General features: G+C 44.4%; 48 protein-coding genes (2 of these 48 running past the window's edge). 24 read left to right on the top strand and 24 right to left on the bottom strand.

The window, feature by feature from the left end; all coding sequences use genetic code 11:
- The 8 genes in view from QQL66_RS03835 to QQL66_RS03800 are tightly spaced (at most 11 nt apart) and all read right to left on the bottom strand, a layout consistent with a single transcriptional unit that may run on beyond the window.
- A protein-coding gene (locus QQL66_RS03835) for an oligosaccharide flippase family protein (protein WP_284378947.1) crosses the window boundary here: on the bottom strand, positions 1-1,037 show its 5' portion. 391 nt of this gene lie to the left of the window's left edge; the window shows 1,037 of its 1,428 coding nt (coding positions 1-1,037); the start codon lies at positions 1,035-1,037; its stop codon lies beyond the left edge, outside the window.
- Positions 1,038-2,039 (bottom strand): acyltransferase family protein, encoded by a 1,002-nt coding sequence (locus QQL66_RS03830; RefSeq protein ID WP_284378945.1) that lies wholly within the window; start codon positions 2,037-2,039, stop codon positions 1,038-1,040.
- Entirely contained in the window at positions 2,036-3,034 is a 999-nt protein-coding gene (locus tag QQL66_RS03825; protein ID WP_284378943.1) for a glycosyltransferase, read from the bottom strand. The genes QQL66_RS03830 and QQL66_RS03825 overlap by 4 nt, the downstream gene beginning before the upstream one ends.
- A gap of 3 nt (positions 3,035-3,037) precedes the next feature.
- Positions 3,038-4,171: a glycosyltransferase gene (locus tag QQL66_RS03820; protein WP_284378940.1), complete on the bottom strand. Its 1,134-nt coding sequence runs from the start codon at positions 4,169-4,171 to the stop codon at positions 3,038-3,040.
- Positions 4,172-4,179: 8 nt separating this feature from the next.
- Positions 4,180-5,358 carry a glycosyltransferase family 4 protein gene (locus tag QQL66_RS03815; RefSeq protein ID WP_284378938.1) on the bottom strand — a complete coding sequence of 393 codons (1,179 nt, stop codon included), beginning with the start codon at positions 5,356-5,358 and terminating at the stop codon, positions 4,180-4,182.
- Positions 5,359-5,369: 11 nt separating this feature from the next.
- The gene (locus QQL66_RS03810) at positions 5,370-7,283 is read right to left on the bottom strand and encodes an acyltransferase family protein (RefSeq protein WP_284378936.1); all 1,914 of its coding nucleotides are present in this window, start codon (positions 7,281-7,283) and stop codon (positions 5,370-5,372) included.
- Positions 7,261-8,502: an O-antigen ligase family protein gene (locus QQL66_RS03805; protein WP_284378934.1), complete on the bottom strand. Its 1,242-nt coding sequence runs from the start codon at positions 8,500-8,502 to the stop codon at positions 7,261-7,263. The genes QQL66_RS03810 and QQL66_RS03805 overlap by 23 nt, the downstream gene beginning before the upstream one ends.
- Positions 8,499-9,524, bottom strand: coding sequence for a glycosyltransferase (locus tag QQL66_RS03800; RefSeq protein WP_284378932.1), 1,026 nt, complete (start codon positions 9,522-9,524; stop codon positions 8,499-8,501). The genes QQL66_RS03805 and QQL66_RS03800 overlap by 4 nt, the downstream gene beginning before the upstream one ends.
- A gap of 519 nt (positions 9,525-10,043) precedes the next feature.
- Here QQL66_RS03800 and QQL66_RS03795 point away from each other — a divergent pair.
- A complete protein-coding gene (locus tag QQL66_RS03795) occupies positions 10,044-11,006 on the top strand; it encodes a hypothetical protein (protein WP_284378930.1) in 963 nt (320 codons plus the stop codon).
- A 96-nt stretch (positions 11,007-11,102) separates the two neighbouring features.
- The gene (locus QQL66_RS03790) at positions 11,103-12,509 is read left to right on the top strand and encodes an O-antigen ligase family protein (protein ID WP_284378928.1); all 1,407 of its coding nucleotides are present in this window, start codon (positions 11,103-11,105) and stop codon (positions 12,507-12,509) included.
- A gap of 14 nt (positions 12,510-12,523) precedes the next feature.
- Here QQL66_RS03790 and QQL66_RS03785 read toward each other — a convergent pair whose 3' ends face one another.
- From QQL66_RS03785 to QQL66_RS03775, 3 genes are all read right to left on the bottom strand, one after another.
- Complete coding sequence (locus QQL66_RS03785; RefSeq protein ID WP_284378926.1) at positions 12,524-13,441, bottom strand: hypothetical protein; 918 nt, start codon at positions 13,439-13,441, stop codon at positions 12,524-12,526.
- A 120-nt stretch (positions 13,442-13,561) separates the two neighbouring features.
- Positions 13,562-15,454, bottom strand: coding sequence for a protein-disulfide reductase DsbD (dsbD, locus tag QQL66_RS03780; RefSeq protein WP_284378924.1), 1,893 nt, complete (start codon positions 15,452-15,454; stop codon positions 13,562-13,564).
- A 123-nt stretch (positions 15,455-15,577) separates the two neighbouring features.
- A complete protein-coding gene (locus QQL66_RS03775) occupies positions 15,578-16,711 on the bottom strand; it encodes a mechanosensitive ion channel family protein (protein ID WP_284378921.1) in 1,134 nt (377 codons plus the stop codon).
- A 642-nt stretch (positions 16,712-17,353) separates the two neighbouring features.
- On the opposite strand from QQL66_RS03775, the gene QQL66_RS03770 reads away from it, so the two are divergent.
- The 4 genes from QQL66_RS03770 (at position 17,354) to QQL66_RS03755 (ending at position 22,357) form a co-directional block, all read left to right on the top strand.
- The gene (locus QQL66_RS03770) at positions 17,354-17,881 is read left to right on the top strand and encodes a YbaK/EbsC family protein (RefSeq protein WP_284378918.1); all 528 of its coding nucleotides are present in this window, start codon (positions 17,354-17,356) and stop codon (positions 17,879-17,881) included.
- 138 nt (positions 17,882-18,019) lie between these two features.
- Positions 18,020-19,165 carry a flavin reductase family protein gene (locus QQL66_RS03765; RefSeq protein ID WP_284378917.1) on the top strand — a complete coding sequence of 382 codons (1,146 nt, stop codon included), beginning with the start codon at positions 18,020-18,022 and terminating at the stop codon, positions 19,163-19,165.
- A 183-nt stretch (positions 19,166-19,348) separates the two neighbouring features.
- Positions 19,349-20,482, top strand: coding sequence for a fatty acid desaturase family protein (locus QQL66_RS03760; RefSeq protein ID WP_284378915.1), 1,134 nt, complete (start codon positions 19,349-19,351; stop codon positions 20,480-20,482).
- A 165-nt stretch (positions 20,483-20,647) separates the two neighbouring features.
- A complete protein-coding gene (locus tag QQL66_RS03755; protein ID WP_284378912.1) occupies positions 20,648-22,357 on the top strand; it encodes a sensor domain-containing diguanylate cyclase in 1,710 nt (569 codons plus the stop codon).
- Between the two features lie 12 nt (positions 22,358-22,369).
- Here the strand turns inward: QQL66_RS03755 and QQL66_RS03750 are convergent, their stop codons facing one another.
- A complete protein-coding gene (locus QQL66_RS03750) occupies positions 22,370-22,846 on the bottom strand; it encodes a hypothetical protein (protein ID WP_284378910.1) in 477 nt (158 codons plus the stop codon).
- Between the two features lie 94 nt (positions 22,847-22,940).
- On the opposite strand from QQL66_RS03750, the gene QQL66_RS03745 reads away from it, so the two are divergent.
- The 4 genes from QQL66_RS03745 to QQL66_RS03730 all read left to right on the top strand — a co-directional run bounded on the left by QQL66_RS03745 (position 22,941) and on the right by QQL66_RS03730 (position 28,282).
- Positions 22,941-25,505, top strand: a complete 2,565-nt coding sequence (locus QQL66_RS03745; protein WP_284378909.1) for a DNA polymerase II — start codon at positions 22,941-22,943, stop codon at positions 25,503-25,505.
- Between the two features lie 119 nt (positions 25,506-25,624).
- Positions 25,625-26,005 (top strand): DUF3316 domain-containing protein, encoded by a 381-nt coding sequence (locus tag QQL66_RS03740; protein WP_284378906.1) that lies wholly within the window; start codon positions 25,625-25,627, stop codon positions 26,003-26,005.
- 217 nt (positions 26,006-26,222) lie between these two features.
- Positions 26,223-26,915, top strand: coding sequence for a heavy metal response regulator transcription factor (locus QQL66_RS03735; RefSeq protein ID WP_284378904.1), 693 nt, complete (start codon positions 26,223-26,225; stop codon positions 26,913-26,915).
- On the top strand, positions 26,912-28,282 hold the full coding sequence (locus QQL66_RS03730) for a heavy metal sensor histidine kinase (RefSeq protein WP_284378902.1): 1,371 nt from the start codon (positions 26,912-26,914) through the stop codon (positions 28,280-28,282). The genes QQL66_RS03735 and QQL66_RS03730 overlap by 4 nt, the downstream gene beginning before the upstream one ends.
- A gap of 117 nt (positions 28,283-28,399) precedes the next feature.
- Here the strand turns inward: QQL66_RS03730 and QQL66_RS03725 are convergent, their stop codons facing one another.
- Positions 28,400-28,912 carry a cupredoxin domain-containing protein gene (locus QQL66_RS03725; RefSeq protein WP_284378900.1) on the bottom strand — a complete coding sequence of 171 codons (513 nt, stop codon included), beginning with the start codon at positions 28,910-28,912 and terminating at the stop codon, positions 28,400-28,402.
- Positions 28,913-29,304: 392 nt separating this feature from the next.
- Between QQL66_RS03725 and QQL66_RS03720 the strand changes: the two genes are divergently transcribed.
- The 4 genes from QQL66_RS03720 to QQL66_RS03705 are packed head-to-tail and all read left to right on the top strand — an operon-like array spanning position 29,305 to position 32,634.
- A complete protein-coding gene (locus QQL66_RS03720) occupies positions 29,305-31,638 on the top strand; it encodes a heavy metal translocating P-type ATPase (protein ID WP_431356880.1) in 2,334 nt (777 codons plus the stop codon).
- Positions 31,639-31,695: 57 nt separating this feature from the next.
- On the top strand, positions 31,696-32,061 hold the full coding sequence (locus QQL66_RS03715) for a cupredoxin domain-containing protein (RefSeq protein ID WP_284378898.1): 366 nt from the start codon (positions 31,696-31,698) through the stop codon (positions 32,059-32,061).
- Entirely contained in the window at positions 32,061-32,438 is a 378-nt protein-coding gene (locus QQL66_RS03710) for a P-II family nitrogen regulator (protein WP_284378896.1), read from the top strand. The genes QQL66_RS03715 and QQL66_RS03710 overlap by 1 nt, the downstream gene beginning before the upstream one ends.
- The gene (locus QQL66_RS03705; protein ID WP_348524831.1) at positions 32,410-32,634 is read left to right on the top strand and encodes a DUF2933 domain-containing protein; all 225 of its coding nucleotides are present in this window, start codon (positions 32,410-32,412) and stop codon (positions 32,632-32,634) included. Before QQL66_RS03710 ends, QQL66_RS03705 begins: the two co-directional genes overlap by 29 nt.
- Before the next feature lie 95 nt (positions 32,635-32,729).
- Here QQL66_RS03705 and QQL66_RS03700 read toward each other — a convergent pair whose 3' ends face one another.
- The 6 genes from QQL66_RS03700 to QQL66_RS03675 all read right to left on the bottom strand — a co-directional run bounded on the left by QQL66_RS03700 (position 32,730) and on the right by QQL66_RS03675 (position 37,835).
- A complete protein-coding gene (locus tag QQL66_RS03700; protein ID WP_284378894.1) occupies positions 32,730-32,921 on the bottom strand; it encodes a hypothetical protein in 192 nt (63 codons plus the stop codon).
- A gap of 60 nt (positions 32,922-32,981) precedes the next feature.
- The gene (locus QQL66_RS03695) at positions 32,982-33,443 is read right to left on the bottom strand and encodes a DUF2721 domain-containing protein (RefSeq protein WP_284378893.1); all 462 of its coding nucleotides are present in this window, start codon (positions 33,441-33,443) and stop codon (positions 32,982-32,984) included.
- Between the two features lie 155 nt (positions 33,444-33,598).
- Positions 33,599-33,991: a ribbon-helix-helix domain-containing protein gene (locus QQL66_RS03690; protein ID WP_284378891.1), complete on the bottom strand. Its 393-nt coding sequence runs from the start codon at positions 33,989-33,991 to the stop codon at positions 33,599-33,601.
- A gap of 27 nt (positions 33,992-34,018) precedes the next feature.
- Entirely contained in the window at positions 34,019-34,576 is a 558-nt protein-coding gene (locus tag QQL66_RS03685; protein ID WP_284378890.1) for a DJ-1/PfpI family protein, read from the bottom strand.
- 129 nt (positions 34,577-34,705) lie between these two features.
- The gene (locus QQL66_RS03680; RefSeq protein ID WP_284378888.1) at positions 34,706-36,712 is read right to left on the bottom strand and encodes an alkyl/aryl-sulfatase; all 2,007 of its coding nucleotides are present in this window, start codon (positions 36,710-36,712) and stop codon (positions 34,706-34,708) included.
- Between the two features lie 124 nt (positions 36,713-36,836).
- On the bottom strand, positions 36,837-37,835 hold the full coding sequence (locus QQL66_RS03675) for an AraC family transcriptional regulator (protein WP_284378886.1): 999 nt from the start codon (positions 37,833-37,835) through the stop codon (positions 36,837-36,839).
- A 200-nt stretch (positions 37,836-38,035) separates the two neighbouring features.
- Here QQL66_RS03675 and QQL66_RS03670 point away from each other — a divergent pair, with 200 nt between their 5' ends.
- The 8 genes from QQL66_RS03670 to QQL66_RS03635 all read left to right on the top strand — a co-directional run bounded on the left by QQL66_RS03670 (position 38,036) and on the right by QQL66_RS03635 (position 49,491).
- A complete protein-coding gene (locus QQL66_RS03670; RefSeq protein WP_284378885.1) occupies positions 38,036-39,712 on the top strand; it encodes a sensor histidine kinase in 1,677 nt (558 codons plus the stop codon).
- A 485-nt stretch (positions 39,713-40,197) separates the two neighbouring features.
- Positions 40,198-42,648, top strand: coding sequence for a ricin-type beta-trefoil lectin domain protein (locus tag QQL66_RS03665; RefSeq protein WP_284378883.1), 2,451 nt, complete (start codon positions 40,198-40,200; stop codon positions 42,646-42,648).
- Positions 42,649-42,806: 158 nt separating this feature from the next.
- Positions 42,807-43,991 carry a S8 family peptidase gene (locus QQL66_RS03660; RefSeq protein ID WP_284378881.1) on the top strand — a complete coding sequence of 395 codons (1,185 nt, stop codon included), beginning with the start codon at positions 42,807-42,809 and terminating at the stop codon, positions 43,989-43,991.
- A 33-nt stretch (positions 43,992-44,024) separates the two neighbouring features.
- Positions 44,025-44,855: a thioredoxin fold domain-containing protein gene (locus QQL66_RS03655; RefSeq protein WP_284378879.1), complete on the top strand. Its 831-nt coding sequence runs from the start codon at positions 44,025-44,027 to the stop codon at positions 44,853-44,855.
- Positions 44,852-46,009 (top strand): TIGR03032 family protein, encoded by a 1,158-nt coding sequence (locus tag QQL66_RS03650; RefSeq protein ID WP_284378878.1) that lies wholly within the window; start codon positions 44,852-44,854, stop codon positions 46,007-46,009. Before QQL66_RS03655 ends, QQL66_RS03650 begins: the two co-directional genes overlap by 4 nt.
- Before the next feature lie 141 nt (positions 46,010-46,150).
- The gene (locus QQL66_RS03645; protein WP_284378875.1) at positions 46,151-46,729 is read left to right on the top strand and encodes an aspartyl/asparaginyl beta-hydroxylase domain-containing protein; all 579 of its coding nucleotides are present in this window, start codon (positions 46,151-46,153) and stop codon (positions 46,727-46,729) included.
- Complete coding sequence (locus tag QQL66_RS03640) at positions 46,729-48,777, top strand: phytanoyl-CoA dioxygenase family protein (protein ID WP_284378873.1); 2,049 nt, start codon at positions 46,729-46,731, stop codon at positions 48,775-48,777. The genes QQL66_RS03645 and QQL66_RS03640 overlap by 1 nt, the downstream gene beginning before the upstream one ends.
- Positions 48,778-48,978: 201 nt before the next feature.
- On the top strand, positions 48,979-49,491 hold the full coding sequence (locus QQL66_RS03635) for a GNAT family N-acetyltransferase (protein ID WP_284378871.1): 513 nt from the start codon (positions 48,979-48,981) through the stop codon (positions 49,489-49,491).
- A gap of 62 nt (positions 49,492-49,553) precedes the next feature.
- Here QQL66_RS03635 and QQL66_RS03630 read toward each other — a convergent pair whose 3' ends face one another.
- Positions 49,554-50,030 (bottom strand): hypothetical protein, encoded by a 477-nt coding sequence (locus tag QQL66_RS03630; RefSeq protein ID WP_284378869.1) that lies wholly within the window; start codon positions 50,028-50,030, stop codon positions 49,554-49,556.
- A gap of 170 nt (positions 50,031-50,200) precedes the next feature.
- Here QQL66_RS03630 and QQL66_RS03625 point away from each other — a divergent pair, with 170 nt between their 5' ends.
- On the top strand, positions 50,201-51,292 hold the full coding sequence (locus QQL66_RS03625; protein WP_284378866.1) for a hypothetical protein: 1,092 nt from the start codon (positions 50,201-50,203) through the stop codon (positions 51,290-51,292).
- A gap of 21 nt (positions 51,293-51,313) precedes the next feature.
- Here the strand turns inward: QQL66_RS03625 and QQL66_RS03620 are convergent, their stop codons facing one another.
- The 4 genes from QQL66_RS03620 to QQL66_RS03605 all read right to left on the bottom strand — a co-directional run bounded on the left by QQL66_RS03620 (position 51,314) and on the right by QQL66_RS03605 (position 53,394).
- Entirely contained in the window at positions 51,314-51,859 is a 546-nt protein-coding gene (locus QQL66_RS03620) for a phage tail protein (RefSeq protein ID WP_284378863.1), read from the bottom strand.
- A 26-nt stretch (positions 51,860-51,885) separates the two neighbouring features.
- Positions 51,886-52,392 carry a phage tail protein gene (locus QQL66_RS03615; RefSeq protein WP_284378861.1) on the bottom strand — a complete coding sequence of 169 codons (507 nt, stop codon included), beginning with the start codon at positions 52,390-52,392 and terminating at the stop codon, positions 51,886-51,888.
- A 48-nt stretch (positions 52,393-52,440) separates the two neighbouring features.
- Positions 52,441-52,971: a phage tail protein gene (locus QQL66_RS03610; protein WP_284378858.1), complete on the bottom strand. Its 531-nt coding sequence runs from the start codon at positions 52,969-52,971 to the stop codon at positions 52,441-52,443.
- Positions 52,972-53,076: 105 nt separating this feature from the next.
- Positions 53,077-53,394: a DUF6916 family protein gene (locus QQL66_RS03605; RefSeq protein WP_284378856.1), complete on the bottom strand. Its 318-nt coding sequence runs from the start codon at positions 53,392-53,394 to the stop codon at positions 53,077-53,079.
- A gap of 892 nt (positions 53,395-54,286) precedes the next feature.
- Between QQL66_RS03605 and QQL66_RS03600 the strand changes: the two genes are divergently transcribed.
- Positions 54,287-57,671, top strand: partial view of a beta strand repeat-containing protein gene (locus QQL66_RS03600; RefSeq protein WP_284378854.1) — the 5' end (the start) only. The gene runs 5,966 nt beyond the window's last position; the window shows 3,385 of its 9,351 coding nt (coding positions 1-3,385); the start codon lies at positions 54,287-54,289; the stop codon falls past the right edge of the window.

Below are 57,671 nucleotides of genomic sequence, written 5' to 3'. Positions count from 1 at the left end.
GTAGAGCTAAGTACCATCTGCAGAGGGATCGACACAGCAAGGACCCTTAGGATATCAGTTGCACCAAACCATTGATCTCCAAACATAATCAACAAAATGTCCGAAGCCCCCCAATAGAGAACATTAGATGCAAAGATCCCAACAATTGCCAGTTTGAAAGCAATATGGTAAAACTCTTCTTGCACCACTCCGGGTTCATTCTTATATTTAGTTAAAACTGGTTGCAAGGCTGGCGTAATAGCAAAAGTAAACAACTGAAGAGGATAACGCATTAACTGATAAGACTTGTCATAGAAACCAACAACAGCTGTTCCGAAGTACTTAGTAACGAGCAATGTATCCAAATTTCTGGAAAAGAAATTTAAAAAATTAAATAACACCTGAAACTTAGCAAATTGAAATAGCTCACTAAAAGCCGTAATTTTCACTCCTATTCCCGGCCTTCCTAATTGAGTATCTTTAGAAAAGTAATAATAACAGATAAATCGAAATAAAGGCGTCAACAAAATTTTAACTGCTAAAGCCTCAAACCCAAATTTACAATAAAAATAGAGAAAAAAGCATAACAGTAGCAATACTAGTTCAGCTACCACTTCAGCTGTGGAAATTTTTATGAACATTGCATCCTTTTGCAGTGCTGCCATTGGGAGCATAGAGATACAGGCAAAGAAAATATTAATTAAAAGAAATACTGCTAGAATTAGACTTTCAGTAATACCTAACCATATAAACAATGCTTCATAACTAACTAAAAAGACTATTACTAAAGATATACCGATTAAAATCGAGGCACTAAATATACCATCACGCTTTTCTTTCGTTAAATTTTCATGGAAAACCACAGCTGGAGCAATGCCCGAAGTCGCCACTACCTGAAAAAATAAGGCAATCACCTGAAAAGCTGCCAAAACTCCAAATTCTTCAGGTGTAAATACTCTTGAAAGAATGATAAGCGATAGTAACTGTATGACGTACAGAGCATACTTTCCTGTAATACTTCTTATAATTGCGGAATTCAGTTCATGAGAAGCACTCATCTACCTATAGGCTCCTAACAATGGACCGGTTTTTTCTTTTAAGATAAACCTAAAGAAATAAAAACTTAGAACAGATAAAAAGATGACCACAAAAAACACTATAATAAAGGCAACTACACCTTGAGGTAAAAAATCATACCTAGAAAAAATCCCTCTGAAAACAGCTATAAAATAACCATGAATAAAAAATAAATAAAATGACAAATCAGCCATCACACCTAAAAACCTATTAGGCTTGTTTAAAAAATTACTAAATCCAGAAAACAAAAGGTAACCAGCAACAATCTTTAGAATTAGATCAACCCTTGAATCCCAATCAAATAATGAATAAATAGCAAGCAAGGCCAAAAAAAACAAAGTTACTAAGGAAAAAAAACATTTTCCTTTCCACTGATAGGTATCTCTATGTTGAAAGAGAAACATCCCAATTAACCAAACAGGCAAAAAATAAATAAATGATTGTAAAGTATCATCGTTAGCATCGGGCCTTCCTAGAAAAACAGCAGGAAACAATGAAAACAAGAGCATATAAATTAGCAATCGGCTTTGAGATAGTGATTTAAAAACAGGGAAAAGAAGATAAAAAATGAATATCATTGGCATAAACCATAACGGCCCTAAGTGAGCACCTGTGGATAGATAAAATATTACCTGTCCGAAATATCCGTAGGTCTCTTTCAAAGTTGCCAAATCTACCCAAGGATGAGTATCTTTAAGCCCAAGAAGATAAACAGTTAAAGCAGGAATCGAGATAACAACATAAGGTACTACTACTTTCTTTAGCTTACTAACAAGGTAAGATTTATAGGAATACTTAGAGGCCAAATATGAGAATAACCAACCACCTATCAAAACAAATATAACCGTACAGTTCTTCAAAACACTACGAACCATATCGGCAACCAGAGAATGATCAAACGGTACTACAGATATAACATGAGCCGAAATAACAAGCAGAATGGCTAGTCCACGCAAGTTGTGTACGTACTGATAAAACATCATGATGCCTTATTACAAGCGGTATAGATTTGTCTTGAAAATTCTCTGTTGGTGATATCACGAGGCAGATCATATCTTGGCTGCTTTATTAAACCTTCCACACTAAATGAAGGCAGAGAATTGCCGGGATGCACAACCGTCATTAGCGGATGATTAATTTCTTCAGCAATCTGGAGCTGATGATCGTCAGAAAATTCACCATACTTTTCGACTCGAGGAACAAAAATCACACGCTTTTGATAACTAAGCATCAAATTTATACTACCAATACCACAGTGACTTATAACCAAACTGGCTTGTTTGACATAGTTTTCCATTTCCTGACGAGAAACTAGACCAATGACCTCCCCATTTTCTGGAAGCACACTCACAGAGTTATCACCCACCTGAAGAATCCAGCGAACATTAGGACTTTTATATAAAGGGTGAGTTGAGACTAATTCAATAAAGCGATCAAATGGATAATCACATGTACCTAGCGTTACTAGAACCATTGGAATAGCAGGAGGATCAACAGGTGTTATTTTCTTAACATCTGAATTTTCATCAAGGATATCAAAACACTTCCCAATATAACGGACACCATTAGCCTTAGCGACCGTTTCCCACTGAGCAAAAAAGACATCGTAAAGTTTATATTTTCTTAACAACTTCCCAGTATTTGATAGTTCTACTACTCTTGAAAGAGTGTCAATGAAAACAAAATTAAAGCATAGAAGCTTTGATAAAAGCGCAAATGGAAGAACAATAGGCCCACCTGTACTAACAATTAAACTTGGTCGATGTCTAATTAGAATATACAACGCGATAAATATATTAAAAAAATGGATAATCGCATTAAACTGAGTATCCGGTATCATATATGAAAACCTTATGCGCGAGTCTTTAATATTAATTTTATTACTAACAAGAACAATATCATCAAACAGACTTGTAGCACACATAGCCTGAGTTAAATGCCCACCTGCCGAAGCTATCACCAAAATTTTTCCGTTCATAGACTAAGCTCCAACAACTGAAAGATATTCTTTAACAATATTATTTGTATAAAACAAATCAAAATCGTTAGACGAGATTAACAAGTTAACTTGGTTTGAGAAAAACTCATTTGACAGCACCAACTCTTTGACTCTGTCTTTAATCTCAAATACATCCTGGCTTGCCACTTTAGTTCCTATATCATTATCATCAAAATAACCATCAACCCCTGTGTTTTGATGATATAAAATAGGAACACCAGCCATAAGGGCTTCTATATATACCATACCGAAGGTCTCATTAGCCGCAGGTAGCAACAAGCCTTTCGATTTTTTGAGGGCTGAGACTAAATCATCCCTAGGAACTTCTCCTTTTAGATCTATCTGATCCTGACAACCCAGCTCTTCAATATAGTCACTTATTACCTTACGGTATGCAGCATTTCCTGTACCATAGACATCCAGACACACATAAAATCCTTCATCCCTTAGAAGAGAAATGGACTTTATTAATGGAAGAATTCCCTTTCTTTTATATTGATGGAAACTTAGGACACTTATGTACTTATTATTTCGATTATCAATATTGGAGACTGACTTACTATATTCGCAAATATTAGGGAGCTTAGTATTACTTTCATTTAAGAAATAATCAGGATACCTATTCTTCATCCAAGGACTAACAAAAAAAATATGAAATGCGTTTTCAGCTATTCTTTTAAAAACTTTTCTACAGCAAGGTAACCGATTAATATTATGAGAATCCGACCCACCACGAACAGATATCACATAAGGGATACCACGTTTTCTTGCTATATATTCACCAACTAGACCTTCAGTAGTTAACTTATGAGCATGCACTAAGTCAAAGTTAGAGCTTTTTAATAACCTTAAAAAAATCAATGACCAAAGCCACATAACAGGCAAATATATATAAGGCAGAGGTATTGCCCAATAGACAACAGAAAGCCCTTGATCAAATTTTTTAATAGATATATTCAGAGGATTAGAAGTACGATTAATCGACAATACGAAGTGTTCTATTGACCGTGTTTCGTTCTCTACAGCATCAATTAAATTAGCAACGGCCCGAGTACAGGGGTACACTCTACCATCTGGATAATCTTGATGAATATGTAAGATCCTTTTACTCACCATTAATTCCTCTAGCTCTCAACTTGCTCTAGCGCACTGATTCGGCCTACGTTGGAATTTGCAAAACTTGCGCCACTGCTCAGAAATTGAATATTTCGAGTAACAACTGAGTGTATATTTTTTCTAAATGTTGTATTTGAAAAACGTTCAGCATTCTCCCTAATATTCTCTACATTGAGATCAGAAGAAATCTTTTCAAACTGATGAACTGCCAATTCTATTGAAGAAGCCTTCTGTTCACCGAAGTGTAGTCCCGTAATGCCATTTCGAACGGTCTCAAGACAACCACCTTTACCATAAGCAATTACAGGAGTACCACAAGCCTGAGCCTCTACTGGTACAATGCCAAAGTCTTCCTCCGCCGCAAATACAAAAGCCTTAGCTTTTTGCATATAACTAACCATAGATTCATTCGATTGATAACCAAGAATTTCTATGTTTGCAGCACCTTTAGCAATAGCCCTAATTTTATTCATATCAGGACCATCACCTATAACCTTCAAATTCCGATCAGGCATATTAGTAAAAGCTTCAACAATAAGATCAATACGCTTGTATGGTACAAGTCGAGAAGCAGCCAGATAAAAATCCTCTTTCTCTTCACACACCTGAAAACGTTCAACATCCACAGGTGGATATACTAAAGCGGCCTCTCTTCGATAACACTTATAAATTCGTTTTCTAATAAAATTCGAATTAGCAATAAACTCATCAACACCGTTCGACGTTCTAACATCCCAGATTCTGAATTTATGTAAGAAGTACCGAGCAATAATAGATTTAATGCCTTGCTCCATGGAACTCTCTTTGAGATATTGAGCCTGCAGATCCCACGCATAACGAGCCGGCGAATGACAATAACTCACATGCGTTTGATCAGGACCAGTAATAACCCCTTTAGCTACCGAATAGCTTGAAGAGATAATCAATTCATATTCAGAAAGATCAAACTGTTCAATAGCAATAGGAAACAAAGGGAAGTAATTGCGATATTTATTTTTAGCAAATGGTAACCTTTGAATAAACGACGTTGTGACCTTTGCATCCTTTAACCATTCACGCTCGTGCTCTGGTAAAAAATCTACAAGTGTAAATATATCGGCATTAGGGTACTGAATAAGTATTTGCTCTAATACTTTCTCTGCCCCACCATTAACAACCAACCAGTCATGTATAATCGCAACTTTCATTCTGATACCCACTAACCTTCTAAAAGATGTAATTCCATAAGATTATCAACAATTAATCTTGCCCCACTTAACGATGGGTGATCATCATCAAAATACAGCGCTACATTGTTTTTAAATGAAAAGCAATTCAAAGTATCGCAATAGGTATCTCTAGGATCTACAAAATGAACATTAGAAGGAAAATCACCTCCTAATAGATACTCTCTAACTAAAGCATTTCTTTTCATGTAATACTCAACACTAGTGCCAGATATACTTCCATACTCTTCATTATACAGATTATTTCTAAAAGCCAATCTATTTACATTTTCATATAATTCAGGAATCGGCAATACTACGTACACTTTATCTTTTACAGCTGCTAAGTCTTCTAACATATATGAAAAAGATTTCAGTATTTCAAGCCTAGCATCGTCCTTATTCATAAAATTCAAAACAGAGGGATGGTTATCAGGCAAATTAGGGTAATCTGATATGTTATCTCCAAATAATGAAGAGGTGATGCGATAACTCACTAAAACATTTTTAATATCTCCATCTGAAATCAATGAAGTAACAGATCTTCTCTCCCATTTAGAACAATCATTAAGCTCATTAATATTGTAAGCAGTAGTACAACCAACTTTAGTATATTGTTTAACTCCGTCACCATACTTACTCACCCTTTCAGCCAGAGCATAAGAGAGTTCAACTGCATGACTATTACCAATGACAGCCCAGCTACCATTTTCATTAAACAACTCACATGGATCTTCCCACTTAGAATTACATTCATATGCCATAGGAGATCTTTCAATAGTAGAGGCGGGGTGAGATTGAAATCTCGACTTCAATCCATCAGAAACATAAACAGATACCCCAAAAGAAAAAATTAGAATTGCGATAATTAAAGGCGGGTAAAATATTAAACTCACAAAACTGTATTTAGGTGCATTTATCCATCTAAAATTTTCAACACAGCGATACGATATATCACCCAATAAAATAGAGATCATTAAACCTAAAAAAATAGAGTAATAAGACTCAAAATTCAGGTAAGAAAACAAAACAACAACCGGCCAATGCCATAAATATATAGAATAAGAGCGATATCCTATAAATTGCATAAATTTGTTTGTAATAAAAGAGTTATTAGACTTTGCAACTATAATAAAAAAAGCACCTAAACAAGGCACTACGGATAAATACCCAGGCCACGGACTGCTCTCATCAAACAAAAAATACGACAATGAAATAAGCAATAAACCGAAAAAGAAAAAACAATTCGAAAACCTTGAGTAATCCCTATTAAAATATAAATAGGCCAGAGCACCTACACCCATTTGCCATATCCTACAAGGCAATGAATAATATGAATCTAAACTCCAAAAGTATGACGAGCAAATAGAAAAGATGAGACTTATAATAGTAAGAATTAGAACCGCTGTTTTAATACTATATTTCGAGAAGAGCGATACCACAGAAAGGACAAAAACAGGATAAACCAAATAAAACTGCCATTCTACAGATAATGACCAAGTATGTAGAAGCCACTTATATTTTGAATCAACGTCAAAATACCCAGATTCAGACATATAGATAATATTTGAAACAAAACCAATACTGCTTGCTACATGTTTCGCCAACTGCGTGTAATCTAAAGGCGTGAGATATAACCAGCCAAACAGCATCATGACAAAGCATAAAACCATTAAAGCTGGAAAAATTCTTCGTACTCTAGAACCATAAAAATAAATCAAACTAAAAGTATTCTTTTCTATTCCAGAACACACTATCAAAGTCATAAGATAGCCTGAAATAACAAAGAAGATATCAACTCCTGCAAAACCTCCACTTAGCAACAAATTATCAAAATGGAATATTAAAACACCAAGTACAGCAATAGCTCTCAAACCATTAATATCAAGACGATAATTCTTGTTCATTATCCCCCCGACACTTAACACAAACACTCATAACCACAACAATAAACAACATCCAAATTAAGTTTTGATCTCTATATATAGATGACTCAGTAATATTATGAATCAATGGAACAAAGATCGCAGTCACCTGCCAACGGCTACCAATATCTTTAAGCAACAATAAAAATACTAATAGCACAAACAAACTAAGCCAGAAACCAAATTGCATAATCAACCCAATATATCCATTATGAGCTGACGTTATGTACTGGATAAAACTATAACCATCATCAAAAAAATAAGGAATCACACCAACATTAAAATAGCTCCCATAGCCATATCCAAAAGCTACTTTTTCATAAAACCCAAGATCATAATATAAAGTATCCCATATAAATCCTCTTCCCGTTAAAGCATCAGGATCCAGGACCAAACCTAAATGCCACATCCCCTCAAAAAAATAACTAACAGACGGAATAAAAATAAACAACATACACAAAGAAAAATAAGAAAGAACCAAAGCTGTTTTAATTTTATTCACAGAAAACATAAGGGAAAAAAACAAAGCAAAACAGATCGCTATATTAGTTTTACTCATAGTCATAATTAAAAGAGAAGTTATTAAAAACAATAAAAATCCATACTTCCTTATTTCAATTCCTAACTGACCAACAAGAAACATAATAAGAATAACTAAGACACATAAGTTTGCTGCAAGAATATTCTTCCCTTTCGTGAATCCAACTAAAGCCCCATCACCAGCAAAAGCCACACCTAAAACCACGGTCACTCCAATAAGAAGCACTACAGCATACGAGCTAAAGCGCACTACTTTTTCAATCCCGTTATTTACAACTGAATAGTAAAATGACAGAGCTACGGTTAGCATAAATATCAATTGAAACAATGATCGCTTAATTACGTAGGATGGGTATTCAGACCATAAGACTGTAACTAGGGATATTCCAACAAGAACAAGGAAGTAGTGAATCTTCACTTCTAACTTAAAGTTTCGCCTACCACTAAAAAAATCGCTTAAGAAGCATGCAAAGTAGAAAGAAAACATACCCAACCAAAAAACCTGCTTGGTAAAATTACTCCCAGATTTATTCAGAGATTGAACATCTAAATCCAGATCCATCATTGCAACTTTACTAGACAAAACAGGATGAAAAACCCCTAAACAGAAAAGCAAAACGAACCCGAAGCCAAACTTCTTAAAGTAATCAATAGCTATCATAAAACTATCTTACTATAAAAAGATTTAAGGCTTTTCGCTATATTACTCCAACTCAAAGAGTCAAGATTTAAGCTATCAGAATTTCTGTTACCATCCAAAACATCCGCTATCAGTTCATTTGAAATATTACCGGAATACGTATATATCATCCCATTGATAATGCGGCTATACTCCTCAAAATTTTCTGTATATGGAATCAACACGGGAGTTTTAAAAGTAACACTCAGAAGAGCACTACCAGAATTGAATATATTATTAAATGGTAAAACACTTACATCAGCAGCGGAAAAATATACTTGCATATCTTGAGTATCTACAAACCCATCAAAAATCAGTATATTTTCACTTTTAGCCTGCGCTTTTATCTCTTCAAAATACGCCTGACTTTCAAACTTACCTGCTATTACCAAGTAATCATTTTTTAAAGTACAATTTGAATTAAAGACCGAAATCAATGCTTCAACGTTCTTATATTTTTTTACCTGACCTAAAAATAGAACAACTCTATCACCCTCTTTCAGTCCAAGTTTTTTTAAAGCATCGTTTTTAAGAATTCCAGAAGGATAGCAGCCATCATATAAGCCATGATATACGACTGAACTTTCCACGCCTTTCAGCTCAGGGTATGCCGAAAATAAGATTTTTTCATTGGATTTAGACAGAGATACAACTCCATCAATCAACTTTAAAAACAAAAGCCAGAATATTGAGTTCGTCTTTTTATATTTTATGTGATGAGGAACTAGGTTATGTACAGTCCACACAACTTTCTTATTGAATAACTTTGCAATGAACAGCCCAAGTAAAAGAAGAGATGAACAAACCAAAGCTTTAAGATAATAATTACTATTTAGGTAAAACTCTGGCCAATGTATATGGACTACATTGTACCTGAACAAAAAAAGCTTCTTTAAGGAAAACTCTATGACATCCAAATCTTTGTCTACAACTGCCCTGTATAGGAGAGCATTATAAGGATTTGATTTTTCATTCTTATACGCAGGAAAAGCTAAAACTTTCATATAACACCTAGTCTGAACATCCAGTTTCAAACGATTCGCAACCCAACATTTTATGGGACATCTGAACATGCTCTCCATAGTTCAGTCTGCACCATAAGCCTCACTCGCCGAATGAATGAACAAATATGACAAGTAAAGCAATTCGGTTTATAGGACTATAAAGCCTGATTTTTAGTGCCTTTGAGAGGAATTCTTAATTGCATTCACTACTCTAATAGTCCAACGCCCCTGATCAGGTTGACCACGCCACAACTAAAGTAGTAATTTCTCCTATAAATTCGCTCCAATAAAGCTAAATTTAAAAACAGCTTTAAAACCATTTCACGAACACTGTGTTCCAATATACCACACAATAACACTACTTAAACACCCAATTTTGTCACTTTCAAACACACTTCTCGTGATAGGTAATTTCTCCAGAAGAATAGCCCACGCCTGCTTTTTTCCACTTCAAAATTCAGGTAGGATTCACCATAAGTAGATCTACTCGCTTTCTCATTTAAGTAAAAGGAATTACCAATGAATCCCTTTATAAAGTACACACTTGCAGTGGCCATGGGGGCCTCTACTACTCAAGCATTAGCTGAAGCTCAAGACGCAACCACTTCAGAAACACCTACTGAACAAACTACCGAAGCTCCTGCAGATCAAGTATCTGAAGCCCCTGCAGAACAACCAGCTGAAACACCTGCTGATCAAGTAGCTGAAGCCCCTGCAGAACAACCAGCTGAAACACCTTCTGATCAAGCCGCTGAAGCGCCTACAGAACAACCAGCTGAAACACCTGCTGATCAAGTAGCTGAAGCCCCTGCAGAACAACCAGCTGAAGCCCCTGCAGCACAACCAGCTGAGACACCTGCTGATCAAGTAGCTGAAGCGCCTACCGAACAACCAGCTGAAACATCTGTTGATCAAGTAGCTGAAGCCCCTGCAGAACAACCGGCCGAAACACCTGCTGATCAAGTCGCTGAAGCACCTGCAGAACAACCAGCCGAAACACCTGTTGATCAAGTAGCTGAAGCCCCTGCAGAACAACCGGCCGAAACACCTGCTGATCAAGTCACTGAAGCACCTGCAGAACAACCAGCCGAAACACCTGTTGATCAAGTAGCTGAAGCCCCTGCAGAACAACCGGCCGAAACGCCTACCGACCTATCACCAGAAGAATTATCTGAATTAAGTAGCCTACAAATAGCTCTGGAACAAGCAATTAGCCAGGGCAAAACAGATGAAGAAATTGCAGCATTAATCGCGGAAGCTGTTAGCCAAAACCCGGATCTTGCAGCATCAATTCGAGTACTAGCTAATAATATTACAGGCATCAGCAACTCCATTGTTGATACTGCTATTATTCAAGGACTTGCAGAAGCACCATCAACAGCAGCTGGCCCTACCAACCAAGTTGCAAGAGCAGCACTTAATCGAGCTTCCCCTTCACCAAGAAGTGGCGGTGGTGGAGTAAACTCTGCTAGCGGCGGTTAACCTACGATAATCACCCCAACCTAAAAATCCCGCTACAGCTACAACTTTAGCGGGATTTTTATTTCTATCTGACCCATCTATATCTGAGCACCATCAATGAAACCTTCCAACCAAGTTTTTGACCAGAAACTGTTCTACATATTTTTGATTTTAATCTTTTGGTTACCTCTTCCCCTAGGCAGTAATCGACCTTGGGCCTGGCACTTAATGGAAATAGTTTCATACGGTTTAACTGCTTGGTGGCTTATCCTCTATACCTATAAAAAGGTAACCATCACTCAACCCCTTGCCAAAAGTCACTGGTTGTTTATACCCCTACTCAGCTTCAGCGGAATTATTTTAATTCAACTTGCGCCACTACCTTCATCACTTATCCAAGCACTTCGCCCAGTTGATTTATCTTTGGAACCCAGCCCTTACATCACACTCTCTATTGATTCTTTTGTCAGCTGGATACATTTCAAACAAACATTAGCGTTTATATGCCTCGCTTTTCTGACTCTAGCCCTCACAAACACTCGAGATCGCTTGAGAAAATTAGCATTAACGTTTGTCATTACAGGTGTCATACAAGCTCTGTATGGTGCCTTGATGACACTATCCAATCTCGAGTATGGTTTTTTTATCAAAAAAGAAGCCTTTCACGGTGTTGCTACAGGCACCTTTTGGAATCGAAACCACATGGCAAATTTCTTAACCTTATGCTTATCCGTTGGAATCGGTTTATTACTATCAGAGCTCTATGAAAAGTCATCTTCTAACTGGCGAGAAAGAGGACGCCGACTAATAACGTCATTAATGGGCAATAAAGCCAGAGTAAGGATCTGCTTGGCCATCATGGTTATTGCACTTGTATTAACCCACTCCCGCATGGGTAATACAGCGTTCTTTTTCAGTCTAGTAGCCGCAGGATTAATTTGGCTCTTCATGACCAAGAGAGTGACTAAAGGAAGCCTGATTTTACTCATAAGCCTGCTTATTATCGATACACTAATCGTCGGCGCTTGGTTCGGAATTGATAAAGTTGCTGAAAGACTTGAAGGAACTGCACTTACAAAAGAAAGTCGTGATGAAGTAAACCGGGATACCCTGACACTGATTACAAATCAGCCACTATTAGGCAGCGGAGCAGGTACTTTCTATACAGCTTTTCCCCAGTACAGAGGAGATGACATCACACTTTATTATGATCATGCTCATAATGACTATCTTCAATTGGTTGCAGAGCACGGCTTTATCGGGGTAACACCTCTAGCCCTGCTGCTCCTAACATCATTTACCACGGCTATTAGCACAATGCGAAATCGACGAACCTTACTGTTCCAAGCATTAGCATTTGCTCCAATAATGGCCATCTCAGCAATACTGTTACACAGCACGGTAGACTTCAATCTACAAATACCCGCAAATGCCGCATTTTTTGTCATCATATTATCAATGAGCTGGGTTGTAAGATATCTACCCAGAAAAACCTATCGCCGCAGAGAAAGATCTTCAAGGTAGAGCTATTGTAAAAATCAATCACAGCTCGAAACACTGCCATACTCCGATGAGAAAATAGCGCAATTACCATCACTGACGTAAGACGCGCCATCTGAGTAGTACGAGCTACCACCACCGCCAGATGAAGAGCCTCCACCTGAGTTCATGCCCAAAGCTTGAGCTGCTGCTCGTTCGCCATAAGCAATCGATAATACGGAGTAAGCGAAGTCTTTCTGTTCCTGCAAACCTATGTAATTCCAGGAAGACTGATATTCATTCAGTATTTGCCTCGCTTGTGACAAGTCTGTTTGCGTATCAAAAGGCAGAGAGGCGTAACTGTTTGCCAGGTTACTGACTATGGTCTGACGTTCTGCAGCACTGAAATTTCTCGGCTGCCCCATTTGGGCATGAACAAAGATCAACGCATCCACGTAGGCATTAGCAGCATCAGACGTTAACTGCCCACCAGTGCCTTGAGCAATCACACCACCAGACATACCTTGCTGACCAGCAGAGTAATTCGTTGTTCCAGAAGGATAAGCAGGCTGATTACCCGAGTCTGCGTCGCCCATTTCAGTGACCGCATCAGACGCCGGAATAACGTTAAATACAACCGAATCAATGACCCGGCCATCATCCTTCACAACAATTTTATATTCACCAATCGGCCAACCATTATCAGGCTTGGAAAAAGTAAAGGTTGACGCTCGATTCGACTGGGAAATGAGTTCCGCGCTAGCAACTTCAAAGCCGGCTGGCGCCACATCTCCAACATCAACCACCAACAAAGTTGCAGACACAATGCTTTTACTATTGGTCGTCACTTGATAATGGATTTCAGGCGTATTGGTAAGATAAGAAAACCGGGATTGAATTAATGAGCCAGCATTTGCCAGCGGAGCAACACACAGAACAAATAAAGAAACAGGTACCCATGCCTTAAAAGATTTCATGGCAACCTCCACATAATTAACTATCTACCCTAACTATAGATTCAATTATGTGGAGCGTTAAAACATTAGATAACCGGCGAAACTTATTTCAGAACAACAAGTTAGAAAGCCAAAATAGATTTAAAACGCCAAAGTTTGATAATACTGTTCAAACTCCGACTTAGTCACCTCTCCCACAATGCGACCGATTTGCTCTCCTTTCGCATCGTAAAAGAGAAACGCTGGCGGCCCGAAAAGTCGATGCTGTTGAAGAAATATAGCATTGGCATCAGCCACTTCAGTGATATCGACTTTTACAACATCCACACCACGCATCATTTCTTTAACGTCTGCCTTTGAAAGAATTTCTTTCTCCATAACAAAACAGGATACGCACCAGTCAGCAAACACATCCAGCATGATAGGTTTTTCCTGGCGTTTAGACTGCGCCAAAAGCTTATCCAGCTCAGCGCCCGGCGTGACAGTAATAGCATCCAGCTTCATTTCTTTTGCCTGAACAACAGAGCCAGAAGCAATGAAAGATAAAGGAGCATCAAAGCTGGCCTTACCAGACAATCCAGAGGCCAACAACGCGACCGAATAGATGAAAATAACCAGAAGCACACCGCGATACAGTGCATGAGTTACAGCATCCAGCACGCCAGCCCATATAGTGAATACCAATAAAATAACGGCCACGGCAATTGCCAATATCTCAACCGGGAACAGGTGTTTCACAAGATACAGAGCCATCATCAAAAGCAGCAAACCAAACACCACCTTCACCTGCTCCATCCAAACACCGGCTTTAGGCAACACATTGCGACCACCCAGCACAACCGCCATTAACGGCAAGCCCATTCCCAATGCCATAGCAAATAACGCTGCACCACCCAAGAACATATCCTGAGTGGTACTAATGTAGATAAGCACTCCCGCTAAAGGGCCGGAAACACACGGAGAAACCACCAACGCAGAAATAGCACCAAGTACTACACAACCAACCAAACCATGATTTTTGGACTCATCGCCAACACCGCTCAGACGATTACGAACCACTTCCGGCAGTTGCAGTTCATACACACCAAACATAGCCAATGCCAACGCAACAAAGATGGCCGCAAACACACCAACCACCCAAGGCTGTTGCAGCCAGGCTTGCATTTGTACCGCATCACCGAATCCGGCCATAACCACACCTAACGCACTGTAGGTCACAGCCATACCCAAAACATAGGAAAGCGATGCAAGAAATGCAGAATGTTTATGAGAGCCCTGATGATTCACAACCACTGAACTCAAGATTGGCAGCATTGGTAGCACACAAGGCGTAAACGCCAAACCTAATCCCAATCCTAAAAACATCAGAATGGTGAGAAAGAACCCGGAAGACCTAAGAGTTTCTGTAATTGAACTGGGCGAGCCAGAGGGTGAAGATGAAGAAGGGCTCAACACATCAGAACCAGCATCCTGAGCATTAGAATCAGAGACCTGCGCTACTGATTCATTTTGTAGATCACCGTCCCAAAAGGCCGTTTTACGAGTCGGAGGATAACACAAACCTGCATCCGCACAGCCCTGATAGCGAACCTTAACCTCGCCCTCCACCACCGGCTTTACTGAAACACCCCAACTACCGTAATAGACATTAACCAAGCCAAATGCAGGATCATCCTTTTCTTTGGCTTTACCTTCCACCGTCTCGAACGTCAGCTTGTTACCAGCAGCGTCTTTAACAGTCAGACGATCTTCATAAAGATAATATCCGTCGGTAATATTCCAGCGAAGAATCAATCGATTGTCATCACCAACTTTAGACTCAAATTGAAATGCCTCATCAACCGGCAAGAACTCAGGCTCTTGCTCTGCAAACAAGCCAGTTTCACTCGATGCACTGCTCCATAAGCTTCCATTCGCGGAGAACGATGTATTAGCCCCTATCAACAAACCAAACGCAATCATCGCTAAAAACAGCCAGATGACATTGTGTTTTATTTCATCGTTCGTGGTTCTACATCGCTCAACAGAAGCCATAAATACATCTCTAAAAACAATAATAAATTAACGCTAAAACGTTTTTCTGGTAGGAGTTAACTAATGGACTCAGGGAAACCCTATTAGTTCCCCTGTAGCCCTTAGTCGATAAGACATACGACCTTATGAACGCCCTGACATTTGATTCAGAAGATCACCTTCCAAATGCAAAGTTTGTGTTGGAAATGCCATATCTGCGCCATGCTTATGAACAATTTCCATCACTTGCAACAACACCTTTTCTTTCACTTGGTGATACTCAATCCAATCTGTTGTCTTGGTAAAGGTATAGATAAAGAAATCCATAGAGTGAGCACCAAACGAATTGAAGTTCACAATCAATGTCTGTTTGGTATCGATATCAGGATGGTGCTTCAACATTTCCTTCACTTCCTGAACGACATGAGGAACAACCTTCGCGTCCTGATAACGCAAACCAATGGTTTCATAAATCCGGCGATTCAACATGCGCGACGGATTCTCAACCGAGATATTGGCGAACGTTGAATTCGGCACATATAAAGGACGCTTATCAAACGTACGAATTCTTGTTAAACGCCAACCGATGTCCTCAACCGTCCCTTCAATATTCTTATCCGGAGAACGAATCCAGTCACCCACTTTGAACGGACGATCCAAGTAGATCATCAAGCCACCAAAGAAATTAGCCAGCAAATCTTTGGCTGCAAAACCAACGGCAATACCACCAACACCACCAAAAGCCAACAAGCCCGAAACACTAATCCCCAAGGTTTGAAGAATAACCAGAGCACCAATGATGAATACAACCGCTTTCATCGCCTTACCCAGCGCATGAACCGTGGTTAAATCCATTGGCTTGCTTAATCGTGAAGGATCAACCAACACCTTCTCAGCTTGCTTAATAAAACGCAGAGCAAACCAACATATAAACACAACAACAAATAAGGCATAACGCTCAGGCTGAATGTAGTCCAATACAGAGCTTACAGCCTTACTTTCAGAGCTTTTCTCAACAATATCGACAGAAAGAATAACCGCAACAACCCAAACCGAAACTCGCACCGGCTTGCGAAGCGCGTAAATCAGAGAATCATCCCATAGGTTTACTGTCTTTTCAGCCTGCCTCTCTGCCACATCCAAGGTATGAGCTACCACCACATTTGTTATAGCTGCCAATATCAAAACAGCCAAAACCAACCAAACCCACACATAGCCTTCAGACCAGCTAAGCCAACCTTGCGCCATAATCCAATCTTCCATGCTTAACTCATTCATTACATAGACCTTTAAGATAAAAATACGAATTTCAGGCTCATTTCTGCCGAAAGCACAAAATGTATAAGAGAACGCAGTCTACATCAAAGGGTTTTACCAGAAATACCCACAGACATCAGGAAGAGAACTAAAAAACAAAGAATTCCAAACGAAAAGCAACGAGTTAACGCAACGAGTTAAAGCAACAAGAGCAACCCCTGAATCAAAATTACCTAAACGCCCACACACCATTAAGAGTATTTGATTCAGAAGAGACAAACAGAAGAAGGAAAGAGAGAACAACAACTAAAGAGATAAAATCCCGGTCAATATAAGCAAGGCAGCCGCCACTGTTAACAGGGATGAGCTGGCACCATCCTTGATAATGAATCTATACACTTTCGACTTTGTCATTCATCAATCCTTTGTTTGAAATGAAAGACCATGACCATACGCACCCAAAACAACCAAAGCTAGAGCACCTAACAGCATCCTATGTAGGAAAATTGCCACAACATTTTAAGGACACCTGTAATTAAGCCAAATTAACTCAACTACACTTTTAAATAGAATGCGTTAATACAAAAGAACAGCCTGATAGCGGACCATCAGCGCAAATCAACAAAGGAGTAAAGTTCACCCAAACCAAAGGAGATCAGAATTATGTCCATCGCTCATAATCTGGCCACCTACCTAAATGATCAGGCCATTCATTACCAGACCATCACACATGATGAAAGCCACACAGCATCAGACAGCGCTCGTTCGGCCAACATCCCAATGCACAACATGATCAAAGCCATCCTTCTCAAGAATGGGGACAATTACCTGATCGCCCTCATCCCGGCAGATCACAGACTCGACATTCACAACGTCAATAAAACCTTATCATCCCACTGGTCCATTGCTTCGGAATCTGAATTAACCAAGGTATTCCAGGACTGCATCCCCGGCTCCATCCCCGCCGTGCCAGCAGCCTATCACCTAAGCGCCATTTGGAGTTCCTGCATCGCGGACATTGATCGAATTTATATGGAATCCGGTGATGATCACGCCTTGATTGGCATGAGCAATCGACAATTCATGTCACTCATTGCAACACAAACTCATGGAGACATCAGTCACTCAAGCATGAGTTACCCACCTTCCAGCGCACAGTTCGACGCTGAAGATAACGGTGCCGAATACTAACCCAACCTCTTAAGCTCAGCCAGAAACCTATGATTCTGACTGAGCTTTCTAATACTTCGACTTCATAAAAAACAATCAAATCTATTGAACTCCTTCCAATTTAAGAGTACAAATGTACGCTGAAACAAGGAGATAAATATGAGCCAAAGCAGCGAATTTAATTTTTCCACTAAAAATCAAAGAGTTAAAAGAAAGATCAAAACATTGCTTAATGAATCTTTAGTGAACAGCTCGTCGCTGAGATCATATTACGAGCCACTAATCCAACCGTTTGTGCCGTCCTGGAGCGTTAAAAAGTTTCGGGCAAAAGTCATCGATTTAGAGCGCATAACCCAGAACGTCATTCGGGTTACACTCAAGCCGAGCAAGAAGTGGGCTGGATTTGAATCGGGTCAGTTCATCGAATTGAGTGTCGTACAAGACGGGGCTTTGGTAAGTAGATGTTTCAGTATTTCCAGCTCTAGACAGCACTGGCTTAAAACCGGAAAGATCGAACTAACGATTCGCGAGCAGGAACAAGGGCGTATTACCCCCTGGCTTCTTCAAGGCCTGAAAAAATATCAACACGTTCAGATTTCCAAAGCCAAAGGCCACTTCACATTCAATGCTTCGACAACGTCATCTGTACCTGCATCTTCGCCAGTATTAATGCTTGCAGGCGGAACAGGCATCACGCCGATTTTGAGCATGCTAAGTGACATCGCCCATTACCAGCAGAAAGTCGACCTGATCTTCTTTTCACGTGATTCGCATCTGTATAAAGAAGAACTGAGTCGCCTTGCCACAAGCCATGAGAAGTTATCCGTTCACTACATTAATACACAAGAACAAGGCCATTGCTCAGAAGCCCTATTAAATACACTCTGCCCTGATTTCTTGAATCGTGACATCTATCTCTGCGGGCCATCCCAGATGTCCGAGGATGTGACTCACCTTTTGGAATCATTAGAATTCGATTCAAATCGACTTCATCAGGAACATTTTCTGCCCATCAGAAAAAAAGCAACCAGCGGTCAAAACATCTCGGCGAGCATTCGATTCAATAAAGCCGGACTCACCACAGAGATTGAAGCTACTAACGAACAAACCTTATTAGAAGCAGCAGAAGCCGCAAAACTCTCACCCAACTACGGATGCCGAATGGGCATTTGCCACCAATGCAAATGCAATAAAACCAAAGGCGTGGTTCTAAATACAGTCACTGGCGAAGTGTCGGATACCTCGGAAGAAGTAATCCAATTGTGTGTCTCTGTGCCACTCAGTGACCTGGAGGTTCAGCTCTGAGACGGCTCTAGCCACGTAGCAACAGTGGTATTCAAAGACGGATATTCAAAGACGGATATTCAAAGACGGATATTCAAAGACAGATATTCAAAGACAGCCACTAATGGAAATAAGACGTTAATCCATAGCAAACATTAGTGAAAAACAAACACTAGCGCATAAGAAACAAGTACGGACAACAAGATGAACTCATCGACATTAATTAATGATCAAAAGACAGCAACCAAACTGTCACCTGAGGACTATTCAGGGCTAGAAAAGGAATTGGATGCCCTAAGAGAACGAACCCTGGCTAAAGTCGGTCAGGTGGATGCTGACTACATTCGCAAAATCATCCGCATTGAACGCTGGAGCGGCATAGCCGGGCGAATCGTGATGGTCCTAGGTTTTTTCAACCCACTGCTCTGGGTGGCCGGTGTCGCATTACTTGCTCTTTCCAAAATCCTTAACAATATGGAAGTAGGCCATAATGTGCTTCACGGTCAATACGACTGGATGAACGACCCCTACATCAACTCGAAAACCTTTGACTGGAATATCGTTGGGGACACAGAGTCCTGGAAACAGGTGCACAATTACGAGCACCACACCTACACCAATATTATCGGTAAAGACCGTGACTTTGGTTACGGCCTTCTTAGACTAAGCAATGACTTGCCTTGGCGACTAAAAAACACCTGGCAGATTTTTACCTATGCATTGTTAAGCCTGTTGTTTGAGTGGGGTGTCGCCTATCACGAGCTGGCAGGGGATCGAGCTTTTAGCAAAAAAGTCCCGCCGAAAAACCGTAGACCGCGCCTTTCAAAAGAAAATCTAAGACGCGCTTTCTTCAGTAAAGCCGGAAAACAATTGTTTAAGGATTATGTATTCTTCCCCCTCATCTCTGGCCCAATGTTCCTGCCGGTTCTGTTGGGTAACCTAACGGCCAACTTGATTCGAAACCTGTGGACTTCAACCATTATCTTCTGCGGACACTTCACCGAAGACATTCATACCTTCAAAGAAGAAGATTGCCAAAATGAAACCAAAGGCGAATGGTATTACCGACAAATGCTGGGTTCATCAAACTTTGAAGGCAAACGCTGGTTCCACATTCTGTCAGGTCATCTAAGTTGTCAGATTGAACACCATCTGTTCCCGGATGTTCCGGCACATCGCTACATCGACATGGCGCCTGAAGTTCGTCAAATTGCAGAGAAATACGGCATTCCGTACAACACAGGCAGCTTTACCACCCAGTATTTGACGGTACTGAAACGAATCATGAAATACTCATTCCCCCAGAAAGAAACACACAATCCAACGTCTCTTGCCTAACACATTTCTCTCCAACGACTTCACGGGAGCCTTTTTGGCTCCCAGCTTTCATCGAATAAAGACGCTTTTAACGGAATTTCCCCATCCCGTTGAATAGCATTGGATATCCCCTGCCCCCTCACATAGACTTAAACAATCTATTGAGAGAGACATCGGACTGTACTAATGAGAAAAAAACTTCTGTTCTGGCCCTGCATTGGTTTGCTAATGCTGACGGTTTTGGCTGGCGTGATAATGGAGCGTGCCTTTCAAAGCTGGTTTATAGAACATACCGATGAAGAGCTGTTGTCCGTTTCTTCTGCGGTTAAAGTGATGCTCAATAAAACCTATCACGACAACCAGATCATTCGATTGGATCGAATCACCGATGACACCAACCAACTGAAACCCGATATTCGAATCACCCTATTGCAGAAAGATGGCACAGTCGTCGGCGACTCGGAACTCACGCCCTCTCAAATCACCAACACAACGAATCACAGCAACCGGGAAGAGATCCAGCAAGCACTATCGGACGGCCAGGGTTATGCAACTCGCTTTAGCGAAACCCTTCAGGAAAACCTGATTTATTTCGCTGAGTATTACCACGATGATAACTTTGACGGCATTATTCGTGTCTCTACCTCCACCAAGCATATGACGGAAGCACTCTGGGGCCTGAGAACCATCATGGCCTTCATCATTATTGGCATGAGTGTTCTGATTGCCCTGATCATTATTGCGTCTCAAAAACAACTCAACCATTACATAGAATCGTCCCAGCATGACCTTGAAAGCAAGGTCGCCGAACGCACCAAAGAAATCGAATTATTACACCGACTCGCCAATATGCTGGCCGCCTGCAATACCATGACAGAAGCACAACAGGTGGTTGAAGACATTGTGCCTCGCCTGATTGGTAACCTGAACGGCTCCATTGCCCTAATTCGATCCTCTCGCAACCAGCTCGAAGTAAAGCTGGATTGGGGAGGAAAATGGCCGGGAGAATCAACCTACGCACCTCATGAATGCTGGGCATTACGCAAAGGTAAATACCACCTTTCCAATGACGAACACACCTCTCTGCCCTGCAAACATATGGCAAAGGTAGGAAACGACCAAACACTGTGTGTTCCTCTGATTGCTCATGGCAACACCATCGGAATCTTACATTTATACCTTGCCGACCACGAACTCAGCCATGAAAAATTGCAGGTAGCATTCACGATTGGCGAACACTTAGGTTTGGCATTAGCGAATCTCAACCTTCAAGACAAACTTCGAGAACAAGCCATCAGAGACCCACTAACCGGACTCTACAATCGCCGTTATCTGGAAGAAAGTTTGGAACATGAAATCATGCGTGCCCGCCGACGAAATCAGTGTCTCTCGGTACTCATGCTGGACGTAGATCACTTCAAACGCTTTAACGACACCTTTGGCCATGATGCAGGCGATTACGTTTTGAAATCACTCGGTAATACATTGTCGGAAAGCGTTCGGGGTGAAGACATTATCTGCCGTTTTGGCGGTGAAGAACTGGCTATTATTCTTCCTGAAACAGGCGGAGAGAACGCTGGTATCGTTGCGGCAAAACTCTGCGAAACCGTGCGTCAGAAGCATTTGGAACTCAATGGGCAATCTTTGGGGCAAGTGACCGTATCCATTGGTATTGCGTGCTATCCAATGCAAGGTGATAAGGGTGAAAGCCTGCTTAAAGCCGCAGACCTCGCGTTATACGAAGCCAAAGAGTCCGGCCGCGATCAATTCTGTTTTTCCCAGATACAAACCGAGCCAATGATGTCCAATACCAAACATCTGGTTGAGAAAATCATGGAGGGTACTGTCGGCACCATTACACCCAAGGATTCACAAGACGAAATTACCAGAAATTAAGGGCCCGAAGACCTACTCGGGTATGCTCGTTGATAATCCATCTTTTCGTCGATTTGAAAAATGCCATTTCGGGTAAACAAGCACAGCCAATCGAAGTAACACAGCGGTTGGCACGCAAAATACAATCACGATCAGTCCCAGAATTGCCCTGAAGAAGTCACTGCCCTGTTGGAATAGCTCGTCTTCATCGGCACGGTAGGAGTCAAAGCAATGGTTAGGGCCATCAACTGGCTGGAACGCATAGTCAATGATCTTCTCCAAAACCTTCCAATACCAAACATAAGGCTTCCTGGCATGAACGGAAAAATAACCTACTCGTGCTGACACCGTTGCATCCGGATTGCCTCCTGCAATGGCATTCCCCAATTGATCCACTGCGACCATAACCGAGTTCGGCCAGGACATCCCTTTTTTAGATGTCCGTTTATCACTGCGACCAGGCTTCACTTCGTCTTTGGTGGAAGTCTCGCCATCGTTGAGTAAATTCATTCCTCGCTCCTCCTTGAAGACAAGGTTTTATAAAATCTATATGATAGATCGTCTTTCTATTTCCTATCTATCATTTAAGAATTCATTCAATTGCATGTCACTAACTACTGGTCAGGCGTTTCTTCTTACTCGTCATCAAAAAGATCTACGCCGATCTGGGAAACAGCCAACGTCGAATGGTATTGCACCGGAAGAAAATAATGATCCAGGAGCACCATCAAAACCAGTAAAACCTCAAGCACCTTTCAAACCCAAAGCACAGTTCAAACCCAAAGCACAGTTCAAACCCAAAGCAGACAGCGAACTCGTTTATTGGGGTTGGACAGAACATGGCCCGGCAAGATTCGTTATTCATCACGAAACACCCCTACTGTTTGTTGAACAAAAGCATGCGCTCCAAGTCGAACAAATTCTGAATACTCTGGCAATTCGTTACCAATCCCAACCATTAGATCATCAAACGTTTCATCATCAACCAGTCACTATCTTTTATTTCTATACGCTGGATGAGCTTTACCGTGCACAGCAAGCCATTAAACATCGAGATATAGAAACCTTCGAACACGACTTGAGATTGCAGGATAAGTACCTCATCGAACGCAGTATTCGTGGCGGCGTCGAGTTTATAGGTACGGCACACCCACAACCGGGCTACACAGAATATCGAGATGTTCGTCTCAAACCCGCAAAACTCCACCCGAAATTCCGGATTCTGTCTTTGGATATCGAATGTTCGATGGAAGGCGACCTCTACTCCGTTGGCTTATACGGCCATAATCTAAGTACCCCAGAGCCTGGAATGGTAGACAAAACCGTCATTATGATTGGCGAGCCGATGGCTGAGATACAAAGCGAAGAAGCCACACTTGATCTCAACATGGTTTGGGTAAAAGACGAGTACCAACTCTTGCTCGCCTTAGAACATCACGTTCAACGCCATGATCCCGATGTCATCATTGGTTGGAACGTCATTAACTTTGACTTCAAACTGCTTATCGAGCGGGCCAAAAAACAGGACATCAGTTTACGGCTAGGCCGTGGCCTAACCCTGGCCCATTGGCGAGATTCCCGTACCGAAGCCAATCAAGGGTTTATCACCCTTCCCGGCCGAGTCGTGATTGATGGGATCGATGCACTCAGAACCGCCACCTACTTTTTTGAAAGTTTCAGTTTGGAAAACGTCGCGCAGGAGTTATTACAACGCGGTAAGAAAACCGATCATGTAGATCAACGGGCCGAGCAAATCACTTACGACTTTCATCACAACAAGCTAAAGCTGGCTCAATACAACCTGGAAGACTGTAAGTTGGTTTGGGACATTTTCGAACACACCCAAATCATGGACTTCATGATTCTGAGAAGTCAGCTCACAGGCTTAGAACTGGACAAAGTTGGCGGTTCCGTTGCAGCCTTCACCAACCTCTATCTGCCAAAACTCCACAGAGCCGGTTACATTGCACCGAACTTGCCCCCCGACGGTGGCTTAGCCTCCCCTGGCGGCTATGTCATGAATTCCAAACCCGGCTTCTATAAAAACGTCTTGGTATTAGATTTTAAGTCTCTTTACCCTTCCATCATTCGAACCTTCAAAATCGACCCGATGGGTTTGATTGAAGGGCTGAAAGATCCGGACTCAGCCATCCCCGGTTTCAAAGGCGCATGGTTTTCCCGAGATAAGCATTTCCTACCGGACATAATTACAGAACTCTGGCAGCAACGAGATCAAGCCAAGCGAGACAAAGACGCCCCGCGCTCACAGGCCATCAAGATCATCATGAACTCATTTTATGGTGTCTTGGGCTCAGGTGGTTGTCGTTTCTACGATACTCGCTTAGCCAGCTCTATTACCATGCGCGGTCACCAAATCATGCAACAAACCGCCGCATGGATTGAAGAGCACAGTTTCTTCGACCGCCCATGCGAAGTGATTTATGGCGATACCGACTCAACGTTTGTGCTGTTGGATGAAGCCTTCACCAATGAACAATGTCAGCAAATAGGTAATCGCTTAGCAAACATCATCAACCAAGCCTGGACGGACAAGCTAGCGCATGACCATCAGTTAGAAAGTCATCTGGAAATTGAGTTTGAAACCCATTTCCAACGTTTCTTAATGCCAACCATTCGAGGTTCGGAAGCCGGCAGCAAGAAACGCTACGCTGGGTTAACCTATCTCAATGGCAAACCGGAAATGGTGTTCAAAGGCTTGGAAACCGTTCGTACCGACTGGACTGAACTCGCCAGAGAATTTCAGCATACACTCTACAAAATCATCTTTGATGACATAGACCCTACCAGCTACATCCAAACCACCGTCGCCGCCACGCTAAACGGTGAACTGAACCATAAGCTCATCTATCGTAAACGCCTGAGAAGGCCGCTCAGAGAATACGTTAAGAATATCCCGCCCCATGTCAGAGCCGCCAAAATAGCCGACGAGAAAAACAAAGCATTAGGCAAGCCGCTACAATACCAAAACAAAGGCTGGATCAACTATGTGATGACCTTAGTTGGCCCAGAGCCAATCGATTATTTAACCTCGGAACCCGATTATCAGCTGTACATTGAGAAACAACTCAAACCCATTGCCGACGCTATTCTGCCATTTATTGGAATGGACTTTGACAGCTTGGTCGATAACCAGATGAGTTTGTTTTGACCCTTCAAATATTCTTTTCAAAATGACAAAAATGTCATTTTCATGACCAAGGTTTATCACCCACCGGACAGTACATTAGGTATGAGATTACTAATGAACACTACATTTTGAGGTGATTTATGAAACTATTTAAAACCACAGTAACTGCATTAGCGCTTTCTATCGTGAGCCTGGCCGCAACTGCCGAGCCTTTAAAAAACTCTGCTAATGAAACCGTTCGTAATCAAAGCAAAGTAATTGAAGTGCTTGTTTCCAGCTCCAGGCAAGCAGCGTATCAAGGCGCGTTAAGCAAATTAGACGCTCTCACAAAAAGTGCACCAGAGAGCCTAACCAGCGCTTTGCATGTTGGAGGCGGTAACGACATTGACCAAAACTCATTGCACTTGAAAGAAGACAACTTTGTCACCGTCACTGAACGTATAGGACAGGATGGCAATGTGCAGTACGTTGGACTTGTCCACGTCAACTACCACTACATAGAAGACAAGAGTCGCAACTAAGTAGATTTAACCGAATCGATCCCCCTTGGGCAGCCAATTTGGTTGCCCGTTTGTCGTTCTAATGACACTGGCTTTAACCTGAATCTATCCACTCACCTATCCACCCGGACATCCATCCCGAGGACCTTTCAATTAGGTCATTAAATTGGCGGATCAATTGACGGGTCTATTGGCCTAGGCTATGGAACATTACTGAAAAATGACTTACGTTTAACGGATGAAAATTTTAATTATTGAAGATGAAATCAAAGCCGGACAGTACCTACAAAAAGGGCTCACCGAGTCTGGCTATGCCGTCGATTTAAGCCATGATGGCGTCGATGGACTCTACCACGCCACCAGCGCACTCTATGACCTGATTATTCTCGACATCATGCTGCCCAAGCTTGATGGCTGGCAAATTCTTAACACCTTACGCAGCAGTAACATTACCACCCCGGTGATTATGCTGACGGCAAAAGAACAGGTCGACGATCGGGTAAAAGGCTTCGAGCTTGGAGCCAACGATTACGTGACCAAACCCTATGCCTTTGCTGAGTTACTGGCGCGGGTTAAAAACATCTTCAGACATCACACACCTCAACCACAAGTGTCGAGCAGCCCGAACAGCCTCAAAGTTGCTGATCTGGAATTAGATGTATTAAAGCGAACCGCCACCCGAGGCGGCACATCCATTCAGCTCACGGCCAAAGAATATTTGCTGCTTGAACTCTTTATGCGAAAGCAAGGACAAGTCCTTTCAAGAACCACCATTGCCTCATTGATTTGGGACATGAACTTTGACAGCGACACCAACGTTATTGATGTGGCGGTCAAACGTTTACGATCTAAGATTGATAAACCGTTTGATACTCCGCTAATTCATACCGTCAGAGGTATGGGGTACAAACTGGATGAGGACGACCAGTGATACAGAAGCACACTCAGTCAATGAAGACCCACCTGATTCTGATGTTTGTTGGTACCACCATTTTTATCTATTTCTCGCTCACTCTGGTGTTGCAACACCTCATCGAACGACATTTTTTTGAGCAAGACTACCAACATATCTCTGAGAAATTTCAATCGATCAACCTCAGAACCTTACAAAAGCCAGAAGACATCCTGGAGATACTTAGCCACAACTCGGCCTACTTATGGTTGCTGCGTGAAAGCTCAATCATTGGTCAAAATTCAGAGATACCCTTGCCTGCTGAGCAATTAGCCGCCCTCTCTCACTCCCCGAACACGCAAGACGACGCGTTAGAGTGGCAAACTAACGGTATGACCCTTCGGGCCTTTGACTTCCCGATTGATGATCAGCACCTATTGGTTATTGGTATTAATATTCGTCATCACCTTATTTTTTTAGATAACTTAAACCGGGTGCTGCTCTCATCTACTCTGCTGGCAATCTTAATCTCATCCCTTTATGGCTTTTTCATTGTGAGAAGCGGTTTGAAGCCCATTAAAGTTCTGGGAAGTCATATTCGTGAAATCACGCCGGACAGTCTCAGCAAACGCATTCCCTCGGAAAATCTACCCATCGAGTTACAAGAGCTTTCAGAAATTCAAAATAAAATGCTCGATCGCATTGAGCAGGGCTTTCATCGTTTAGGTGAGTTCTCATCCGACATTGCCCATGAGCTTAGAACCCCGCTGTCCAACATGAACACACAAATTCAGGTCATGCTCTCCGCACAACGAAGTAAAGAGGAGTATCAAGATGCTTTGGAATCCAACCTTGAAGAACTGAACCGAATCATTAAAACCATGAACGATGTGCTGTACATCGCCCGTGCAGAGAACTCTCTGGCGCGAAGAAACGATCAGACCATCCAACTGGCCGAAGAGCTTCATCGAATCATCGAGTTTTTTAGCATCATTGCAGAAGAGAAAGACATCACCATTGTACAGTCCGGCGATGCATCGCTATGGATTGATAAAGTGATGTTTGAACGAGCCATCAACAACCTACTCTCGAATGCGATTCGTCATGCTGACAATGACTCAACCATCAAGATTGACGTTGATCAGACAACCTATTCAGCGAACACAAACACGGTAAATATTCGTATCACCAATCAGGGGGAAACCATCCCTTCAGATTCACTTCCGTATTTATTTGACCGATTCTACCGGGTCGATAAATCACGACAGCATAAGAACAGTATCGGCGCAGGTTTAGGGTTATCAATCACACAATCCATCGTACATGCCTATCAAGGTCAGATTGACGTCACCTCTGAAAACGGGACAACCACCTTTGCCCTGCATTTCAATCAACATCATTCGTAACGTCTTGCAATAAAAACGAGTTAAAAGAGAAAAACACCAAAGAAGAAATACTAATTTAGGGACGAAAAAAATGGCTCGCTAGGAGCCATTTAACGTAAAAGAAAACACTTCAGGAAATTAATGAACCATAATCTCGCCAGTCATCCCGGCTTCCAAATGGCCAGGAACAAGACAGGCAAAATCAACCGTCCCGGCCTGTGTGAACTTCCAGACAATCGCTGATTTTTGACCAGGCTGTAAGCTCACCATATTCGATTCATCGTGCTTCATGTTCGGCATGTCTCGCATCATTTTGGCGTGCGCCTGCATCGATTTTTTATCCCCGATCACAAATTCGTGAGGGATCTGCCCCGTGTTTGAGATAAAGAAACGTACAGTCTCTCCTGAATTGACCATAATTTTGGACGGTGCAAACTTCATCGCATCCGACAAAACCATATAAATGGTTCTGTTCACCTCTTCCGGATCACCTTTAACACCAACAGCCGATATATTAGCTGCCTGATACTTACTGTCATCGGAGTCATGGTGTGACATAGGTTGCGACATATGGCCTTGGCCAGCCATTACCGTTCCTGAAAAGCCAGAAATAAGAAGCAGACTAGCCAAAGTAAACTGTTTTTTTATCATGAATTATCCTCTCTTTTTTATAACCAAAAACGAACCCCAACGGTTGCCAAGGTATCGCCTGTTGCTTCACCCTCATCGCGTAATAACGATCGGGTATTTCCTGGCACTTTACAAGCAGCGGACTTTCAGCAATCTGACACCTAAATGACATTTTTGTCATCTTCCTCTTTTGAGCCATTTGGAGCGTTATACTCAAGTTAGAACAGTGCTAATCGGTTCGATTCGGCTCAAAAAAACGGATGATTGCTGAATAAAACTACTGACTTGACCCAAGTGCTACACACAGGTTTAGGCTAAAAGAAGATCCCTTTAAAGCGCCACGCCAAACAGTGCAATATTTAAAGAGCTTTACACCTAAGCGCTATATTTAAGAAAGGTAAGGAGTGTCACTTATGACTCATGAATTGAACCTACCGAATCAACCTGTTCCTTCTCAAAAAGGAACGGGCCATCATGAACCAGAGCGCCATGAAACAGAGCACAAAGCTCAGCAGCAAAACAACCAAACCACCCTTATGATCGAAGGCGCCGGTTGTGTCAGTTGTGTGGGTAAAATTGAAGGCGCGCTGAAGCAAGTGCCCGGTGTACAAAGTGCCAATATGAACTTTGCTGATCGTACCGTTTTGGTAGAAGGCGCCGTATCCCCTGATCAACTCATTCAAGCCGTACAGAAAGCGGGTTATCAAGCCAAAGCCAGTGCCAATAATGGAGTTGATACGCTCGAAGAGAAAGAAGAGGAAGACTTCAAGTACTACAAGCGACTGTTGCGTGACATGGCCATTGCCCTTTCACTAGGGATACCGCTTATGGCCTACGGTTTAATTACCGGAGAAATGTCGGTGAACACACCCACCGAGCGGGTAGTTTGGCTGATTGTCGGGTTACTTACCCTCTCAGTCATGATTTTCTCAGGAAAGCATTTTTATACCGGCGCCTGGAAATCCTTCAAGAACCACTCCGCCAACATGGATACCCTGATCGCCTTGGGAACCGGCACTGCCTGGCTGTATTCGATGGTCGTTGTGCTTTTCCCTGAGATTATGCCGAGCGTTGCCCGTCACGTGTACTTTGAAGCCACAGCGATGATCATTGGCCTGATTAATCTTGGCTTAGCCTTGGAACTCAAAGCCCGTGGCCGAACCTCCGAAGCCATCAAACGACTGATCGGCTTGCAGCCTAAAACTGCGCGCGTTGTACGCAACGGGCAGGAGATTGATATCCCCATCGAAGACGTAGTCATTGGCGATAACGTCCGGGTTCGCCCTGGCGAAAAAATCTCAGTTGATGGTGTGGTGATTGAGGGCCACACGGCCATTGATGAGTCCATGCTCACAGGTGAGCCCATTCCGGTTGAAAAACAACTGGGCGATGAAGTGATTGCAGGCACCATCAACAAAACCGGCAGCCTGATATTTGAAGCAACCCGTGTCGGTAAAGACACCGCGCTCGCTCACATCATCAACATGGTGAAACACGCGCAGAACTCAAAACCCCCGATTGGTCGTCTGGCCGATGTCATATCAACCTACTTTGTACCGGTGATCATGATCATCGCCGTACTTAGTGCCTTGGCCTGGTTGAACTTTGGCCCAGAACCATCGCTAGCCTTTGCTATTGTCTCTGCCACCACAGTACTGATCATCGCCTGCCCTTGCGCGCTAGGTCTTGCTACACCCATGTCGGTCATGGTGGGGGTCGGTAAAGCGGCTGAAGCTGGCGTTCTGATCCGAAATGGCGAGGCGTTACAGACCGCTTCAAAAATCACCGCGATGGTTCTGGATAAAACCGGCACCATTACACTTGGCGAGCCGAAAGTCACAGACATTGTGCTCACTTCGGATGAAAGCAAAGACACCGTTCTGCAACTGGCTGCCAGTTTGGAATCAGGATCAGAACACCCGCTGGCATTGGCGATTACTGAATCCGCCAAAGAAAAACAACTCGACCTGCTGACTGTCGACACCTTCAATACCATTGCTGGCCACGGCGTGGAAGCGACCATCACCGGCAAGCAACTGTTGTTCGGTAATGAGAAATTGATGATCTCCAAACACATCGAGATCGCGGCGTTTGTTGATCAAGCCCAATCATTGGCGGCAGAAGCCAAAACACCGATGTATTTTGCGGTCGATGGCAAATTATCCGCCATCATCGCCGTTGCAGACCCAATCAAAGAGGATTCCATTGCAGCCATTCAACGATTGCAGGCAAACGGAGTTCGCGTGGTGATGCTCACAGGCGACAACCGCAACACCGCCAAGGCTGTGGCAGAGAAAGTGGGTATCACCGAGTTTTATGCGGAAGTATTGCCCGAGGACAAAACCCAAAAAGTCCAAGCACTTCAAATGGAAGGCGAAATTGTCGGCATGACCGGCGATGGCATCAACGATGCTCCGGCACTGGCGATGGCTAATGTTGGATTTGCCATCGGAACAGGCACCGACGTCGCCATTGAAAGTGCCGACATTACGTTGATGCGCGGCTCCCTGCATGGTTTGGCCGATGCCATTGCGATCAGTAAAGCAACGCTCTCCAACATTAAGCAGAATTTATTTGGTGCGTTTGTCTATAACGCAGCGGGCGTCCCTATTGCTGCCGGCATACTCTACCCGGTGTTTGGCGTGTTAATGAGCCCGATCATTGCCGGTGCGGCGATGGCCTTCTCTTCGGTCACCGTCGTTTCAAACGCTAACCGTTTGCGCTTTTTTAAAGCAAACAAGAGTTAAAGCAAACAAACATTAAGGCCAACAGACACAGAAAATATGGGTATAGGAGTTAAAACCATGATGATTATCAATTTACTCGGCCTTGCACTGATAGCACTGATCATTTGGTGGTTTTGGATCTATCAGCCAAAGAACGAGTCCTTAGAGGCAGTTCAACATCAACCAATTAAAGTAGCAAACGGCGTCTACCAACCGGCGTTTGTCACGGTGCCAGCGAATCAAGAAGCCACGCTTTCGTTCATTCGTACCGACGAATCACCCTGTGCTGAAACACTGGTATTCCCTGAACTCAATATCAGTGAAACGTTGCCGCTGAATCACGTTATTGAAATCAAGTTACCTGCCCTCACACCTGGCAGTTATACATTTCACTGCCAAATGCAGATGTATCGTGGTCAGATTCGAGTTGAAGGAGAAAGCTAATGTCTCTCAAAAAAGTCACGGCAATTTTTGATGAGCTCCGTCTGCATGACGTTGAAACCGCCTTGCTTGATCTAGGAGTCGCTGGTTATACCGTTTACCCTGTAAAAGGCAGAGGAAAATATTACGATCACTTTAATGAAGGCCGCTTGGTCCCACATCTTCAAATGGATTTATACACCAACACAGAAAATGCAGAGACCATTGCGAAGTTAATCATGAACACAGCCCATGTCAATGCAGACAGTGAAGGGTTAGTCTGCATTAGCCCTGTGGACGAATTGTATTGGATTCACGGGCTTCGACCATCTTCCGAACAAGATTTCGATTTGAAGGGCTCAAGCACCCGCAATGACGTGGTATCACCCGATGAAAACTAAAAAATCGTTTTGGTTCTCACCAATGGGCCTGTTGGCTATTGCTTTATTGATCGCACTTGGAGGATTCCTACTCTTGGAGCACAGGCTACATGTCTATGAGTGGCTGCCAATCTTAGTGCTTCTGGCCTGCCCGCTTATGCATGTATTTATGCATAGAGGCCATCACAAACATAAATCGAATGATCAAGAAGAATAGCCAAGATTAATAACAGATTGTTGTTATTTGCTTAACTCTCGCGCCACTTTATAACGGCTTCTGTTGCTTCATTTGACGGCCTAGTAGACTTCGCATTACCAAGAGACACTTTCTTTATCAGCGATTTCTCTCATCTTACTTGAGAACTCAAGAATCTCTTCTTTGTTAAACCCACAATAGGTAGTTAAAGCATTCTCAGAAATGTTGGTAATTAATGCCGAACCACTTTGTATCAAATAAATTAGTTCACGTTCAGACAAAGTAATTTGTATTCTTTTCTCACTCATAAACAAAAAACTCTTCAATGATCATCAAGGTCATTATCTTTTAAGGTATTTTCAGGAAGGCTACTTATCATCCTCAGACTCATACGTCTCAATCTTGAGCGTCGCAGTGGCTACGCTCACCTCACAGAAAAACGACAGCAAACCGCCAGTAATTCCAAACATCGTCAGCATGAATAAGATGATGATTTCAGAACGTAAGTCATAGTCGATCAAGCCATTTAACAGTAACAACACGACGTCCAGACAGATAATCACCGCAGCGCCCGTTAAAAACGTAATGGACCAGTTAGCGAAACTCATGCGGCGCTTTAATGACGATAGTTCTCGCCTCACCGTTTTATTAGCGGTCAATTCTTTGGCCGTTAATTTCTGATCAATATGACGAGCCCGATCAATGATTCGAGCCAAGCGTCCTGTCACCGCATTCAAAATCTGGCCAATGCCCACAATCAAAAAAACCGGCGCTAACGCTAATTGGATCAGTTCAACAACGTTATCGGTTTGGACCAGCTCAATCGCCATGAAGAAGTGCCTTTTGGAATAAAGAAGAAGGAAGTGAGCATGATATGCGCTCTTCAAACATTTACCAATGATTGTTCACTAGCAAGGTGACAGCTATTCAAACGGTCCGCATCACTGCTCACAAAAGATATCTTCTTGGAAGTAAAGAGCAGACATTAGTTCAATGTCTGTCCCTTTTTCTGTCTTCTGGATTGACGCAACTGCGAGTGAGCTTGCTCTTCTTGAAGCAAACGAGAGGAATCAACCAATTCCAATGGTTCATTAAGATCTCGTTGCAACAGTCCATCGGACGTCATCGACAGATAACGCCCGCAACAGACACGTAAAAAGGAAGAGAAGTTGCTGATGTCGTGTTCTGCATCCATCGATTCCAAATAGAGTTTGGAAATCATCTGAGTCACGGTCATGCCATCTCGGCTCGCTAATTCTTCCAAAACATCCCAGAAGAAGTTTTCAAGACGTACCGAGGTGACCACCCCATCCACTCGTAACGAACGGGTTTTACTCACCCACAATGACTCATCGGCATTAATGAACAACTGACACACAGTCTCTTCCTTTTTGCAGTAAAACGATTAAAACAGCGCCGTGAATTGCTTCAAGAATTCAGGATGCGCCGGCCAAGCAGGAGCCGTCACCAACTGACCGTCGGTGATAGCTTGATCCATTTCCAGTGAAGCGTACTCGCCACCGGCCAAGGTCACCTCAGGCGCACACGCAGGATACGCGGAGACTTTCTTACCTTCAATCACCCCTGCTGCGGTTAATAGCTGAGCACCATGACAAATCGCCGCAATCGGTTTGTTATTGGTTGAAAACGTTTGAATGATTTCAATAACTTTTGAATTTAGGCGTAAGTATTCTGGTGCACGACCACCTGGAAGATAAAGGGCATCGTAGTCAGAAAGGTTGATAGAAGAAAAATCTGCGTTAAGCACAAAGTTGTGCCCGCGCTTTTCGGTGTAGGTTTGATCGCCTTCAAAATCATGAATGGCAGTTGCGATGGATTCACCGGCTTTCTTATCAGGACATACTGCATCCACTTCATGCCCCATTGCGATGAGCGCCTGGAACGGCACCATGTTTTCGTAATCTTCAACAAAATCGCCAGTGATCATTAATACCCGTGCCATTGTTTGCTCCTGTTGTTAACTGATTTAACTTGACTGATTCAATGTTCGGCCAGTCTAACAAGCCACCAATGGCAACGGGTCACAGCATAGTACTACATGAATGAATACTCAGCGCTGAACGGTAAATAATTAAGGTTCAACGATATTGAAAATCCCTTTTGGTTTATCGAAGAGGCGGAAGAAGTTAACCAAATCCAATTTACTGCCTTCGACTTCCAGATCATCAGAGAACAAGGTGTCTTTGATACCTGCTTCACCAATAGCCATATTTAAGAACAGTTCATGGGTCACTTTCAGAGTCGCATTGGCATCACTCACAGCAGGCGCCTGTTTATGATGAAGCACTGCATTCTCAATCCATAACACATAGTTCTCGTTCAGATCCGTAAAGGTGATGTTGATCTTGTAGTCTTCGTCGAAGGCCTCTGGTCCTATTAAACGCGCTGCCATAGAAATGAAGAAGTTTTCAACAGGCGCTTCTCGCAATACCCCTTTCATCATCGCAATGTTTACGCCTTGATCAGGTGCGCCATGACGCAACTCATAAGCTCCGGTTAGATAGACATCACGCCACGGGCCAGACTCCGACTGATAGCCCAGTTGATCATAGCTTTTGGCCAGCAATTCTTTTGCTTGCTCATTATTTGGTTCGGCAAAGACCAGGTGATTCAGTAGTTCTGCAACCCAACGATACTCGCCCTGATCGAATGCTGTCTGAGCCTTGGTTATGACTTGTTCTGCACCGCCCATTAACTCAACATATTTCACTGCAGACTGTTCTGGCGGAAGCGGGTCAAGGTGAGCCGGATTACCGTCATACCACCCCAGATAGCCTTGATAAACAGCCTTTGCATTATGTTTAACGGTGCCATAGTAGCCACGGTTAGAGAAGTTCTTCGCCAGAGTCGGAGGTAACTCTAATTCTTCCGCAATTTCATTAGGGGTGTAGCCCGCATTCAACATACGAACGCTTTGATCGTGAATGTATTTGTAGGTATCACGCTGGGATTTTAAGAAATCAACAATCATCTCTGATCCCCAGATTGGCCAATGATGGCTGCCAAAATAGAGATCACTTTGCTTGGCAATTGTTATCGCATCGTTGATGTAACCACTCCATTTGAGCGCATCGCGAACTTTGGCACCACGTAAGGTATAGAGGTTATGCATGTTACGAGACACCATCTCGGCACCACACCATGCCTTAAACTGCGGCAAATAGAAGGTAAACTCGGAAGGAGCCTCTGACCCCGACACCACTTGGAACTCAAAATCAACGCCATCAATAACGTGCTTTTCCGTGGCCTCTGAAATCACCAAGTTTGGTTCGAGAATACTGAAGGAACCAAATGCAGGCTCTTTCCCTAGCCCTGAGCCCACATGTCCACGTTCTGATTTAGGCAGTCGCTTACCGTACATAAACATTGAACGACGACCCATGGCCATACCCGCTACCACGTTTTCACTGGTCGCTTCTTCCATAAAGCCCGCAGGCGCAACAATCGGAATGGGCCGTTGTGCCAATTCATCGTGGGAAACAATGCCCAAGGCACCACCAAAGTGATCAATATGGGAATGCGTGAATAAAATTGCTGACACCGGACGTTTGCCCAGCTTCTCATTGACGAGATTGATAGCAACTTTTGCAGTTTCTTCCGTCGTTAACGGATCGACAATAATCCACCCCGTCTTTCCTTTGATGATGGTCATATTTGCCAGATCAAAACCACGAATCTGATAAATGTTTTCTGAAATTTGGTAAAGGCCGTGCAAATTATTTAGCTTTGTCTGACGCCATAAACTCGGATTCACCGTCGAAGGTGCAGCATCACTTATGAATTCGTAAGCCTGAGTATCCCATATCACATTGCCTTCCTTGTTCTTAACTTGAAGACCAGGAATCTTTGCGATGAAACCTCGTTTCGACTGGTCAAAGTCTTCGGTATCTTCGAACGGTAAGAACTCCAAAACGGATGCCTGTTTCGCTTTCGTAAACGATGACGCTGGAGTGAACCCAAGAGCATCCACCTCGTTACTCGCCACTGACTGAGGAGCACGCTCTACAGTATCCTGGCCACATCCCAACAGAGATGAGATCAAACCTAACGTTAAAACTGTTTTACTGACTGAATTCAAAACTTACCTCACTATCTGAAGCTACTGCTAATCACCTTATAGTATGTAAGTTCAATAGCCTTCACTGGTCATAACCTGCCAATGAGTTGTCATTTGAGGATGTTATAAGCGGTTTTGGAAGAAATCAGGACGTTTTACGATAAACCGAGGGTGCACAATCAAACCACCCCTGACATGCGCGAGTAAAATTGCTGACATCACTGAACCCAAGTTTATACGCAATTTCAGTGACTGGAAGTTCGCTGTTCTTTAGATAGAACTGCGCCAACTCTTTTCGCTTCTCACTCAAAAGGGCACGAAAGCTGGTCTGTTCTTCTTTCAAGCGACGACTGAGAGAACGTTCGCTCACTTCAAGCTGGGCGGCTATGTCTGCGAGACTCGGTTCCCCGTGGGTGAAAGCGGCATGAATGGCCTGCATCACACGATCTCGCCATGCCCCCTGCTTCATCGTTTCAAGATAATCCTGAATCACGGATTCCGAATACACCGCCATTCGGGAATCACTAAAGGCCGAGCTGGCTTCCAAAATGTCCCGTTTCATCCAAAGGCAGTTGGTGTCCGCATTAAACTTCACAGAGCACTGAAAAAACGTCTGCCAAGCCGTTTTGTTTTTGGGTTCCGGTTTGATTAGCTCAACGGAGTGGATGAAAGATCGACTGTTCAATACCTGCTCACAAAGCACCACCACACTGGCAAAAAACGCATCGATGGCTAAGGTGCTGATGACTACCCCTTCCAACGGTTGAATCTTAAAGCCTAAAAGATCGGGCGTGTGTTCTAACTCCACCAGCCCGGTATTGCTGATTAAGGAATAGTACTTCACTACTTTTTCAAAGGTTTCGGCAATGCTGTGACTTGTCATCATCAACATACCTAATGCTCTGAAATGTAAGGGGTTTACACAACTGCTTACGGTCAAACCAAATGCAGGATTTTGAGTTGCAACCTCAGCTAACAGCCACACCTGTGTCATCTGTTCGATAGGAATTCTGGCTTCCGGATTCAGCTGAATTGCCTCGTAATCCAACCCTGCTTTTGCTAACAACTCAATACCATCGATTCCAGATTTATCCAACGCTTTAACAATTGCTAAAGACCAAGAAGCCAGAGTCGAGTAATGCATATTCACCAAAATCCTAAAAAGATAACCAATCCAACAACTTAAAAACTCGTATTAAACAAACAAGCTACATATATTTTTTGAGCTAAATTGTAATTCTTCATCTACACTTTCAGAAATATAACACCTTTCAGCAACTAATTATCTAAAGGAAAACTTAAACAACAGGCGTTTGTTGGTCTAAGTACAAGGAGCTTAAAAGTTTGCAGAACATTAAACGCTTTCTCCCTTCGAAATTAAGCATCCGGCTGTTGCTTATTGTTTTAGTTATTAGTACCTGTATTACGCTGATTACATCGTGTTTTCTGCTCTATATTGATTACCAAAAAGATCTCAAAGCAATTCGTGAACACCAAGCCAGAATCCAGGAAGTTGACTTAAAAGAGTTAACCCTTGATCTATGGGAGTTTGACTGGCCCAAGGTCGAACTGAAACTCAAAGGCTTACTCAATTATCCAGAAATTAACTATGCGTATGTGGTGCTCAATGGCGGGGAACGGGTGTCCAAAGGCAACCCCAAGCGTCACGATTATTCTGAATTAATCGATTATCCCCTACTTTATAAGCAGAAGGAGCTGGGCACACTTTTTGTGCAAGTTGATTACAACTACGTCTACCAGCGTATTCTCGAAAAAGCCTTCAACATTCTGATGATTCAGTTTTTTAACACCTTTATGGTGTCCATTCTGATCATGATCCTGGTACACAGGTTGATTACCCGACACCTGATTACCTTGGCAAGTTACACCAGAAACCTTTCCTTTGACTCCCTCGACAGCGAACCCTTTGAACTTCACCGCACTCACCGGGAAGATGAACTCGAAGCCGTGACTACAGCCCTGAATAAAATGAAAGCTAATCTGAAGATGGAGTTTGAAAACCGGAAACAGATTGAAGTAGAACTGATCTCGGAGCGTTCACAACTGGCCGCCCTGAACAAAGCGCTGGAAACCAAAGTAACGGAACGAACGGCGGAATTACAACGTTCCAACAATGAGCTTTCTATCGCGCTCTCCAACGTAAACGCAATGATCGAACAACTTCAGAACACTCAAAAAGAATTAATCGTCAAAGAGAAAATGCTTGCCACCGGAGGCATGGTGGTTGGGCTCGCTCACGAACTGAATACACCATTGGGCGTGTGTAAAACCTCGGTCAGCGCCATTTCCGATTTCGTTGCTCAAATCCAGTCAGCCATTGATAACCAGCAACTCACCAAAGAGAATCTACAAACGCATTTAGGCAGTATTCAATCCCTGTCTGAAATGAGTGAAGATAATATTGATCGCATCAGCGCCATGATCAATACCTTCAAAGAACTTTCGGTCAAAGAAGATGTTATCGAAAGTATTGTGAAAGTGACCTTGCAAGAATGCTTTATGGACATCAATAAGTGGGCAGGTAGTAACTTACGCGGCGGGCTGACAATGCACATTGAATGTCCGGCTAATCTGGTCATAGAAACTTTTGAAAGCTCCCTGATGAAAGTACTGCAATCTTTACTTGAGAATGCCTCGCTCCACGCCTTTAGCCAGGATCAGGCAGGGAATATTTATCTCAAAGCTCGTCTTGGTGAAGACCAACATTCCATCATTCTCACTGTCAGCGATGATGGCATTGGGATCAAGCACGACGAACAATCAAGAATCTTTGAACCTTTCTACACCACCAAGCGAAACAAAGGTGGTCTTGGATTAGGGTTAAACATCGTTTACAACCTGGTCACCCAGGCACTCTCTGGCAGCATCCGCTGTATAGACTCCAAATATGGCGGGACATGCTTCGAAGTCACACTGCCTAAATCCCTATCCAAATCAGAAATGGGCAGCTATAAACAGAAAGTATCGAACGCCACTGAAGTATCAGGCCCCGAGATATAACGCCGAACGATCAACCGTCTGACCTGTCCAATATGTATACCACCGAAACTTAGACTGGGAGTTATCTCTCTATAAACAGCCCAATCTCTGTGTGATTCATGTTTTATAAGCTCTCGTGAGGCTCGTCATGTGCAGCATACCCAAACACCATCGAAGTCCTTTCTCCTCTCAGCGTTTCAATCAGGATGAATTGCCAACTCTGAGTGTTGAAGCCATGAAGCGATTTACAGAAACCGCCAATAAGGCCCAAGCGCAGAAGGAAGAAAGAGAAAAGGATAAACAACAGAGCATGCCCCCTTTGCCCCGATCCCAGTCATAATCGGACCTTTCTAAAAAGTCGTGCGGAAAGAGCTCACAAATGGCCATATTTGCCACTCTCGTGTCATCGATTTCATGTAACCATTACGGTTCAGGCCATTTAGGGCTAGATACTAAGCCGCCAAAGGCTCTCAGTAGAATAATTATAAAAATAACAGGACAACACTATGTCGAAATTGACCCGTTCAAAGAAATCGCTTGCCTTGATTTCCCTAGGGACACTTTGCAGTTCCTTCGCGATGGCAGATGCTGCAATCGAAACGTATCTCAACAGCTGGCAATACAAAGCACTTACGCTGCAAGCTGAAATCGATAAACACACACCGATGTCTGAAGCTACAATGCTGATGACTCACAATTCCTACAACTCAGATCATTACTCCAATCTGGGCAGTTACTACGATCCAAACCACATCCATTCCCTGACAGAGCAATTGGATATGGGCGTGCGCTTATTGGAATTGGATACCCACTGGTTCAGCAGTGAACTGATTGCATGTCACGGTACTGACGACCACACCGGCTGTAGTGAATTTGATGGCCGTACCGAAGAGCGCATCGGTGAAGTTAACACCTGGATTCGCAATCCGGCGCACAAAGATCAGGTAGTCTTCCTATACATCGAAGATCACATGGACAACCACTTCGCTGAAATGTCTACCATTCTGGATAAATACTTCGCGGATAAAATTTATCAGCCAAGCCAATGTGGCGAGAGTTTCCCGATGAATGTTAGCAAGGCTGACATCCTCAATGCAGGAAAACAAATCGTGATCTATGGCGATGGCAGTTGCTCTGGTTCTGAAGGAACCTCTTGGGCCAACTATGCATTCGGCCACTTGTTTACAACCAACAACAGTGAGCTTTCCCCTGCACCTGATTGTCAAAACGATCGCTTCAACCCGGACTTATTAAGCTCAACCTTTACCCGTGTATTTGAAGATTCAACAACACTGAGCGATTGGTTTGGTGATCCGCCAAAAGCCGTTGATGCCAACTACATGAAGACACTAACCGACTGTGCGGTTGGCGTTGTGGGCTTGGATCAACTGGATCATGATGACGCCCGTCACGGCGCTGCGATTTGGAGCTGGAACACCAACGAACCAAACAACGTTGGTAATGAAGACTGTGCAGAGCACAATGGTAATGGGCGTTTCAACGACCTGAGCTGTGATCAAACACGTCCGTATGTGTGTCTGGACTCTGCTGGTCAATGGCAAGTTTCATCGGCTTCTGGCCCGTGGGCTGAAGGTTTCAACGTGTGTTCCTCAGAGTTCAATGGCAGCTATGGTTTACCGAAGAACGGCTATCAGAACTATCTACTGAAACAAGCCAAAGGCAATCAATCAGCCTGGATCAACTACACAGACCAGGCAACCGAAGGCAAATGGGTTCAGGGTGACGCGCCTGCGATTAACCTGCCAACCGAAAGTTCACAAGTGGTGTATCGCCAACTTCGTAACGGTAAAGGCAAATGTTTGGATCTAGAAGGCCGTAGCACTTCAGTGGGTACACCAGTACACCAATGGAGCTGCCATACCGATCCTGCGGATATTGATAGTCAACTTTGGTATCAAGACGATTCTGGTCGTCTTCACAGCAAGCTCTACCCTAGCCGTTGTGTTGAAGCAGAAAACTCAGGCACCGGCGAAGGTACCGACATCATTCTTGCTGACTGCGACAGTGGCGCTAACCAGCAATGGCTTCGCAGCACCAACAACTCTTTGCGCCCTGCTCACGCAACAAACCGTGCCATGGACATCAGCGGTGGTGACAACAGTAACGATGGCAGCAACAGCCACCTTTGGACTTACCACGGCGGTAAAACCCAAATGTGGTACTGGTGGACGCCGGCTACTTATGACCGCTGGATTCCGGAAGAAGAACCAGCCGCAGGCACCTTGGTTCAAGGCAGCTGGAGCAACTCTGGTGGTCGTAGTATCAGCAGCAAAAACAACCCTCTGGTTGAGCTGATCATAGACCAGTCAGGCCCGGTTACGTTGGATCTGCGTTCTTCTCAGGATGCGTATCTTTACCTGCTTGACGTCAACGGCCAACAAATTGCTGCCGATGATGATGGCGGTGAAGGCTCTAACGCTCGCATCACCCTAAGCCTTGATGCAGGCATGTACATGTTAGTTGCAGCGACAGACAGCTCAGGTAAATCGGGTAACTTTGACGTACAAACCTCCTCAGGTCAGGTTAAAGCTTTTAACTATCAGCGTCTGAAAAACGGCAAAGGTTACTGTCTTGATCTTGAAGACGAAGGAACCTCTAACGGCACCGACGTACACCAGTGGAGCTGCCAGGGTGACGACTACCAAAAATGGTATCAGGACAGCCTGGGCCGTATTCACAGCAAAGCCGCTCGCTTTAAATGTGTAGACGTGTCTGGCGCAGGCACCAGCAATGGTTCAGACGTTCACCTATGGAGCTGTCATACCGGTAACAACCAGCGCTGGGATCGTGGCAACAGCAACTCCTTCCGCCCGAAACATGCGACCAGCAAAGCGTTGGACATCGACGGTGGAGACACCTGGAGCTACCGTGGTAGTGATGCTCATATCTGGGGTTATCACGGCGGAAAAACCCAACAATGGGTTTGGATTCAGTAAGATTCTCTGACGTTAAAACATAGAGACTATTGAACGAAAAGCACCTATTTGAAGTGATTCAGATAGGTGCTTTTTTTCTTTTCGCATTCGCTGTTGAAAATTAACAGACTATACTCAATAGCATCTAAAGGACGGATTCAAACAAGGATAAAGGACGGATGTTGATAGACAGGCGGTTGGTAAAGGATAAGCCAACAAAGCAGTATCTATGCTGCTTTTTTATATTGTCTGTACTGCTTTACTGTCAATGTCTACCTTCAGCACAAGCCGACGAAGACACGTGTCTTATTAACTTCGGACAACAACAATGTGGCCCGTTTGAAGCGCTCCCTGGCGTTATCATCAAGGCTGTTCTCTCAAAACAACATCTACAGGAACGTCTCAACCGTCAGGTCACTCAGTTGGCAATGCTAGGTGAAGCCAATCTGTATCTGATGCCATCGGACAATCCTCGTCAGGACGCAGAAGCGCTTTCCCGAGAAGATGGCATACTCTACGCGCAACCAGACATCGTTCAGCCCCGTTCCCTGCATGGCTATTCTTCGGAGACTGATTTTACCGCCACGTTGCCTGCTGCCTTAAGAGCCAATAAAGGGGAAGGAATAAAGGTAGCGGTGATCGACGATGGATTTAATCTGGAACATGAGGATTTGAAGGGAGCGACTGTCGGCTTTAGTTACGATGCGGATCTCAAACAACTTGGCGCGACTCCTCAGGTACGCGGAGACCGGCATGGCACACAGGTTGCCGGTGTTGTGGTGGCCCAGCATAACGGACTAGGTATTGACGGTATTGCCCCGAGGGCAACGTTGATACCAATCCGCCAGGCTAGTACACGAACGTCTGACACAGTCCTTTCTTTCACCGTAGCCAATTTAGCGGGAGCTGACATCATTAACTGCAGTTGGAATTCCCGAGTATTAATGGAACCGGTCAATGATGTTATTCAATACCTCACGCAGCACGGCAGGAACGGTCGCGGTAGCATTATTATCTTTGCGGCAGGAAATGAGGGACAACCTATCAAACCCGGCAGTAAAGAATCAGCGATCAACACAGTCATTACGGTGGGCTCTCAGCTAAAAGGAAAAATAGCCCCTTACAGTAATTACGGCGAGAGGGTTGACCTTTATCTTCCTGGACAGATTCGTACAACTTATCACCAGGGTTATGGTTGGTTTAACGGTACATCGGCATCTGCGGCGATGGCGAGCGGCTTGTCAGCATTACTGTTAGCCAGCAATCCAACGCTGACGCTGAAAGAGTTACAAGAAACACTGGTTGCTCGTTCAAAAGAGATCTGGCCACTGTCTGCCACTCAAGCAGACGCTCAGAAAGATTAGTCATATAAAAAGCCAAAGAATTGGAGAATGGAAATGAGGTATAGATTTTTGGCTTCTTGGGTATGTTTGCTGTGGCATTGCCTGGGGGGACAAATCGCTTTTGCAGAAGGTGCGGTGACGGTGGAAACCTTCAAAGCGCTGCCAAGCATTCGGGAAAATGATATCCAGATTACTGAATATCAAGAAGTCGAAGGGCTATATCTGGTTAACGGACTGCGTCTGAATCAGCGAGGAAAGATGGTACCAGTCAGCTTTTCTGTGAGTAGCGATCTGCGTTATACCTTTCTGGGCAAAGTGATCGATAACCAGTCGGGAAAAGGTGTGTATGTTCGAAAACCCTTAACGACTTACACAGATCAAGCGTCTTTCTCGCAGGGCGACGGAAGCGAAGCCTATTATATCTTTACCGATATTGAATGTGCCTGGTGTACCAAATTGGAAGCAGAACTGATCAAGCGCTCTCTCCCAGAAACAGTCTCTCTTCACTACTTCCTGTATCCACTTCAACAAACTGAAAGTGGAATAGACAAAAGTTACTTTGTACTTGCCCAAAATCGGTCGCAACGTCTGGATGTTATGCGTCGCATAATGCTGAACAAGGATAAGGAATATCAGCACAAAACGTTTGAAGAGAGCGAACGTCGCACCTTTGACTCTCAGAACGCTCAAGTCACTGAAATTGCCAAAGAACTGAGTGTCAGGGGAACACCAACGATTTTTGATAAAGAAGGAAATCGATATACCTATAAACAACTGTTGGCCATGCTATGGAAAGATACGCCGGAGAATGACAAAACGTCCAATAGCAACACATTTAATAGCAAGACATTGAATAGCAAGGAACGGAGTGTCGCTGAAAAATGACTCAACAAACATCAGAGGATCAGTTTGATCTGCGCTCGGTATACAGTGATAACCTTCCCCAGATTTTAAAAGTACTCAACATATCTCTGGTTATCACCAGCTACCAAGCAGGACAGTTAATCCTTATCCGCAGTGACGGTGACACTGTCACCACGTGTTCCAAAGAATTCCCTCGACCAATGGGAGTATATGCAGACCAGCACCACCTTACCTTGGGCACGGCTACTCAGGTCATTGATTTCCAACGCTGTGATGGCCTTCTCGATCAGGTTCGCTCCGGCTATCTGGATAACGAACAGGAGCTCACCAAAAAAATTCTTGAAAAAGATGAGAAGGCTATGGAGGCTTTTTTGAATGAGCGGCGGAAGACAATCAACCAGGTGAAAAAAGCCAATGCGCTTTATCTTCATCGCGCAGCAATCACGACCGGCATGATCAACATTCATGACATTGCCTGGGGCGATGAAGGTCTGTGGGTAGTCAACTCCACCTTTTCCTGCCTTGCCACTCTCGCCCCGGATAGTAGTTTCATCGCTCGCTGGAAACCTCCTTTCATTAGTGAACTGGTACCGGAAGATCGATGTCACCTGAACGGAATGGCAATGCGAGATGGAAAACCACGCTATGTGACAACCTTCAACAAAGAAAACCGTCGGGACTCTTGGGCGGAGGAACAACAATTTGATGATGGTACGCTGATTGATGTCCAAACCAGCAAGATATTGGTCGACGGCATGATAATGCCCCATTCACCTCGCTATCACGAGGGCAAAATCTATGTCTGCGAATCAGGGCGTGGCCTTGTCTGGCGTGTTGATCCTGAAAGTGGTGCCAAAACACAGATGATCCAACTACCAGGCTTTCTCAGAGGTATGACATTTCTGGACGACATCATGCTCGTGGGCCTCTCCCGCGTCAGGGACAGTGACTCTAACAAAGACATGCCCCTTCGTCAGGAAGGAATTGAAACGGTCAGTGGTGTTTGGCTAATCAATCTGAATGACGACAGTGTCATCGCCTACATCAAATTTGAGGACGACGTAGACCAGATCTATGACATAGGAATCATTCCGAACGGAAGCTTTCCCGAGCTGCTCGATGTAAATAACCCGCTTATACGGCACTTATACGATTATGCGGAAGATCTAATGTGAAAAAGCGAACAATGATTATCAAATTCATTTATCGCGCATTAGCTAAGCAGACTCTGAAAATCTGGACTAAACCTATATAAACACCAAAACACTGGTAATGGACATCGATAAGCCAACTCATGGTTATCGCGAGGAGACAGGATGTTGTTCACTCGTTTGGAAACTCAGGTACCGTTGGATGACCTGAAAAAGGACGTTCAGACTTTAACAGATGCCAACTGGATCCCTCACGTTAATCAACGTGATTATTGCGGGAGCTGGGATGTTTTACCCTTGCGTAGTCTGGCGGAACATAAAGATGCTCATCCTATTCTGCAAGGCTTCGCCATCCAATGCGGTGAAGACTGGGTAGACCTCCCTATTCTTGAGCGACTACCGTCGCTCAAAGGACTTCTGAATCGGCTTCAATGCCCTATCAAATCAGCGCGTTTGATGCGTCTTCATGGCGGGTCAGAAATTAAACCTCATCGCGATCATGGGCTGTCTTTAGCATTCGGCGAAGCCCGTCTCCACATTCCTATTGAAAGCAACGAACGACTAGAGTTCTGGATCAATGATCAACAAGTTCCAATGCAAGAGGGAGAAATGTGGTACCTCAATGTTGACCAAACTCATCATGTTATTAACAGAGGGAGCCAGAGCAGAATCAATCTGGTGATCGATTGCGTAGCCAACGACTGGCTCCTTCAAAAAATTCAGGGACATCTACAGGAAGCGTAATGATGAGAATCGAGCCCCGATCAAAAGATGCGGATATTAAGCCCTCTCTGTTGCCCGAGCACCCAGTGATTCAACATAGCAGACCACTGATAGAGTCCTCCCCTGATGCAGGCTTTGCCAAACCACACATAGATGCTCTGGTCCAGGCTCTGGCGAAAATCACCGGTATCTCTGCCAATGATACTCTAGACACGCTGGGAGAGACCTTAGATTCTGGCATTGCTCTGTCGCCAGTTCAGGCAGCCAAATGCCTTCAGGATCTAATGCGAACCCACAGCTTTATGCGAGGCGTTGCAAGGGCCATTCAGGATCAGTTGAAAGAAAAAGAGCAAGTCGAGATTCTCTATGCTGGAACGGGTCCATATGGATTATTGTTGTTACCAGTATTGGCTTGCTTCAAGGATCACCGCATTCAGGCTACCTTGATTGATATTCACAACGAAAACATTGACGCGGTCAAACGTGTCGTAGCAACGCTAGAGCTTGATCAATACATCCGCTCGATTGAACTGGCAGATGCCTCACAATGGCTTCCGCCAGGAGAACAAAAATTCGATATTATTCTTTCGGAGACGATGAACTGGATGTTGAAGAACGAACCTCAGGTTCTGATTTTCAGTCATCTGGTTAAATACCTTCGGGATGAACAAAGTACTCTGATACCCCAGCAAGTGGTGCTGGATGCCTGCGTGTATAACGCAAGGCATGAAACGGATTACAAACAAGGGTTAATGGAAAAAACCGAGGCAACAGACTTGGGCCTATTTGGCTGCCTCAACCGTGAATCCGCCACGGCAATTGCTGCCGGCAATTTAACCTTACTGGATGGAGAAATTCATATTCCCTCTCCCCTACCAGTAGACCATAATCATTTGAAATTACGCACCGAAGTTCAGGTATATCAAGACTTATGGTTACGGGATGGTGAATCCAGCCTCAGTTTGCCTCTGTGCTTCGACCATCGGCATTTCCAGCCCGGTGACACCCTTCGATTAACGTATCAATACGGAACCGTAAATGGCTCGCCGCCTGGGTATTCTGTACTCTTTCCCGAGCGATCCAAAACAGTCGAAGAACCAGTTTCAAGCGATGAGTTGGGCGCACTGGGCATCAGGCATTTAAAACGCCTATGGCATAAAGCCCAATTGGACAAAGTCGGCCGCCTGAATCGAGAAATCAGAAATAATGAGTGGCTACTCGATCGATCACTCATTGATCTCCTGGAAGTAGGATTGGAAGAGTGCCTCTGTTTTCTATACCAAACTGCAAAGGACTACGACAGCTTTGAACGTTGGTTGCTTGAAAAAAATGGCGGGAAGATAGAGCCCCATCGAATTAATGAAATCAATCGCTATTTATCAACAGATTCAACCTCTGAACCCTCCAAAACCTGTCGTTATTTAAGTGAAGAACAAAAATCTTTCTGGCAACAAAACGGTTATCTGGTGGTTGAAAATGTTCTCGACAAAGCTCAATGCCAGGCTTCGGTAGAGGCAATCTATCGTTTTTTAGAGAAACACCCAGAGCAACCGGACACTTGGTATAAACACCATTCAGCCCAACAAAATATTATGGTGCAGCTATTCCGGGATCCGGCACTTGATGCCAACAGGAAATCCGAAAAAATTCGCCAAGTCTTTGCGGATTTATGGCAATCGGAGAATCTACACAGTTCTACAGACAGAGTAGGATTCAACCCTCCGGAAACCCCTACCCACCAATTCAATGGAACCCGCCTGCACTGGGATCTTAACTTTTCAGAGCCACTGGTATTTGGCATTCAAGGAATGATCTACCTGACAGACGTTGCTGAGAATCAAGGCGCATTCCGTTGTGTTCCGGGCTTCCATCATAAGTTAGAGCAATGGTTAGCAGGACTGCCAGAAGGCGCAGATCCAAACCAACAGGATTTATCAGGGCTTGAGGCTCGTTATGTGTCAGCTCCGGCAGGATCTTTAGTGGTATGGCATCAATTTTTGCCTCATGGAGGGAGTCCGAATAACGCTCTGCACCCTCGAATTGTCCAGTATTTGACGATGTATCCGTAAAACCGAATCACCAAAACCGAATCACCAAAATCGGGGCAACCAAAGATAAGGACACCATAAGGCGATACCGTTGTTAGCTTCTATACTTTGAGTTACGCAACATTAATCATCAGCAACACCATTTGATTTTAGTCTGTTGAAACCAAAACAGACGTTTAGGACTTACTGCAACATCAGTTAGCCAAAGGGAGAGTAAGGATTATGGCAATAGAAGGATTGAACTTAAGTAAGGGACTGGGTATTCGTCCCTCCACCCCCTCTGATAAACCATTTCTTGAAAAGTTACACAACAGTACTCGTGATGACTTGAAGATGATCGATGGAGAGAAAGATTTTGTTGAGTCTTTCATCCAAATGCAATACCAGGTTCAGACCGAAGGATACGGTGACAAATTCCCGAATGCGATGTACTTCATCGTTGAAAAGTTACAAGAGCCCATAGGTAAGGTGACAATTGATTTCGGACAGAATGAAATTCGTCTTGTTGATATCGCATTTATACCACTGGCAAGAGGTAAAGGTTATGGTGAAGCGGTATTAAGCTGCCTACAGCAAGCTGCGGCACAGGCCGGAGCGCCGCTGACATTGTCCGTTTTTTCAGGCAATGTGTTTGCAAAAAATCTCTACCTTAAAATGGGGTTTGTTGTCGAACAGGTGACGCCACCCTATGAGTTTCTTGTGTGGTATCCGAAACCTGCACGAGTGATTGTTTAGGGACTGTGAAAATTTCATTTTATAACGGCATGAAATGATCTAAATGATCAATGAAAGCAGAATCAGCGAAGCCATTTTGACATGACAGGATAGCCTCCGGATTGATCAGGAGATTGGGTCAATCCCCAGTAAACAAGCAAAGGGATACCAAACCCCTGGCCGCGCTCAAAAACTTCGATGTAATGCTGAGAAGCTCCCTTGTAGCCATCAGGATGAAACAGGACGTTCGCTGAAATATCCAGCGTTAAATGGGCTGCCCAGGACCAGGCAATAGCGGCCATTTCCTCTCCAGGACCGTGACCGCACTTGTGGACATCCCCTGTTAATTTGCTTCTTTCATCGGGAGCCGTTACTGCAATGTGACCTGCTTCGTGAAGTAAGTCTCCCGGGTACATGAGCTTATCCAGGTCAACAATCAGCTCTCCTTGTCGAATCAGTAGGCCGGGAAGAAAGGTGGTTTCATTCAGTGGAGAGAATTGGATTTTGATTCCGAGATGTTGCAGAAATGTCGTGATTCGGTTGGTGATATCCATTGTCATGAAATTGAGCTCCTTGAGTACTATTTGAATATAGATCGAAAGGATAAATTCAGAAAGTGCACAGACAATTAGATATCAAAGACCTCCACAACAGGTACAGTCAAACAAATGGAAAGAGGCGGTTTTCTCCAGGATGAATCACATTGAATCACGGATGGAAGGCACAAAACATGAACAATCAACTCACTGATCACCAACAACGAACTGTTTATATGGAAGAGCTGTCGAATCCAGGCTGGGTTCCTTTCGATCTGGTGGAGATTGATCATTCCATATGGGTGGATTGGCGTTTCATCGGGGAAACCAGGCTACTTGAACCGAGATTTGAAGTCACTGTTCGCCGCCACGCGCCTACTGTTCACACCCCTACTGTTCACACCCCTACTGTTCACACCCCTACTGTTCACACCCCTACTGTTCATACGCCTTCTATTCATACCCCTTTTAACGCTGCTCCTCGATCATTTCTAACAGGTATCGAGGCTCTGGATGATTCTCCATCCGGAGACATTCTGCCCTTGGCAGGTATCATCTTTCACGCCTCTCGCTGTGGTTCCACGCTTCTGAGTCAGCTGTTTGCAACATCCTCCCGGCTATCTGTACTCTCCGAACCTCCGATTATTGAATCACTGATTGACTGGAGTTCTCGTCAAGGTGGGTACCACTTGAAGCGTCTGACGGCACGCCTGGGAAATGCCATTGCCTATCTCACCCGTTGCCGACGTAAAGGTGAAGAGCGGTCTCTGCTCAAGGTTGAAAGTCAGCAGATTCTTGACCAGCCATTATTCAAATCCTTGTATCCAGAGGTTCCCTGGATATTTCTGTATCGAGAACCCGAGGCCATTTTATTTTCGCAGTTTTGCCAAAGAGGGAGACAGATGGTGCCTGGGATGATCAACCCAACAAGACTTGATCGCCAACCGAGTGAGATTGATCCTGCAAAACTGGATGACTATTGTGCGTTGGTCACTGAAAAGACGTTTTCAGCAGCATTGGACTCACTGGCAGAATCAGGTAAGAACACTGTACATTATAAGCAGTTACCGGATTATGCATGGCAAAAAGCCAATCAGTTATTTTCTGTTGGACTGACCCAAGAAGACATAGAGAGCATGAGGCAACGTTGCCAATTTAATTCAAAGAGTTCTAGCCTGCAGTTTTCTGGCGGAACTTCGCAGAAAGTCATGCCAGAGTTTCTTAAGAAACTGGCTCGTGGGAAGCTGAAAGATATGTATCTGCAGCTAAATTCGGCTAGTAACTAGGGGGCCAAGCCCCCTATCAGTTTAATTTCGTGATGGAAACAGTCCTTCCAGAGCAATACAGAAATTCATCACCAGGAAGGGCTGCCGATTTTCATGGGGTTGACTCTGACCGGCTGGGTCCAAGGCATTCTCCGCCATTGACGTGAGGTTTGAGTCCGGGTTCGCGTATCCTTCGATCGTTCCACCCGGGAAACGCATTGCGGAAGGATAAGACTTGTCACTTGGAGTGGACTGAAGCTTTGGTGGAAGAAAGTCGGTTGATACATAGCCGGTATGATCGTGCTTTGGCGTTGTTAGCTCAGTCAATTCGACCGTATTTGTGCCAACCACATCTCCCAAATTACGACGGTGAAGACCAGGACCGGTCCCTTGGCCCATAGCCGCCCGTCGGGTGAGGTCAGGGAGGCCCATAGTGGTATTTCCGTTGCCACCGTACAAAGTACCGATAATGGCATAAAGTGCCGGGTTTTGGCCGATGGGTAAAATCTGACCGCTACACCAGGCCCAGAACTCGGGTGGGAAAGTGCAGGGAAAGATTCTTATCTCTCCTATAAACGGCTCTGCCATGATTAATATCTCCTTAAAAAATGCATTCAGTTCCGGGACGGAAAAATCCCTTTCAGGGCAATAATGAAGCTAATACACGTAGTCGGCATCATGTTGTAGTGGGCACCTCCTCCACCGGCGTCACTGACTGCTTCATCAGCCAGCTCACTCAAGGTTGGCGATGGAAGGGCGGTTGGATTGGTGTAAAGAAGCGCTCCGTCATTGGGAGTGCCTAATACCATCCCTGCGGGATAGTCATATTCCGGCGCACTGGTTGATGCCTGGATGGCATGTTGATGAGCAGGAATCTGATCAACGGTGAGAGCCACTGTTTCTTGTCCGAATACCTGACCTCTTATTCGTGGAGTCAATCCTGGGCCAGCCCCCTGATGAATGGGGATACGTCCGCGAAAATCAGGTATACCGAAACTTGAACGTCCGTCCCCCCCAAAGGCGGTTCCGATAAGGGAATACAATGCCTGTTGATCTGCGATGGCGAGTAACTGGCCGTAGCAAAATGTCCAATGCAACGGGGCAAAATTGCCCCCGAACATACGGATTTCTCCAATAAATGGTTCTGCCATGATTCTATGCCTCCAGAGTTAGTTGCGTGAGGGGTATGTGCCCAACAGAGCCATAACAAAGCCAACCACAACACTGGGTTGGACATTATTGTGGGACTGACCGCCACCTACCGGGCTGCAAGTATTTGGATTAAGTGGAATTAAGCTCTGCGCCGGACTGTAGATAAATACGTTCCCGACTGCAGCGTCAAACGAAGTCGCGAACGTCTTGCTTTGTGTAGGGAGGGGCCGGTAGGTAGAACCGTTGGTTGTAGTAGCGTTCAGAGCATGGGTGTGATAGCCCATCTCAGCAGAATTCAGTCTTACTGTTTCAACCCCGTATGAAAGGCCCTGAGGGTAGGAGCTATGATCTGAATGCACTGGGGTACGACCGCGCAAATCAGGCAAATTAAAATTACTTCGTCCATCACCACCAAACTGAATCCCGAGAAGAGAAAACAATGCGGTGTTCTGTCCGATTGGTAGTGATTGGCCATCACAGTAGGCCCAATGTTCCGGGGCGAAATTAAAACTGATCAGTTTTACTTCACCCATAAATGGTTCGCTCATGCTGTCCTCCGTAAAAAACATGTCATTTTTTTGGAGCAAAGGGCCAGAGATTGCGGGCCCATTCACTTCCCATAGACAAGATCCATTCTTGTATATTCAGGTGTCCTAACTCTTAAGGCGGTTGAAGACCGCTTCGTAGCGTATGCTGTTCTCAACCTCTCGAACTGGCACCAGAAAGATACTCTGTTCGCCCATAACATCATGTTGCAGTGGATAGCAGCCCTGTCCGACGGCAGTTTCTTTAGGACTGCTAAAAATAAGCGAGAAACGTTCTCCTTGCTCGTTGGTCCTGTCTTCAGCCTTGAGAAGTTCCAGCTCCACGTTAATTGCTTCGATTTCAGCTTCAGGATCAGCGTCACGAATACGTGCGGTGAATGTTGTGTTCAGATGTGCGGCAAAATCCGCACAAGTAAGTGTCTTCATTTTGGCTCTCCTGTCGTGAATGAAACGGTAAGATATGGCGTGAATTGGCTCAGTAGCAGGTATGGACTAAGTCGCAGGTATGAACTAAGTAACTGGTATGAATTATGTGACGGGTATGAATAAAGATTTATAACATCTATACATCTGAGTACATGGGCTGTTAGCAGATGCAAATGTTGGATGATTTCTGACGAAATTATTAAAACGTGTAGCGCGGGAGTGCGTGCCGAACAGAGATCTGGACATACCCATACCCCCAGACAAGCATTCTGTCTCCTGCCCTCTAATTCCATTAGATTCCCTATCCCTTGTTCCATTAATCCCTTATCCCTATCGCCTATCGCGACGCAGATTCATTACGTTGGAAAAAGACATCCGTGATGGAAAAAGATAGTCAGCCCAATGCGAAAGCGCCAATAAAAAATGTTCAAAAAATCATCAGTCACATTTATCAGAATCGCCATCGTTTTATAGACCCCCTTTGAATACAAGGGCTGGACATCGCTAACAGGCCGAAAAGCAAGATACGAAGAGTAACAAACTTGTTCATATTTCAACCTTGCTTAAAAAATTAATGGACTATACTCAGAAGAATTGCGGGATTAGCTTCAAACAAGGAACATGGATCGATGTTGATGAGCAAGCGATGTAATATGAATGGACCATCAAGACAGCCTTCATACGACTCAGTGCGGTCGTATAAATTACTTTTCTGTTCATATTTGCCTTCAATACAGGCCAACCTGTATCCGATATCACATTCAAATATCACCTTAACCAGATTGATGCCATGGGAGTCCCCCCGAACGGGATCTTTCCCGATCTGCTCACGGTAACGCGATGTAAACAGCCCTCACATTCAACACTTATACGACTACACGGAAGATCTAAAATGAAAAAGCGTAATATGGTTGCAGCGGTCATACCTGCAGTAATGATTGGCACTCCGGTATGGGCCAGTGCCAGCCGAGGAAGCCGAAGTCGTGGTAAAGTTGAAGTCGAATATACTCAAGCTGAAGTAAACAAACGCTCCGAAGATGCCAATAACATCAATACCCCGTTTGCCGCATATGGTAGTAAATGGGCGAAAAAAGAAAGCGAGCCAACTTCGAATACGCGAGTCACAGAGTTTCTGGCACAACAAGGTTTATTGGATGGACAGGCAGAAAAGCGTGCTATTGAGCCAGGGGTTCGTAAGGTATTCGCATCTTCATGTTTTGTATCAGGTTTTTGTACTACCGGCCTAAGTATCGTCGAGTGTTCCACTGCGGGTGGCGTTTGGTATCCGAGCACCAACGACTGTACTTCCGCCGGCGATACCACCGCTCCTACCTTTCAAAATTCAACACCGTCTGTCAGTAGTATCACCCTGACGGGTGCCACAGTCTCAGTCGATCTCGATGAAGAAGGGACCGCTTACTACGTTGTTGTGGCCGATGGTGCTGGAGCACCAAGTGCTTCTCAGGTAAAAGCCGGGCAAGACAGTGGCGGTGGGGCTGCATTGAAAAGCGGTAGCTTTGCAACCTCAGGCACTACGGGGAGCCAAGCGTTTTCCGGGCTGTCATCGGGCACAGCCTATGATCTGTATGTGGTTGCTCAAGATGATGAAGGAAGCCCTAACCTTCAGGCCTCTGCGACGTTAGTTAATTTTACAACCAGTTCGCCGGACAATGACGGCACCGTCACCGCTTCAGGAACGGTCAGTGAACCCGTGGGACTCAACACCACCGTCGACACCACTGGGGAAGCTGTGAACGTCTTCGATTTCACTATTACCGATGGTGGCAGTGGCGATACCTTGCCACTTACCATATCGGAGCTCTATGTCAGTGTCAGCGGTACCAGCACCGATGTCGAACGTGGCAATATCACCTGGCGCCTTAACGGTAACGATGCCTCTAATGTTGTGGGGAGTTATGACTCAGGGACCGACCGCATCACCTTTTCCTCGTTAAGTATCTCTGTGGCAGATGGCGGCAATGAGACCTACACCATCAACGCATACTACAATGACCCAACAGGGGTGACCGAAGACCATACCGTCATCTTAAGTGTGGATGGTGATACTACTTTTACGGTTGGTGGTTCCAATTCTCAGATGGCTGGCAGCCAGAGTGCTGTTAATAATGGTACGGGAACCACCCTGGATGTGACGGCCACAAAATTAGTCTTCACAACTCAGCCGTCTGGTTCTACCTCAGGGTCTGTTTTGAGTACCCAACCAGTGGTAAAAGCCACAGACGCCAACAGTAATGTGGACGTGGATTTTTCCAGCGACATCACAGTGTCTGAAGCCAGTAGCGGCACTTTGAGCGGCACGACCACGTTATCACCGACAAGCGGTGTTGCAACGTTTAGTAACCTAACTTATACCGCCACTGCGGATCAGGAGAATTTTACTCTGACGGCTTCGGCCACCGGCCTGACTAACGGCACTTCAAATTCAGTCACCTCCGATGTTCAGGCCACCAAGCTGGTGTTCGATACCCAACCCGTTCCATTAACGGTAGGCAGTGGTCAAGCCACTGCATTCACCACTGTACCTGTTGTTTCAGCTCAGGATGCTAATAATGTGGTGGATACCGGCTACTCCACTGACATTACATTGGCAGAAGTGAATGGTGCAGGCTCGGCCACCATGACAGGCACAGGCGATACCGACGGTAATGGAGCCACAGTATCGATTACTCCGTCATCGGGTGTATCCACCTTTACCAGTCTCAGTATTACCTATACGGCTTCCGGCGGGTCATCGGAAACCTTCAACCTTCAGGCCAGTTCTGGGGGATTATCGACCGTAAATAGCAGCCAGATGACAGGATTAGTACCGGATTCGGACGGAGATTTGACCGCTGCCGGCGGGGTGTCTGAGCCAGTAACACTGAACCTGTCGGCGGACACTGTTGGCGAAGCTGTTGATCTCTTTGACTTCACAATCAGTGATGGCGGCACTGCGGATGGCTCGGCCTTGGCTGTTTCGTCCATTGTCGTCAATGTCACCGGAACCAGCAGTGATACCGAAAGAGGGAATATTACATGGCGGTTAAATGGAAGCGATGCTTCCAATGTAACAGGCGTTTATAACGCAGGCTCTGATACCATTACCTTCAGCAGCCTCAGCATTTCAGTGGCTGACGGAGCCAGTGAAACCTATACCGTCAACGGGTACTACAACACCACCAGTGGCATGACCGACGGCAATACAGTGATATTAAGTGTCGATGGCGACACAGATCTCACCGTCAGTGGTACAGGAAGCCAAATGGGAGCAACCTCTGCGGTAACCAATGGATCAGGTACCGTAATCAATGACGATTTAGCCCCCTCCGTTACATCTGTCAGTGTTCCAGCGAATGCGACTTATACTGCGGGCAGTAATCTGGACTTCACCGTCAATTTCAATGAGAACATCACCGTGAATACCGGCGGTGGTACACCTCGTCTGACTTTAACCATAGGCTCAACCACCCGTTATGCCAGCTACCTATCAGGCAGTGGTTCAAGTGCCTTGGTATTCCGTCATACCGTCGTCTCAGGTGATGAGGATTCCGACGGTATCAGCCTCAGCGCCACACTGGATCCAAATTCAGGCACACTTCAGGATGCTGCTGGCAATAATGCAAACACAACGCTCAACTCGGTTGGCAGCCTTACCGCCGTGTTGGTGGATGCAGTAGCACCGACTGTGGCGGAAGTGACAGCGGTCACGACGCCAGGAAATGACACCACACCAAATCTTACCTTCTCTACCACTGAAGCAGGCACCCTCACCGTTGGTGGCAGCTGTGGCAGTGGTGATGAAGGCGCAGTGTCTTCCGGTAATAACACCATTACGCTTACTCAAACCGATAACAGCACAGCTCTCGCTGCAGGCACATACAGTGATTGTACTGTGACCGTGACAGATAGCGCCGGAAATGCCAGTAACGTTTTGACGGCAACGTCTTTCACAATCGATATTACCGCGCCTACGGGTCACTCAGTCTCCTTCGATGACAGCGCCATTAATAATTCCGAAGCATCCAGTCAAAGCTTCACCTTTGCGGGAGGTGAAGTCGGTGCCAGTTACAGCTATACCATCAGTTCCTCCGGAGGTGGCACCAATGTCACCGGTTCCGGCACCTTAGGCACGGCAACCGATCAAATCACCGGGCTGGATCTGTCTGGCTTAGGGGATGGCACCCTCACCTTGTCTGTCACAGTAACCGACACCGCAGGTAATGCCGCCACGGCCGTGACTGACACAGCCACGCTGGATGCAACCTCGCCAAGCGGCC

The organism is Litoribrevibacter albus (genome assembly GCF_030159995.1).
GTDB classification, from domain to species: domain Bacteria; phylum Pseudomonadota; class Gammaproteobacteria; order Pseudomonadales; family Litoribrevibacteraceae; genus Litoribrevibacter; species Litoribrevibacter albus.
Note: the sequence above shows the minus strand (reverse complement) of the source record. Positions and strands in the feature narration are given on the sequence as shown.

Bases quoted from the DNA above. Each gene is read 5' to 3' on its own strand.
- QQL66_RS03705 (WP_348524831.1), top strand. From the start codon at position 32,410: ATGACGTGGTATCACCCGATGAAAACTAAAAAATCGTTTTGGTTCTCA.
- QQL66_RS03745 (WP_284378909.1), top strand. From the start codon at position 22,941: ATGTCACTAACTACTGGTCAGGCGTTTCTTCTTACTCGTCATCAAAAA.
- QQL66_RS03605 (WP_284378856.1), bottom strand. From the start codon at position 53,394: ATGAAGACACTTACTTGTGCGGATTTTGCCGCACATCTGAACACAACA.
- QQL66_RS03720 (WP_431356880.1), top strand. From the start codon at position 29,305: ATGACTCATGAATTGAACCTACCGAATCAACCTGTTCCTTCTCAAAAA.
- QQL66_RS03830 (WP_284378945.1), bottom strand. From the start codon at position 2,039: ATGATGTTTTATCAGTACGTACACAACTTGCGTGGACTAGCCATTCTG.
- QQL66_RS03775 (WP_284378921.1), bottom strand. From the start codon at position 16,711: ATGAATGAGTTAAGCATGGAAGATTGGATTATGGCGCAAGGTTGGCTT.
- QQL66_RS03610 (WP_284378858.1), bottom strand. From the start codon at position 52,971: ATGAGCGAACCATTTATGGGTGAAGTAAAACTGATCAGTTTTAATTTC.
- QQL66_RS03630 (WP_284378869.1), bottom strand. From the start codon at position 50,030: ATGACAATGGATATCACCAACCGAATCACGACATTTCTGCAACATCTC.
- QQL66_RS03725 (WP_284378900.1), bottom strand. From the start codon at position 28,912: ATGATAAAAAAACAGTTTACTTTGGCTAGTCTGCTTCTTATTTCTGGC.
- QQL66_RS03820 (WP_284378940.1), bottom strand. From the start codon at position 4,171: ATGGTGAGTAAAAGGATCTTACATATTCATCAAGATTATCCAGATGGT.
- QQL66_RS03665 (WP_284378883.1), top strand. From the start codon at position 40,198: ATGTCGAAATTGACCCGTTCAAAGAAATCGCTTGCCTTGATTTCCCTA.
- QQL66_RS03795 (WP_284378930.1), top strand. From the start codon at position 10,044: ATGAATCCCTTTATAAAGTACACACTTGCAGTGGCCATGGGGGCCTCT.
- QQL66_RS03635 (WP_284378871.1), top strand. From the start codon at position 48,979: ATGGCAATAGAAGGATTGAACTTAAGTAAGGGACTGGGTATTCGTCCC.
- QQL66_RS03685 (WP_284378890.1), bottom strand. From the start codon at position 34,576: ATGGCACGGGTATTAATGATCACTGGCGATTTTGTTGAAGATTACGAA.
- QQL66_RS03760 (WP_284378915.1), top strand. From the start codon at position 19,349: ATGAACTCATCGACATTAATTAATGATCAAAAGACAGCAACCAAACTG.
- QQL66_RS03650 (WP_284378878.1), top strand. From the start codon at position 44,852: ATGACTCAACAAACATCAGAGGATCAGTTTGATCTGCGCTCGGTATAC.
- QQL66_RS03695 (WP_284378893.1), bottom strand. From the start codon at position 33,443: ATGGCGATTGAGCTGGTCCAAACCGATAACGTTGTTGAACTGATCCAA.
- QQL66_RS03825 (WP_284378943.1), bottom strand. From the start codon at position 3,034: ATGAACGGAAAAATTTTGGTGATAGCTTCGGCAGGTGGGCATTTAACT.
- QQL66_RS03735 (WP_284378904.1), top strand. From the start codon at position 26,223: ATGAAAATTTTAATTATTGAAGATGAAATCAAAGCCGGACAGTACCTA.
- QQL66_RS03710 (WP_284378896.1), top strand. From the start codon at position 32,061: ATGTCTCTCAAAAAAGTCACGGCAATTTTTGATGAGCTCCGTCTGCAT.
- QQL66_RS03770 (WP_284378918.1), top strand. From the start codon at position 17,354: ATGTCCATCGCTCATAATCTGGCCACCTACCTAAATGATCAGGCCATT.
- QQL66_RS03645 (WP_284378875.1), top strand. From the start codon at position 46,151: ATGTTGTTCACTCGTTTGGAAACTCAGGTACCGTTGGATGACCTGAAA.
- QQL66_RS03740 (WP_284378906.1), top strand. From the start codon at position 25,625: ATGAAACTATTTAAAACCACAGTAACTGCATTAGCGCTTTCTATCGTG.
- QQL66_RS03800 (WP_284378932.1), bottom strand. From the start codon at position 9,524: ATGAAAGTTTTAGCTTTTCCTGCGTATAAGAATGAAAAATCAAATCCT.
- QQL66_RS03750 (WP_284378910.1), bottom strand. From the start codon at position 22,846: ATGAATTTACTCAACGATGGCGAGACTTCCACCAAAGACGAAGTGAAG.
- QQL66_RS03805 (WP_284378934.1), bottom strand. From the start codon at position 8,502: ATGATAGCTATTGATTACTTTAAGAAGTTTGGCTTCGGGTTCGTTTTG.
- QQL66_RS03660 (WP_284378881.1), top strand. From the start codon at position 42,807: ATGTTGATAGACAGGCGGTTGGTAAAGGATAAGCCAACAAAGCAGTAT.
- QQL66_RS03790 (WP_284378928.1), top strand. From the start codon at position 11,103: ATGAAACCTTCCAACCAAGTTTTTGACCAGAAACTGTTCTACATATTT.
- dsbD (WP_284378924.1), bottom strand. From the start codon at position 15,454: ATGGCTTCTGTTGAGCGATGTAGAACCACGAACGATGAAATAAAACAC.
- QQL66_RS03810 (WP_284378936.1), bottom strand. From the start codon at position 7,283: ATGAACAAGAATTATCGTCTTGATATTAATGGTTTGAGAGCTATTGCT.
- QQL66_RS03755 (WP_284378912.1), top strand. From the start codon at position 20,648: ATGAGAAAAAAACTTCTGTTCTGGCCCTGCATTGGTTTGCTAATGCTG.
- QQL66_RS03655 (WP_284378879.1), top strand. From the start codon at position 44,025: ATGAGGTATAGATTTTTGGCTTCTTGGGTATGTTTGCTGTGGCATTGC.
- QQL66_RS03715 (WP_284378898.1), top strand. From the start codon at position 31,696: ATGATGATTATCAATTTACTCGGCCTTGCACTGATAGCACTGATCATT.
- QQL66_RS03640 (WP_284378873.1), top strand. From the start codon at position 46,729: ATGATGAGAATCGAGCCCCGATCAAAAGATGCGGATATTAAGCCCTCT.
- QQL66_RS03785 (WP_284378926.1), bottom strand. From the start codon at position 13,441: ATGAAATCTTTTAAGGCATGGGTACCTGTTTCTTTATTTGTTCTGTGT.
- QQL66_RS03700 (WP_284378894.1), bottom strand. From the start codon at position 32,921: ATGAGTGAGAAAAGAATACAAATTACTTTGTCTGAACGTGAACTAATT.
- QQL66_RS03625 (WP_284378866.1), top strand. From the start codon at position 50,201: ATGAACAATCAACTCACTGATCACCAACAACGAACTGTTTATATGGAA.
- QQL66_RS03620 (WP_284378863.1), bottom strand. From the start codon at position 51,859: ATGGCAGAGCCGTTTATAGGAGAGATAAGAATCTTTCCCTGCACTTTC.
- QQL66_RS03675 (WP_284378886.1), bottom strand. From the start codon at position 37,835: ATGCATTACTCGACTCTGGCTTCTTGGTCTTTAGCAATTGTTAAAGCG.
- QQL66_RS03615 (WP_284378861.1), bottom strand. From the start codon at position 52,392: ATGTTCGGGGGCAATTTTGCCCCGTTGCATTGGACATTTTGCTACGGC.
- QQL66_RS03765 (WP_284378917.1), top strand. From the start codon at position 18,020: ATGAGCCAAAGCAGCGAATTTAATTTTTCCACTAAAAATCAAAGAGTT.
- QQL66_RS03815 (WP_284378938.1), bottom strand. From the start codon at position 5,358: ATGAAAGTTGCGATTATACATGACTGGTTGGTTGTTAATGGTGGGGCA.